This window comes from Nocardia sp. NPDC056100, assembly GCF_042266325.1.
Taxonomy (GTDB): Bacteria; Actinomycetota; Actinomycetes; order Mycobacteriales; family Mycobacteriaceae; genus Nocardia.
In genome coordinates this window covers 699,661-756,510 of record NZ_JBHJVY010000001.1, presented here as the reverse complement: position 1 = coordinate 756,510, position 56,850 = coordinate 699,661, and the positions used below count along the sequence as shown (strand labels likewise).

Genomic DNA, 56,850 nt, shown 5'->3' with positions numbered 1-56,850 from the left:
CGAAACCTGGACGGTCGCCTGAGCTTTCGATCACCGGGAAGGCGTTCCGCAGGCGCTGGGGCATATCAGCGAAGTGCTTGCGGGACGCCTTTCGCATGTCTGTCGCACAACACCATTGCATGGGTATATGTACGACCGTATGCTTACTTTCATGACCGCATTAGCGCACCCTTTGACCGAGGACACGGATCCGTATGTCCTGCCACCCACCGAACTCGCCGCACTGCTGTTCGACGCGCCCTGGCGGCGGTACGCGGTATTCGGCGACAGCCTGTCGGTGGGCGCAGGTGATGTCATCCCGGGTTACGCGGATCTGGGCTGGCCTACCCGCGTCGAGCGGGTGCTGCGCATGGTCGGCCCGGATCTGGAGTACCTCAATACCGCTCGCATCGGGGCCACCACCGCGCAGGCGCTGGCCGAGCAGGGCGAGCGCATCCACGATTTCGCGCCCGATCTGCTGCATGTGAACAGCGGCGCGAACGATATCGTGCGGCGCGAGCTCGATTGGGAGCAGATCGAGCACGGTCTGCGCACCATGTACCGATTCGCCGCGGCCACCCGCGCCCAGATCGCCGTGTACACCCTCGGTCGCGCCTTCGTCATCCCGGTCTTCCCGGATTGGGGCGACCGATTGCGCAGGCTGAACGACCTCACCCGCACGCTCGCTCGCGAATTCGATGCCGTCCTGGTGGATTCCGAGGACCACCCGCTCAATGACCGCCCGAACCTGTTGAGCGAGGACGGAATCCATTTCTCCACCTCCGGCCAGGCCATCCTCGCGACGCTCATGGTCCGGGAACTCGCGCATCGCCTGGCCTGATCCGGCCCAAAAAATTTTAGGGAAACTAGCTATGGTTGAGTCTAGTCAGGCTCTGGTATCGCCACCCGTCCGGGATCGGTCGAATCTCATTCTGCTGGTGCTGTGTTCGGCGGCCTTCATGGCGATGCTGGACACCTTCATCGTCAACGTCGCCTTCACCGCCATCGGCGACGGCTTTCCGGGATCATCGCTCGCGGATCTGAGCTGGGTGCTCAACGCCTACACCATCGTGTACGCGGCGCTGCTCATACCGGCCGGACGGCTGGCCGACCGATACGGCCGCAAACGCGGATTCCTCACCGGCCTGGCCGTTTTCACGGCCGCGAGCGTGGCGTGCGCCCTCGCACCGAGTCTGTGGTCGCTCATCGGATTCCGCGCGCTCCAGGCGGCCGGGGCGGCGCTGCTCACACCCACCAGCCTCGGACTGCTGCTGACCGCGCTACCGGTCGAACGCCGCGCGACCGCCGTGAAGATCTGGGCCACCTCGACCTCCCTCGCCGCCGCGATCGGCCCGATCATCGGCGGGGCGCTGGTGCAGCTGTCCTGGCAGTGGGTGTTCCTGGTCAATGTTCCGGTCGGGGTGATCGCCATGGTCGCGGCGGTCTACGTGGTGCCCGATCTCGGAGACGCTGTGGCAGGCCGGATTCCGGACCTGCTGGGCGCGCTGGTGCTGGCGCTCGGGCTCGGTGCGCTGGCGCTGGCCTTGGTCAAGGGGCAGGAGTGGGGCTGGTCCGGGACGTCGACGCTCATCGCCTTCGCCGTGGCCGCCGCCGGATTCGGCACGGTGATCGTGCGGGTGCTGACCCACGTCATGCCGATCGTGGATCCGGGACTGCTGCGGGTGCGCACCTTCTTCTGGTCGAACATCACCGCGCTGCTGTTCTGTACGGCGTTCGGCGCCGTATTGCCCAGTGCGGTACTGCGATTGGAGACCGGTGCGCACTACAGTGCCCTGACCACCGGTCTCGCGCTCGCGCCGGGGCCGCTCATGGTCATGGTCTTCGCCGTGGCCGGACAGCGCCTCACCCGGCGCGGCTGGCCCGCGAATCGCATTGTCGCCCTGGGCAATGCGCTGTTCGCCTGCGGCGCGGTGCTGTTGGCGGTGAGTGCGGGCGCGGAGGTCGACTACCTCACCCGGGTGCTGCCCGGCTGGATGATCATCGGTGTGGGAGTGGGGTTTTCACTGCCCAGCCTGCTCGCCGCGGCGACCGTCGGCCTGCCGCCCGCGCACGTGTCGAGCGGCAGCGGTGTGGTCAATACCAGCCGCCAGCTCGGCTACGTCTTCGGCGTCACCATGCTCGTCGCCATCCTCGGCACGCTGAGCGCCGACGCGGGTGCCGCCGTCACCGGGTTCACCCGCGCCTGGTGGGCCATCGCCGCGGTGGCACTGCTGAGCACGCTCACTGCGCTCGGCACTACCGCACGCGCCGAAGCGATTGCCTGACAGCGCTGTTCGCGACTACTTCAGGCCGGGCGGATTGTTCAGATCGCGCGCCGAGAAGGTGTCGCACATCTTGATCTGCCCGGACTTGTAGCCCGAGAGGAACCACTTCTGGCGTTCCTCGGACGAACCGTGCGTCCAGGCTTCGGGATTCACGCGACCGGTCGACGCCTTCTGAATGCGATCGTCGCCCACGGCCGAGGCCGCGGAGAGACCGTCGTTGATGTCGTTGTTGGTCAACGGCTTCAGGAACGGCTGATCCGAACCGGGTGCGGGCAGCTTATCGGCGTAGTACGCCCACACGCCCGCATAGCAGTCGGCCTGGAGTTCGGTGCGGACCGCACCGGACTCCGGACCCTGCGGATCACGCTGCGCCCGATTGATATCGCCGAGCAGGTTCTGGATGTGATGGCCGAACTCGTGCGCCACCACGTACTCCTGCGCCAGCGGTCCGCCGCTCGCACCGAAGCGATCCTTGAGTTCCTGGAAGAAGCTGGTGTCGAAGTACGCGGTCTGATCGGCCGGGCAGTAGAACGGCCCGACCGCCGAGGACGCGCGGCCGCAGCCGGTGTTCACCTGACCGGAGAACAGCGTCACCTTCGGGTCGACGTATTTCTTGTTCACCTGCTTGGGCAGTTCGGTGCTCCACACCGCGTCCAAGCTCTGCACCGTCAGCACCACGCGACAGTCCACGTACTTGTTCGCGTCCGCACCGGTCTTGCAGTGATCGGGTGTTTTCACCGATCCGCTGTTGGCATTGCTGTCCGCACCCGTGAACTGTCCGAGCACACTCCCCGGATCGCCACCCAACAGCAATGTCGCTATCAGCACGATGATGCCCACGGCACCACCGCCGAGAACCAATCCGCCGCCCATGCCCGGTCCGCCACCGCCGCCGGAAACCCGGTTCGGGTCGATCTGCAGGCCCTCGTTGAAGGTCATACGCACTAGCTTGGCACGGCCGCACGGATATCGGTTTCCACTCGGGAAACGTGTCTCACTACGATGGGAGCGCACCCGGCGGACCCCGCGGTGTTTTCCAGCCCATCGAAAGGATTCCCGTGCTGCGCACCCACTTGGCTGGTTCGCTGCGAAGCGAGCAGGCCGGTCAGACCGTCACCCTCACCGGATGGGTGGCCCGGCGTCGAGACCACGGTGGCGTGATCTTCATCGATCTGCGTGATGCGTCGGGCGTGTCGCAGGCCGTCTTCCGTGAGGGCGAGCCCGCCGAACAGGCCCATAAGCTGCGCAACGAGTTCTGCGTGAAGGTCACCGGTGTGGTCGAGAATCGGCCGGCCGGCAGTGAGAACCCGAACCTGCCCACCGGTGCGATCGAGGTGAACGTCACCGAACTCGAGGTGCTCAACGAGTCCGCGCCGCTGCCGTTCCAGCTCGATGACGAGCCGGGCGAAGAGGCTCGCCTGAAGTACCGCTACCTGGATCTGCGCCGCGAAGGCCCGGCCCATGCCATCCGGCTGCGGTCCAAGGTCAGCGCCGCCGCCCGCGAGGTGCTCGGCAATCACGCGTTCGTCGAGGTCGAGACCCCGACCATGACGCGTTCGACCCCCGAGGGCGCGCGCGACTTCCTGGTCCCCGCGCGTTTGCAACCGGGCAAGTTCTACGCGCTGCCGCAGTCCCCGCAGCTGTTCAAGCAGCTGCTCATGGTCGCGGGCATCGAGCGGTACTACCAGATCGCGCGCTGCTACCGCGATGAGGACTTCCGCGCCGACCGCCAGCCCGAGTTCACCCAGCTCGATATCGAGATGAGCTTCGTGACCCAGGAGGATGTGATCCTGCTGGCCGAGGACATCCTGGTCGCGCTGTGGAAGCTCATCGGGCACGAGATCAGCACCCCGATCCCGCACATGACCTACGCCGACGCCATGCGCCGGTTCGGTTCGGACAAGCCCGATCTGCGCTTCGGCATCGAGATCACCGAAATGGCGGAGTACTTCAAGGACACGTCCTTCCGCGTGTTCCAGGCTCCGTACGTCGGCGCGGTCGTCATGCCGGGCGGTGCCTCGCAGCCGCGGCGTCAGCTCGACGCCTGGCAGGAATGGGCCAAGCAGCGCGGCGCGAAGGGCCTGGCGTACATCCTGATTCAGGAGGACGGCACCCTCGGCGGACCGGTCGCCAAGAACCTGACCGATGCCGAACGCGAGGGCCTGGCCAAGTACGTCGGCGCGAACCCGGGCGACTGCGTGTTCTTCGCCGCCGGTGAGGCCAAGCCGCAGCGCGCGCTGCTCGGCGCGGCCCGCGGTGAGATCGCGCGCAAGTGCGGCCTCATCGACGAGAACGAGTGGGCCTTCGTCTGGATCGTGGACGCCCCCATGTTCGAACCCGCCGCCGACGCCACCGCCAGTGGTGATGTGGCCCTCGGCCATTCGGCCTGGACCGCGGTGCACCACGCCTTCACCTCGCCCAAGCCCGAACATCTGGCCACCTTCGACACCGATCCCGGTTCGGCGCTGGCCTACGCCTACGACATCGTCTGCAACGGCAATGAAATCGGCGGCGGCTCGATCCGTATTCACCGTAAAGACGTGCAGGAGCGGGTCTTCAAGGTGATGGGCATCAATGACGAAGAGGCCCAGGACAAGTTCGGGTTCCTCCTCGACGCCTTCTCCTACGGCGCTCCGCCCATGGGCGGCATCGCCTTCGGCTGGGACCGCATCACCGCGCTGCTCGCCGGAGTCGACTCCATTCGCGAGGTCATCGCCTTCCCGAAGTCCGGTGGCGGCGTCGACCCGCTCACCGACGCCCCGACCCCGATCACCCCGATCCAGCGTCGCGACGCGGGACTCGATGTGAAGCTGGACGAGAACGGCAACCCGGTCAAGGCCGAGAAGTAGGCCGTACGAAAAACGAAGCACCCGTTGCCGATTCCTCGGCGGCGGGTGCTTCGTCGTTCCGGTGGATCAGTACTGCACGACCAGGCGGCCGGTGAGGAAGCGGTAGGCGTAGGTGACCGCGATCGCGCTGACCGGACCGGCGACCAACAGGCCGATACCGCAGCAGAGCGCGCCGACGAAGGTGATGACCAGGACGGTCAGGGCCAGCAGCAGGATCTGCAGGACATTCGCGATCACCAATTGCGCACTGGCCTTGATGGCGTTGATCGGATCCATTTCCTGATCGATCACGAAGTGCAGCGAGAACATGCACAGGATGCCGACGATCACGACCGGGAAGATGCAGAGCATCGAGGCGATCAGACAGGCCACGAATACGATGAGCGCGGTGAGCAGCACGCTGCCCGCGTTCACGAAGCCGAAGAAGGCCGGGAAATCCGGTGGGGTGCCATCGGTTTCGTAGAGCGCGCCGCGAATCATGGCCGCCTGCAACAACCAGACGATCAGGGCCGCCACGGCGAACATGAGCAGCACACCCGCCAGCGACTGCACATTCACGATATTGACCAGCAGCGTGACCACCAGCCAGGCGATCAGGCCGATCAGCACCATACCGACCCAGGGAATCGGGTTGGCGCGGAAGCGATCCCAGCCGTAGGACACGGCATGGCCGACATCGAGGCGCTCGTACGGACGGGCCGTGATGGAGTTGTCGGCGGGTCCGGGCGGGGGAGCGCCGTCCGGACCCAGGGGCACGCTGCCGGGGGGAACGCTGCCCGGCGGGACATTGCCGGGCGGGAAACCACCCTGCTGGGGTGCGCCCGGCTGACCGTAACCCTGGGGGCCGCCCTGCTGCGGATATCCGCCCTGCGGACCGCCCGGTCCGAAGCCGCCCTGCGGTGCACCCTGCTGCGCGAAGCCGCCGCCCTGCGGATTGCCCTGCTGCGGTGGGAACCCGCCCTGCGGATTACCTTGCTGCGGTGCGAATCCGCCCTGCTGGGGGTAGCCGCCCTGGGGGCCGCCCTGCTGCGGATATCCGCCCTGGGGATTGCCCTGTTGCCCGAACCCGCCCTGGGGGTTGCCCTGCGGCGGGTAGCCGCCACTCGGATTGCCTTGCTGCGGTGGGAATCCACCGGCGGGCTGACCCTGCGGCGCGCCCGACTGCGGGTGCAGGCGGGGCGGGGGTTCCACGGCCTCGCCGTACTGCGCCGCGCCCGGACCGTCGAATTGCGGGTAGCCCGCGCGGCCGGGCAATTCGTGCCTGCCGTGTTCGGGCCCGCCGGAAGACGCTGCGGGTTCGGGGTTCTGGTGCTGTCCGGAACGGGCGGTCGAGCGCGGTCCGCCTTGGTCGCCGGGAGTGTCGCCGGAGGGATCGTTCGGTGCGGAGGGCGGCGTGCCGGTCATGGTCGCGAGCCTTTCACATTTCCCGTTTTACGGTGTGGCGCACAGCAGTTGAACATGAGACAACTAGACCACCCCGGTTGTGTCAAGCAACCAGCGCCGTGTGGGCAAACCCTTGACCAAGACACGCCGGACGACGCGCGAAAGGTTGCGCAACCGCTCGCTGAAAGTGACCTGGTGCGAGTAACTTGGGACGAGATGACCGCACTATTGGCCGAACGCGCCGCCGAAGTCGTGTCCGCGGCACAACAGTTGCTCACAAAGCGAATGGGTGCTCCGGTAAAGCTGAGTGATCCTATGGAACTCAGCGGTAGTGGTAGGACGACGGTACTTCGCGTGCGTGTTGCGGAGAACGCGTTTTCACTTCCTCGCACACTCATAGTGAAGCAGGTACGTGGCGCCGCACAGGAACGACGCACCGGGGGCATGGCACCCGGTGTGGCCAGCATCGACTCCGCATTCTTGCGCGAGGCGGTGTCCTACCAGTTCACCACCGCGCTGGGGCGTGACCACCGACCGGGGGCGTACCTACTCGCGTACAGCCTCCCCGACCGGCTGCTCATTCTCAGCGATCTGGGCGAGAACACCTCGCTCACCGCGGTCCTACAGGCGAACGCCGAACCCGCCGGGCGCAACTCGCTCATGGCATTCGCGCAGGCCCTGGGCCGCATGCACGCCGCCACCGTCGGCCGCGAGGCCGATTTCGTAGCCCTGCTACGCCGCGTCGATGTGGTGCACCGGGTCGACGGAATCGCCCAGCAGGCCGAGACCGCCGTATCCGAAGTGCCCGTTATGTTGCAGCGCGAACTCGGCATCGAGGTGCCGGGCGAGATCGCCGAACGCATCGTGCGCGGTAACCGGCTGTTCTCCGCGGGGCGCTATCGCGCCTTCAGCCCCTCGGATCTGTGCCCCGACAATGTCATTCTCAACGAGGAGGGCGCACGCTTCCTCGACTACGAATGGGGCGGCTTCCGCGACGCCACCCTCGATATCGCGTACGCGCTGGTCTCCTTCCCCGGCTGCCTCTGCGATTTCGAACTCTCCCGCGAACGCGCCCGGCAGATGGTCGAGGCCTGGCGCTCGGAAGTGGTCGCGGTCTGGCCCGCCCTCGCCGATGACGATGTGCTCAACGAGCGCATCCTCGAAGCCCGGCTCATCTGGGTGTGGTTGTCCACCTATTGGTTCCTGCCCGCCGACCACACCCGCATCGCCGCGGCGCGCGAACACGGACTGTCGATTCCGCGCTCGGCCGCACTGATCAATCGCTGGGCCGCCCTCGCCGAGGACGCCCGCTGCACCGGTGACGATTCGCTGGGTGATTTCGCCGAACATGTCTCGGCGACCCTCGAAGAGCACTGGGAAGAATAGACAGCTCGGCGCTTGAAGGCCGGATCCCCTTCGGGGACCGGCCTTTACGCTGTTCAGGGACTGTATCGGACCGCTGCGGGTCGGGTCAGACCATCGGGTTCGAGCGCGGCTCGATGCGGCCGCCGCGCCGCACGCCGAAGGAAATACCGTGGCGGACACCGGTCTTCGGATCGGACACATCGGTCAGATAGAACCAGTCCATCTGCGCCTGATCCGCGTCCACGTGCAGCACGCCGTACCCGTGCGAATCCAGCTCCGCGTAGTGCAGATGGCGGTTCACCCCGACCAGTGCGGTCTCGGCGACGACCGAGGCGGTGCGCGGCGGGGTCTTGGTCATATCGCCCATGCTCTGCGAGGAGACCGACGGGACAACGAATTCCACGCCCGCGGTCTGCCCGGCCGGATAGTTCGCGGCATCGACGGGAATGTCCGCGGCCCACGAGGTATGGATATCGCCGGTCAGGAAGACCACATCGGCGACCTGGTTATCGGTGATGGCGCGCAACAGCTTCTGCCGATCCGCCGTGTATCCATCCCATTGATCCAGATTGGCCGGAATGCCCGACTCTGGAATGCCGATCAACTCGGTGAGCGCGGCCGTGGTCGCGGGCTCCAGCGGCGGGAACACCAGCGGAGCGATCATGACCGGATTGCCGATCAACTTCCAGCTCACCGGGGCGGAGGTCACACCGGCTGTGACCCAATCCAATTGATCCTTGCCCGCGATGGTGCGATCCGGGCTGTCCACCACGCGCCAGCCCGGACCCGACTTGGCCTGCTGACTGCGGTAACTGCGCAGATCCAGCATGGACAATTCGGCCAGGGTGCCGAAGCGCAGGCGTCGGTACAGTCGCCGATCGCCGCCGGTGCGCACCGGCATCCACTCCAGATATGCCTGGAGCGCGGCCTCCCGGCGCGCCTGCCAATCGCCCTCGGTCGCGGGCTGATGGTTCTCCGCGCCGCCGGACCAGGCGTTATCGGCGGATTCGTGATCGTCCCAGGTGCAGATGAACGGCACCCGCGCGTGCAGGGTCAGCAGATCCGGATCGGTCTTGTACTGCGCGTGCCGAATTCGATAGTCGGCCAGGCTCACGATCTCGTGCGCGGGGTCGTGCGGGCGCACCGAACCGTTGCGGCCGCCGTATTCACCGCGCGGGTATTCGTAGATGTAATCCCCGAGATGCACGATGGCATCGAGATCCTCGCGCGCCGCGAGATGCCGGTATGCCCCGAAATAGCCTGCCTCCCAATTGGCGCAGGACACCACGCCGAGGCGCAGGCGGTCCGGAGCGGCCGCGGCTTCCGGCGCGGTGCGGGTGCGACCGACCGGTGAGGTCTGGCCGAGAGCCGTGAATCGATAGAAGTATTCGCGCGCCGGAGCCAGTCCGGTCACATCGACCTTGATCGTATGGTCGGATTCCGCACTCGCCGTATGGTTTCCGGATGCCGCGATCGATCCGAATCCGGCGTCGCTGGCAACCTCCCAGCGCACCGAAGTGGGTGCGCCCGCACCCGATCCGGGGGTCGCGTCCTCCGAGGGTGTGACGCGCGTCCAGATGAGGACACCGCCCGGTAATGGATCCCCGGAAGCGACCCCGTGCCGGAACACATCCGACTCCGCGCGCGCGGTCCCCGCCCCGAGTAGCGATACCGCGACCGCGGCCCCACCACCCTTCAACGCGGAACGGCGATCGAAGGGCGTTGCGATGATCTCGGTGAGGCGCACGCGTCGATCAGATCCGATACAGCACCCGCTAGGCAAATCTGGACGGATGAACAGTTCGTAACAACGCCGTGTGAACGTTCACACACCGCACAGCGATCTTGAATCATGCGTGACTACCGCGAAATGTGTGAGCTCTTCGACACCAACCATCTCGGCGAACCACCGATCCCGGCCCGGTTCCGATCGCCGCTGCGCAAGGTCGCGGACTGGACGTACGCGACCCGCGATATCGACCCCCTGCGCATGTACATGTTCGGCGACTATCGGTTCGAAGCCGAGCGGGAACGCGTCGAGGACTATGTCGCGGTGTCCCGGGCCGGTGCTGACACCGACCCGTCGTACGCGATCACCACCTATCAACTCACGCTCGGCTCGCTGGCCTTGTTCGCTCAGGTCGGCTGCGGGGGAGTCGATCGGGACCGTGCGGTCGATGTCGCGAAGGTGCGCAGAATGTTCAATGCCTGCGCCATGCTCGCCGATATCGCCGAGGTGGTTCCGGCGTGTCCGAGGCATCAGCTGATCCTGACCTACTGCGACTTTCGCGAATCACGGCTGCGGTGGCATACCCGGCTCGATGAACCGGCCTGCACCACCGCACCGAATGACCTGGAGCGTGAGCGGACGAGACGACCCGGAGCGGATCCGCTCCCGCTGTTCGCGGCGGCGGCCCGAGCACTCGAAGCTCATGCGGGGTCGACGGCCCGCGAGCCCGAATAGGTCCTCGACCGGCGCTTGGCACGCCCGGAGACGGCGGTGCGGCGAATCCTGTCGTGGGTGGACGGTACGGTCGCGGGGTGAGTGACGGGTTGTTCGACGCGCCGGGGACGGAGGACGTGGACGAGGGGTTCGTGCCGAGTGTGGCACCGATGGGTGAGGGGTTCGCGCCACTGGCCGTGCGCATGCGGCCGCGGAATCTGGATGAGGTGGTCGGGCAGCAGCATCTGCTGGGCCAGGGATCACCGCTGCGCAGATTGATCGAAGGGTCCGGGGCGGCGTCGGTGCTGCTGTACGGGCCGCCCGGCACCGGTAAGACGACGCTCGCCTCGCTGATTTCGCAATCGACCGGGCGGCGGTTCGAAGCGCTCTCGGCCCTATCCGCCGGAGTGAAAGAGGTGCGCGGGGTCATCGAGCTGGCGCGGCGGCGGCTCACCGTGGGTGAGCAGACCGTGCTGTTCATCGATGAGGTGCACCGGTTTTCCAAGACCCAGCAGGACGCGTTGCTGGCGGCGGTGGAAAACCGCATCGTGCTACTGGTCGCCGCGACCACCGAGAATCCGTCCTTCTCCGTCGTGTCACCGCTGCTGTCGCGATCACTGGTCCTACAGCTGACCTCCCTGTCGGAGGCCGATATTCGCCTGGTGCTGACCCGTGCCATCGAGGATCCGCGCGGGCTGGCGGGGGAGTACACCGTCAGCGACGAGGCGATCGAACACATCGTGCGCATCGCGGGCGGTGACGCCCGGCGCTCACTCACCGCGCTCGAGGCCTCGGCCGAATCGTCCCTGGACGGAAATGTCGGCGTGGAACTGGTGGAGGCCAGCGTCGATAAGGCAGCCGTGCGCTACGACCGCGCGGGCGATCAGCATTACGACGTCATCAGCGCGTTCATCAAATCGCTGCGCGGATCCGATGTGGACGCGGCGCTGCACTATCTGGCGCGCATGATCAGCGCGGGTGAGGATCCGCGATTCATTGCCCGCCGCTTGATGATTCAGGCCAGTGAGGAAGTCGGCATGGCCGATCCGACCGCACTGCAAACCGCGGTCGCTGCCGCGCAGGTGGTGCAGCTGGTCGGTATGCCGGAGGCGCAACTGGCGCTCACCCAGGCCACCATTCATATCGCGACCGCGCCCAAATCCGGTGCGGTGGTGAAGGGTATCGGCGCGGCCATGGCCGATGTGCGCGCGGGCAAAGCGGGCGCGGTGCCGCCGCACCTGCGCGATGGCCACTACGCCGGTGCGGCGGCGCTGGGCAATGCGCAGGGGTACAAATACCCGCACGATCACCCCGATGGTGTGCTGGGGCAGCAGTATCCGCCCGACGAATTGGTCGGGACGGACTACTACCACCCCACCGATCACGGCTATGAACGCGAAGTCGGCCCCCGAGTCACCAAACTCCGCCGCATAGTCCGAGGAAAGTAGGAGTCGGCTACATCGTGCCGGTGAGTGCGATGACCGCGAAGTGCGCACCCTGCGGATCGCTCAATACCGAGAAGCGCCCGATCGGGATATCGGTCGGTGGCACCGCGACCGAACCGCCGAGTGCGGTGGTCTTGGCGACGATGGCATCGGTATCGGCGACGGCGAAGTAGACCATCCAGTGCGAGGGCACATCGGCGGGCCAGTTCTCATCCATCTGCATCATGCCGGCGATGGAATTGCCGCCGACCTTGAATTCGGTGTACGTGGTGCTGCCGAATTCCGCTGTGCTGCTTTCCCATCCGAATACGTCGGCGTAGAAAGCCTTGGCGGCGTCGATATCCCGGCAGTTCAGCTCGCTCCAGCAGTAGCTGCCGGGCTCGTTGACGATGCCCGCGCCCTTGAAGTCGTACGCCTGCCAGGCCGCGATGACCGCGCCCCGGGTATCGGCGAAGACCGCCATGCGGCCCTGTTCGGGAACATCCATGGGCTCCATGAAGACCTGTCCGCCCGCGGCCTGCACGGCCTTCACGGTGGCGTCGACATCGAGCACATTGACATAGGTGGTCCAGGAGGGCGGCTGGCCCTCCATCATGATCGGCATGGCCGCGGCGACCTCATTCCCCTCGGTGCCCGCGAGGGTGAACATGGTGTATCCGCCGTACTGCGGATCCGGTGAGGAATTGGCCTGCCAGCCGAACAACTCACCGTAGAAATTGGAGGATGCTGCGATATCGGGGGTGGCGAGATCCACCCAGTTGGGGACTCCCGGATCGTACGAGCTCATTTGCGGCATGGCCGACTCCTCTCGGGCGGGAAAATGTACCGGCTCATGGGCCGATGAGCCGACACCGCGAGCCTAGAACTCCATGCCCTCGATGTCCGGTTATCCAGCGAACTCGCGTTCCGACCGGGCGTTCTCATTTTCATGCCGTGAACAGCGGGTTTACGGTGCGCCGACACCGGATGGCGCGATGGTGCGAACCGGTTCGGCGGGCGGCTCCGAAATCCTGCGGCGGTAGCGTCGAATGCGCTGAGTGTGCTTCCGCCGTAACGGAATTCGATCGTTGACTCCGGTTGTGGGGCGCTCGTAGGCTGGTCGTGACTCCGGCGAAAGAAGTTGGTATGACCATTCAGTCCGAAGTTCGTGAGTATCCGTTCGGGGAGCCGGTTCGGCTGGACGCTCATCCGCTGTTCGAGACATTGCGGCGCGAGGAACCGGTGTCTCGGGTGCGGTTGCCCTACGGCGGGGAGGGCTGGCTGGTCACGCGGTTCGACGATGTGCGCATGGTCCTCGCCGATGCGCGGTTCAGTCGGGCAGGGGTGGTGGGCCGTGAGGATGTCCCACGGGTGACTCCCGAACCGGCGCGCGGGGATTCACTGCTCAACTCCGATCCGCCCGAGCACACTCGACTGCGGAAACTGGTGGCGAAGGCGTTCACCGGGCAGCGGGTGCGAGCGCTGCGCCCGCATGTGCAGGACATCGTGGACCGCCTGCTCGACGATATGGAGCGCGGCGGTTCGCCCGCCGATCTCATCCCCGCGCTGGCCCTGCCGCTGCCGGTCACCGTGATCTGCGAAATGCTCGGTGTCCCGCCGCGCGATCAGCACCGGTTCCGGGACTTCTCCGACATCGTCATGTCCACCACGGCCGCCACTCGTGAACAGATCGTCGCCGCCCGCGCCGGGCTGGAAACCTATCTGGCCGAACAGGTCTCGGCCCGCCGCGCCCAGCCGCGCGATGATCTGCTCGGCGCGCTGGTCGCCGCGCGCGATGACGTGGACCGGCTCACCGAAGCCGAACTGGTGGGCCTGGGCGTCACCATTCTCATCGCCGGACATGAGACGACCGCGAATCAGATCGCCAACTTCACCTATGTGCTGCTCACCCAGCCGGGGCAGTGGGAATACCTGTGCGCGCGACCGGAACTGGTGCCCACCGCCGTCGAGGAACTGCTGCGCTTCGTCCAATTGGGTTCCGGCGGTGGGTTTCCGCGCATCGCGACCGAGGATGTCGAGTTGTCCGGCACTCGAATTCGCGCCGGTGAGGCGGTATTCATCAATACCCAGGCCGCCAATCGCGATGAATCGGTCTTCACCGCCGCCGATGCCCTCGATCTGACCCGGGAACACAACCCGCACATGGCTTTCGGGCACGGCTTCCACCACTGTCTGGGAGCGCAGCTGGCGCGCATCGAACTTCAGGTGGTGCTCGATACGCTGCTGCGGCGCTTCCCGGCACTGCGGCTGGCCGTGCCCGATGCCGAAATCCCTTGGAAGCGCGGCATGCTCGTGCGCGGGCCGACATCGCTCCCGGTCAGCTGGTGATCAGTCCCGGAACAGGCCGTTGTCCCGGGCGATCCGCTCGATCTCCTTCGGGGTGCCGCCCATGATCACGCGTACGTGTTCGGTGACCAGTTCGACCGGCCAATCCCACCAGGCGGCGCGCGACAGCAGATCGATCTCCTCGTCCGGGAAGCGCTGCTTCACCGGCTTGGCCGGATTGCCGCCGACGATCGTGTAGGCGGGGACATCGGCCGTCACGACCGCACCCGTCGCGATGATCGCGCCGTCGCCGATCCGCACGCCCGGCATGATCAGCGCGTTGTAGCCGATCCACACGTCATTGCCGACGACGGTGTCCCCCCTGCTCGGAATCGAGGTGAGGATGTCCATGGTGTCCTCGGCCCAGGTGCCGCCGAAGATGGTGAACGGGAAGGTCGACACGCCCGCGGTGGGGTGATTCGCGCCCGCCATGATGAATCGGGTGCCGGTGGCCAGCGCGCAGTACCTGCCGATGATCAGCTTCTCCGGCCCGAACGCGTACAGCACATTCCGGGTCTCGAACTCGGTCGCCGCGTCCGGATCGTCGAAGTAGCTGTAGTCGCCGACTTCGATATTCGCCGAGGTGATGTGCGGTTTCAGGAATACGGTGCGGTCTGTGTGCGGCAGCGGATAGGGCGTCGATGGGTCCGGGATCACACTCACCCCAGCGATGGTAGCCAGCCCCGGGCGGGGGCTGAAAACCCGCTGGACCGGGACCGGTAGGCTTGACATCTGTGCAGACCCACGAGATTCGCCGACGCTTCCTGGAGCATTTCGTCCGTGCCGGACACACCGAGGTTCCCAGTGCCTCGCTGATCCTGGCCGACCCCAACCTGCTGTTCGTCAACGCGGGCATGGTCCAGTTCGTCCCGTATTTCCTCGGTCAGCAGACCCCGCCCTGGGCGACCGCGACCAGCGTGCAGAAGTGCGTGCGCACCGGCGATATCGAGAATGTCGGCATCACCACCCGGCACAACACCTTCTTCCAGATGGCGGGCAATTTCAGCTTCGGCGACTACTTCAAGCGCGAGGCCATCACCTTCGCCTGGTCGCTGCTCACCTCGCCCGTCGAGGACGGCGGCTACGGCTTCGACCCCGAAAAGCTGTGGGCCACGGTCTACCTCGACGACGATGAGGCCGAGCAGATCTGGCTCTCCATCGGTCTGCCCGCCGAGCGCATCCAGCGCCGCGGTATGGCCGACAACTACTGGTCCATGGGCATTCCGGGCCCGTGCGGCCCGTGCTCGGAGATCTACTACGACCGCGGACCCGAATTCGGTATCGAGGGCGGCCCGGAGGCCGATGAGGATCGCTACCTCGAAATCTGGAACCTCGTGTTCATGCAGAACGAGCGCGGTGAGGGCCGCGGCAAGGACGATTTCGAGATCCTGGGCCCGCTGCCCAAGAAGAATATCGACACCGGCATGGGTATCGAGCGTGTCGCCTTCCTGCTGCAGGGCGTCGACAATGTCTACGAAACCGATCTGCTGCGCCCGATCATCAGCAAGGCCGAGGAACTGACCGGCCGCAACTACGGTGTCGAACACGCCGATGATGTGCGCTTCCGCGTCATCGCCGACCACGCCCGCACCGGTGCCATGCTCATCGCCGACGGTGTGAACCCGGGCAATGACGGTCGCGGCTATGTGCTGCGCCGACTGCTGCGGCGCATCGTCCGCTCGGCGCGGCTGCTGGGTGCGGACAAGCCGGTCATGGGTGAGTTCATGAAGGTGGTCAGCGAGCTCATGGCCCCCTCGTACCCGGAGCTGGCCACCGATTTCAAGCGCATCGAAACCGTTGCCGTCGGTGAGGAGAGCGCGTTCCTGCGCACCCTGAACACCGGTTCCAAACTGTTCGACGATGCCGCCTCCGAGGTGAAGGCCCAGGGCGGCAGCAAGATCAGCGGCACCGAGGCGTTCACGCTGCACGACACCTACGGCTTCCCGATCGACCTCACCCTGGAGATGGCCGCCGAGGCCGGACTCCAGGTCGATGAGGAGGGCTTCCGCTCGCTCATGGCCGAGCAGCGCGCCCGCGCCAAGGAGGACGCCTACTCGCGCAAGCACGCGCACGCCGACCTCACCGTCTACAAGGAATTCGTCGACCGCGGCGCCACCGAATTCACCGGCTTCGACGAACTCGCCACCGAGGCAACGGTTCTCGCGCTCATCAAGGATGGCGTACGAGTGCCGGTGGCCGAAGTCGGCCAGGACGTGGAGATCATTCTCGATCGCTCGCCGCTGTACGCCGAGTCCGGCGGTCAGATCGCCGATCGCGGTTCGATCGTGTCCTCGCACGGGCTCAAGGTGCGCGTCAACGATGTGCAGAAGATCGCCAAGACGGTATGGGTGCACAAGTCCACCGTCGAGGGCGGTCAGCTCACCGAGGGTGACACCGTGCTCGCGCAGGTCGATCCGGCCTGGCGGCACGGTGCGACCCAGGGCCACTCGGGCACCCATATGGTGCACGCCGCGCTGCGACAGGTGCTGGGCCCCAACGCCGTTCAGGCGGGCTCGCTGAACAAGCCGGGCTACCTGCGCTTCGACTTCAACTGGCAGGGCGGGCTCTCCGAGCAGCAGAAGGCCGATATCGAGGCCATCTCCAACAATGCCGTCGCGGACGATTTCGCCGTGAACACCTTCGTCACCGATCTGCCGTCCGCCAAGAAGATGGGCGCGATGGCCCTGTTCGGCGAGAACTACGGCGATGAGGTGCGCGTCGTGGAGATCGGCGGACCGTTCTCCATGGAGCTCTGCGGTGGTACGCACGTAAAGCACTCCTCGCAGATCGGACCGATCACCCTGCTGGGTGAGTCCTCGGTCGGTTCGGGTGTGCGCCGCGTGGAGGCCTTCGTCGGCCTGGACTCGTACAAGTACCTCGCCAAGGAGCGGGCACTGCTCGCCGGTGTGGCCTCCTCGCTGAAGGTGCCCTCCGATGAGGTGCCCGCGCGCGTGGAACAGCTCGTCGAGCGACTCAAAGTTGCCGAAAAAGAGCTGGAGCGCACCAAGATTCAGGCCGTGCTCGCACAGGCCGGAACTTTCGCCGCGCAGGCGCAGCGCGTGGGCAAGGTGCTGCTGGTGGCCGCCGCCGCTCCCGAGGGCGTCGGCGCGGGCGATCTGCGCACCCTGGTCGCCGATATCAAGGGCCGCCTGGGCGCGGAACCGGCCATCGTCGCGCTGCTCGGCAATGACGAGGGCAAGGTCCCGTTCGTCGTCGCGGTCAGCAAGCACGCCCAGGATCTGGGTGTGAAGGCGGGCGATCTGGTGCAGTCCTTCGGCCCCAGCATCAATGGCCGCGGTGGCGGCAAGCCGGAGATGGCGCAGGGCGCGGGCTCCGAACCCGCTGGTATCGAGGCCGGACTCGCGGCCTTGCGGGCGCGGGTGGCCGAGCTCGCCGGGTGATGCCCCCTTCCGAACCCTCGGACTCTCCGGGCGTCGACGCAGACGCCCGGACTCACACCGGAACACCGGGATTCGCGGTGGACCGGCCCAGCCCCTCGGATGATCCGGGTCGCGGCCGGCGGATCGCGCTCGATGTGGGCACGGTCCGCATCGGCGTGGCCTCCAGCGATCCGGACGGCCTGCTGGCCACCCCGGTCGAGACCGTGCCCAAGGCGAAGAAGATCGCGCCCGGCACCCTCGCACCCGACCTTGCCCGAATTGCCGAAATTGTGCGCGAATACGAGGCTGTGGAAGTGATTGTCGGCCTTCCCCGCACCTTGCGCGGAGAGAGCGGCTCGTCGGCTAAGCTGGCGGCCACCTTCGCGGGGCGTTTGCGGACTTTGATCGCACCGGTGCCGGTGCGGCTTTCCGACGAACGTTTGACTACGGTGTCTGCTGCACGGGCGTTGCGGGACAGTGGAGTTCGCGCGCGCGGGCAGCGGTCCGTCATCGATCAGGCGGCCGCCGTGTCGATCCTGCAGGGTTGGTTGGACGAACGGAGTGCAGCATTGAAGCCGCGCGGTGATGGTGATCTTGCATGACCGACCGCTGGACGCGAGCCGAGGAACGCTACCGGCAGAGCGCTGAACGCCGTTATCGCCGTGACGACCTGGACTGGTCGGAAGTCGACGATTACGAGGACGACACCACCGTCATCCCGCGCTACGAGGATGACGAGGACGACGAGCCGATCCTGGAGCCGGAACCGCCGCGCCGCCAGGCGCCCCAGCGTGCCGAGCGCGGTGGCGACCGCGGCCGCGGTGGCAACGGGCGTGGCGGTAATGGGCGCGGTGGTTCGCGTGCCTCGGGCGGCCGCGGCGGACAGCGCCCGCGCCGCTCCCGCGCGGCCTCGCGCAAGGCCGCCGAGCGCAAGCGGCGGCGGCGGAACCTGATCGTCATCGGCACCGTATTCGTCGTATTGTTCGTCGGCGCGGCCGGATTCGCGACCTGGAAGTTCATGAACCGGTTCACCGCCGCCGAGGATTACGCCGGCGATCCGGGACCGCTGGCCGTGGTGCAGGTCAAGCCCGGCGATACCGCCACCCAGATCGCGGACACCATGTTCGCCAAGGGCGTGGTGGCCAGCAGCGCCGCCTTCTACGAGGCCGCGGTGCGCAATGACAATATGAGCTCGGTGCAGCCCGGCTACTACGCCATCGCCAGTCACAGTCGTGCCGCGGAAGCCGTTGTCGCACTGGTCGGCAAGAACTCGCGGGTCGGCAATGTGGTCATCTCCGAGGGCCGCCAGCTGCACGACTCCACCGATGTGAGCACCGGCGCGCGCAAGGACGGTATCTACCGCAAGATCGCCGACGCCAGCTGTGTCGGCACCGGTTCGGCCGCCAAATGCGTGACCTACGACCAGCTCGAGGCGGCGGGCGGCAGTGCCGATCCGAGCCTGCTCGGGGTGCCGTCGTGGGCGATGGACCGGGTGCGTCAGGTGCCCGATCGCAGTCGGCAGCTGGAGGGCCTGATCGCCGCGGGCACCCTGGATTTCGATCCGAGTGGTTCGCCCGAGCAGATCCTCAAGCAGTTGGTGACCACGAGCGCGGCGACCTACGAGTCCACCGGGATCATGAATTCCGGTGCCGCCAACGGTCTTTCGCCCTATGACACGCTGATCGGCGCATCGCTGGTGGAGCGCGAAGCGCTGCCGCAGGACATGTCCAAGGTGGCGCGGGTGATCGTGAACCGGCTCAAGGCGGATCAGAAACTGGAGTTCGACTCCACGGTCAACTACGCGCTCCCGGCCACCGAGGTCGCCACCACGGACGCCGACCGCAATAAGAAGACCCCGTGGAATACGTACGCGATGGCGGGCCTGCCCGCGACGCCCATCTCCGCACCGTCGGTGGATGCCATGCGCGCCATGGAGAAACCCGAACCGGGGAACTGGCTGTACTTCGTCACCGTCGACAAACAGGGCACCACCCTGTTCACCGACAGCTACAGCGAACATCTGCGCAATATCGAAAAGGCCAGGCAGAGTGGAATTCTCGACAGTGGACGGTGAGCGCCGCAAGGCTGCCGTACTCGGCAGCCCCATCTCGCATTCGCGCTCGCCGCATCTGCACCTGGCGGCCTATCGTGCGCTGGGCCTGGACTGGACGTATGAGCGCATCGAATGCGATGCCGAACAACTGCCCGGTCTCGTCGACGGGTTGGGCCCGGAATGGGTCGGCCTGTCGGTGACCATGCCGGGCAAGGTCGCCGCGCTCGACTACGCGACCGAGCGCACCGACCGTGCCGAATTGGTCGGCTCGGCGAATACGCTGCTGCGCATCGACAATGGCTGGCGCGCCGACTGCACCGATGTGGACGGCGTGCGCGGCGCACTCGAGGGCGCGGGCGTGAAAGAGCTCGAGAAGGCCATGGTCATCGGCGCGGGCGGCACCGCCCGCCCCGCCTTGCTGGCCCTGGCCGAACTCGGCGCGCATACCGTGACGATCGTCGCCCGCAGCCCGCGCCGCGCCGCCGACACCCTGGAACTGGCCGAACGCCTTGGCCTTTCGGCCGAGGTCATCGGCTTCGATCCGGACGGTATCGGCTTCGTCTGCTCCGATATCGACGCCGTGGTCAGCACCGTCCCCGCGGCCGGAGCCGAACCCATCGCCGAAGCGGTGGCCCACGCCCCCGTGGTCCTGGACGCCATCTACAACCCCTGGCCCACCCCACTCGCCGCGGCGGTGACCCGCGCGGGCCATACCGTGGTCAGCGGCCTCGAAATGCTCCTGAACCAGGCCTACGGCCAGGTCGAACAATTCACCGGTCAGCCCGCTCCGCGCGCCGAAATGGCTGCGGCACTACAGGATTGACCGCATCATCCGGCTGCGGTTCGAAGGCGTTCCGGAAGGTGAAGGCGTGCGGTGTCGGACCGTGCGCGCGTAGGTGATCCAGGCGCTCCATCGACTCGGCCAGCGTCGGCGTGTATCCGATCGGCACCCACCACAGCACGACGATGGCCTCCTTGACGGGGAGGAACCATTCGCGGCGGCGGCGCAGGAATTCCATGTGCTCGCTGCGGTAGACGTAGTTGAACATCGACTCGCGTGATTCCCAGACGCTGAGGTTCACCAGCATGTCCGGGTCGGCCTCGTAGGGGCGCACGGAGGTCGCGTTGTTCGAATCGGAGTCGACCAGTCGCCAGATGAAACCGGGGGAGTCGTCGGCGAGGGCGTTGATGCGATCGAGTCCGGCGTAGAACTCGGCGACCCGGGGGTCGCCCTCGGGGGCGATCATGCGGCCGATATTGAAGAGCGCGAGATGCATGACCGAACTATAACTAATCTGTGTTTGTTTTAGAAAGGCTTACGCAGCATCGGCCCGGAGCCGGATCCATCCGCGCCGTCCAGCCCGCCTCGGCGGCAACGCCTTCCAGTAGTGCGAAGTTCAAACCGCAGACCAGGGGCGGGAAGTCGACCGCGAGCTGATGGAAAGGGCAGTTGCGCAGGCGAATCACCGCACCGTCCAGGTATGGCTCATAGCCGCGTTCGCGCAGGACCTCGAGCGGATCACGGTCCGCCATGGCGGGTCCGTGCTGCGCGGCGGCCTTGGCGATCGCCTTCTCGAACCCGGCGTGTTCGGTGACCTCGGCGAGAACCGTTGCCAGGGTGCGATAGTCGCGGGCGGGCAGGCTGACCGCGAATTCGGCCTCGGCGCGCCGATAGAACTTGGCGGGCCTGCCCGAACCGGGCCCGGTCTTGCCCTCGGGTCGCCGGAAAACCGCGTCCAGGAGTCCGGCCTCGGCCATCTTGTCCAGGTGGAACGCGGCCAGCGGCCGTTTGATCTCGGCGGCCTCGGCGGCTTCATCCCTGCTCACATCGTGGTTCGCGGCGGCGATGTAGTCGTACAGCCGCCTGCGAATCGGATCCTGCAGCAGGGCGACGGCTTCGATGCTCACCCTGCATTTCTAGCAGCGTGCTCGGATCGCGAGCCGGGTCGCGGGTACCGTGCGTGGTGCCGGATCGGGAAACGGATACAGTTCTAGAACCGGTTTCAGTTAGGCCGGGCCAATTCGCAGGTTAAGGTGATCATCATGAATGCGTGGGTGTTGCGCGCCGTAGGTCTGGGAGCGCTGACCGTTGTGCTGCGGACCTTGCTCGGTTTCGCGATGGTGAACTGGCCGACCAATGGCTCCTGGATGCGGATCTTGTGCCTGATCGTGCTGGTCGCGATCGTGGTCGCCTGGGGCGTGGTGGACGGCCGGCACGACCGTCGCGCCAATCCCGATCCCGATCGCGGCGCCGATCTGACCATGCGCTGGCTCAAGGCCGCGCTCGCCGGTGGCCTCGGCGCCGGTCTGGTCGCCTGGCTCCTGGACTTCCTGCCCAAGTTCGACCTCGGTGACAACGGCCTGCTCTTCGAGATCTCCTCGGGCGCGTCGTTCATCATCCTGATCATCTTCATTCCGGCCATGATCGGTGTGGCCCTGGGCCGCTACCTGGTCGGCCGCGAGTCCAAGAAGGGCTCGGCCAACACGAACACCGTCGCCCTGAACAAGGAAACCGCCGGCGTCTGACGCCGCCGCGACGCAGAACGCCCGCAGTCGATATCGACTGCGGGCGTTCTTTGTATGAGACCCGTTGTGGGCGAAGGCTTTCGCTACAGCAGGATGGCTGTGCTGCCGCCCGGGGTGGCCTCGCGGGCGATGGCCGAATAGGCCGCGGCCAGCAGGGACGGATCCGGGGCTTCCAGGCGGCCCGGCTTGGCCAGACCGTCCAGCACCACGAAACGCAGCATGCCCGAGCGCGTCTTCTTATCGGTCTGCATGGTGTCCAGCAGCTGGGGGAGCGCATCGGCATCGTAGGTGGTGGGCAGTCCGACGCTCGCCAGCACGGTGCGGTGACGTTCGGCGGTGGCATCGTCGAGGCGACCGGCCAGGCGGCCGAGTTCGGCGGCGAAGACCAAGCCGACCGATACGGCCGCGCCGTGACGCCAGCGGTAGCGCTCGCGGCGCTCGATGGCGTGGCCGAGGGTATGGCCGTAGTTCAGGATCTCGCGCAGATCCGATTCCTTGAGATCGGCGGCGACCACATCGGCCTTGACCTGCACCGCGCGCCGAATCAGTTCGGGCAGCACCTCACCGGTCGGGTCGAGCGCGGCTTCGGGATCGCGTTCGATGAGTTCGAGAATGACCGGGTCGGCGATGAAACCGGCCTTGATGATCTCGGCCATGCCCGCGACGATCTCATTGCGCGGCACCGTTTCCAGCGTGGCCAGATCGACCATGACCGCGTGCGGTTCATGGAACGAGCCGACCAGATTCTTGCCCGCCTCGGTATTGATACCGGTCTTACCGCCCACGGCCGCGTCGACCATGGCCAGCAGGGTGGTGGGCACGTGCACGATGCTCACCCCGCGCATCCAGGTGGCGGCGACGAAACCCGCGAGATCGGTGGCCGCGCCACCGCCGAGGCTGATGATGACATCCTTGCGGGTCAGCCCGATCCGGCCCAGCACCTCCCAGCAGAATCCGGCCACGGCCAGATCCTTACCGTCCTCGGCGTCCGGGATCTCGATGCGATGCGCGTCGATGCCCTTGTCCGCCAGCGCCTTGCGCACCACCTCGGCGGTCTCGGCGAGCGGCGGCTGATGGAAGATGGCGACCGTGCGCACACCATTGCGCCCGGTCACCTGCTCCACCAGATCACCCAGCAGGCCGCGCCCGATGATCACCGGATACGGATCGGCGGTGCGGACCTCGATGCGGGTCGGCTCGCTCATGGATGCTGCTCCGATTCTTCTCGTACGGATAGTTCTGCTTGCTCCCCGCGCGCCCGGGCCCGAGCCCGCCGCGCCCTGGCCCGCCGCGACCGCCCCGCCCCCGGCTCCCCAGCCACCGACCCCTGCTGTCCACCAGCGGATTCGGCCTTTCCGGCGGTTGCGGTCCCCGCCGCGGAAGTCGCGGACCCGTCCGATGCCGTCCGGCCCCGCCCACGCGATTCGGCGGCGCCGACACGCGGTTGTCCGGTTGTGCCGGGGCGGGCTACGTCGCCGCCACCTGCCTGAGGGTCGGTGTCGGCCGAAACCCCGGACGCCGTGTCTCGCCCGGATTCCGCCGAGCCACTCCCGCGCCTGCGAGACCCTCGACCGCGCCGACGCCCCCTGCTCGGGGCGGTAGTCCCACCCGAAGCGCTGAGTTCACCTGCGGCGGTAGAACTCTCGGCGACCGACGTGTCGGCGGCCGATGTACTGCCGTCGGTGCCATTCGCCATGCCACCACCCGAACACTGTGGGTCGTGCCCCACGCCCTCCGTCGGTGTGGGCGCGGCGGGACCGGCGGGGCGGCGGCTGCGGCGGCGCGAACGGCGGTTGCGGCGTGCTTGTTTCGAGTCCTCGGTTGCGTCCGGCGCGGTCGCCGGGGAGTCGATGGTGGTGATGCTGTTGTCGCGCGGGGCCGAATTCGCTTCGGGCGCGGGGGTATTCGGCTGGGGGTCGGGGGATTTGTCGCCGCGTCCGCGGCCGCGACGGCGGCGTCGGCGGGACCGGGTGCGGGTCGAATCGCCGGGTTCTACGATCGGGGGTGGGGTGCCGGGGGTGGTTTCCTCTTGCGGCAGTACCGATTCCAGGCCGAGCTTGGCCAGGATCATGCGGACCACGCGGCCCGGGCTGCGGCCGTCGGTGCGGACGCGGACCGAGGCCACCTCGCGGTAGAGGGGGCGGCGGATCTTCATGAGTTCGCGGTATTTGGCGGCCGGATCGTCGCCGTTCAGCAGCGGGCGGTTGGTGCTGGCGCCGGTGCGGCGAAGTCCTTCGCCCACACTGATTTCCAGGTAGACCACGGTGCGGCCGCGCAGAATCTCGCGGGTGGCGGCGGACAGCACCGAACCGCCGCCGAGCGAGATGATGCCGTGCCCGGCCAGTACGGCCTCGCGCACCACCTGTTCCTCGATGCGGCGGAACTCCGGTTCGCCATCCTCGGCGAAGATCTCCGGAATGGTGCGGCCGGTCTGTTCCTCGATCCCGGCATCGGTGTCATACAGGTCCAGCCCGAGTTCACGAGCGAGCTTGCGGCCGATCGTCGACTTACCCGCACCGGGCGGACCGACCAGCACCACACTCAGCGGCTGGCCGGTTTCCCCGGTCACTGTGGCGCGTTGCCCGAGGGCACGTGCGGGCGCGCGTTGATTCGCTTCACATAGCTGGTGATGTTGTCGACGGTCTCGATGAGCGAGTCTCCGCCGAACTTCTCCAGTACGGCCTGCGCCACCACGAGCGCCACCATGGCCTCGGCGACCACACCGGCCGCGGGCACCGCACACACATCCGACCGCTGGTGAATGGCGACGGCCTCGTCACCGGTGGTCATGTCGACGGTCGAAAGTGCCCGGGGCACGGTCGAAATCGGCTTCATGGCCGCGCGCACGCGCAGCGCCTCGCCATTGGTCATACCGCCTTCGAGACCGCCCGCGCGATTGGTCGAGCGCAGCACGCCATCCGGACCGGGCTTCATCTCATCGTGCGCCTGGCTGCCGCGACGGCGCGCGGTCTCGAAACCGTCGCCCACCTCGACACCCTTGATGGCCTGAATTCCCATGAGCGCGCCCGCGAGTCGCGAATCCAGGCGCGCCTCACCGCTGGTGAACGAGCCCAGGCCGACGGGCAGCCCCTCGATCACGACCTCGACCACACCGCCCAAGGTGTCGCCGTCCTTCTTGGCGGCCTCGATCTCGGCGATCATGGCGGCCTCGGCGTCCTTGTCGAACGAGCGCACCGGGCTCTCGTCGATGGCGTCCAGATCGGCGGCGGTCGGCACGAAACCGGTGGTGTTCGCGGCGGTTCCGATGGACACCACATGCGAGATCACCTCGACCCCGAGCGCCTGCCGCAGGAAGTTCTTGGCCACGGTGCCCGCCGCGACGCGCGCGGCGGTCTCCCGCGCGCTGGCGCGTTCGAGCACATTGCGGGCGTCGTCGAAGCCGTACTTGAGCATGCCGGAGTAATCGGCATGCCCGGGCCGCGGCCGGGTGAGCGGCGCGTTGCGCGCCAGTTCGGCGAGTTCGGCCTCGTCCACCGGATCAGCGGACATGACCTGGGTCCACTTGGGCCATTCGGAATTGGCGACCTCGATGGCGATCGGCCCGCCCATGCTGCGGCCGTGGCGCACGCCACCGACCAGGGTGACCACATCGGCCTCGAACTTCATTCGAGCGCCGCGCCCGTAGCCCAGGCGCCGGCGCGCCAATTGCGCCGCGACATCGGCAGAGCTCACCTCGACACCGGCCACCATCCCCTCGAGGATCGTGACGAGAGCGGGGCCATGGGATTCTCCGGCAGTTATCCAGCGCAACACGGGTTACATCCTTCCATGTCAATGCGCCTGCCCGGACACGTGGTCCGAGCATGACGCTCGTCACCGTGTGGCAAGCAGCGCAACCACACTCGCCGCGCACATGGCCGGGCCGTGTGCGACGGTACCGATCGCGCCGCCGGAAAACGCTCCGGCCGGTAGCTTCGGTCCGGGCATAGTGCCCGGTCGGACCGCTGCCGAGGCGATCGAGCCGACCCCGGCGAGGGCGGTGAGCACCGGTGCGGCCAGCGCCGCCCAGACCCAGCACTGCGCGCCGCCGAGTGCGGTGGCCGCACCCAGTCCTAGGGCGAGTTTCACATCCCCGGCCCCGAGCGCCCCGGGTGCGCAGAGATGTACCAGTAGATAGGGAACCGCCAAGAGCAGCGCCCCGAGCACCGCGAGTGTGCCGCGCCCGGTGGCGAATCCGTATCCGAGCACCGCGACGGCCCCGGGCAGGGTGAGCAGATTCGGCAGCCGATGCGCCCGCAGATCGAAGTAGCTGAGCAGTGCGCACCAGATCGCGAGGATGAACAGCGGCGGCGATTCCATACTTTCGAGCCTGCTCCCCGAGATGCCGCCGCGGGCCGCGGAATCACGAAATGTGGAGAACCACTTGACATGTGAACAACCGGGCTTTCTCCTACACCCGCCGATCAACGTGTTGCGTGTCGGTGTTGCGGCGTGTCGGCGGTAGCTTGGACGCATGTCTGCTGCTCCCGATCCGGGCGCGCGCCCCAATTACGCGCAGCGCCGGGCCAACCTGCGCAACCTGCTCGTCGAGAACCGCGTCGATGCCCTACTGGTCACGGATCTGATCAATATCCGCTACCTCACCGGCTTCACCGGATCGAATGCCGCGCTACTGGTCTACGCCTGGAGCAGTGATGCCGACCGCACCGTCATCTGCACCGACGGCCGCTACACCACCCAGGTCGGCGAACAGGTGCCCGATCTGCGTGCCGAGATCAATCGCGCCAGCGCGCGCCGCGTGGTCGAGATAGCGGGGGAGTGGCAGACCGGCCGCGTCGGCTTCGAAAGCCATATCGTCACCTTCGAACAGCATCGCGGTTTCGTCTCCCAGGCCACCGGCCTGGATCTGGTCCCGGTCTCGGGACTGGTCGAACAGCTGCGCATGGTGAAGGACGCCTTCGAGGTCGGCCGCCTGCAAGCCGCCTGCGATGCCGCCGATGTGGCGCTGGCGACCCTGCTCGAGCGCGGTGGTCTGCGTCCCGGCCGCACCGAACGCCAGGTGGCGCGCGAGTTGGAATGGCTCATGTTCGAGCACGGCGCGGACGCGGTCGCCTTCGAGACCATCGTGGCGGCGGGCCGGAATTCGGCCGTCCCGCACCATCGTCCGACCGATGCGGTGCTGGCCCAGGGCGATTTCGTGAAGCTGGATTTCGGCGCGATGGTCGACGGCTATCACTCGGATATGACCCGAACCTACGTGCTCGGCCAGCCCTCGGACTGGCAGCGCGAGATCTACGACCTGGTCTACGCCGCGCAGAAAGCGGGCCGCGAAGCGCTGGCCCCCGGTATCTCCACCCGCGCGGTGGACGCGGCCGCTCGCTCGGTCATCGAGGCGGCGGGCCACGGCGAACTCTTCGTGCACGGTCTCGGGCACGGGGTCGGCCTGCAGATTCATGAAGCGCCCGGAATCGCCAAAACCGGCACGGGTACACTTCTCGATGGCGTGGCGGTGACCGTCGAGCCAGGTGTGTATTTCCCCGGCCGCGGCGGAGTCCGGATCGAGGATACGCTCGTGGTTCGCCAGGGGGGCCCGGAGCTGCTCACCCGCACCAGCAAAGACCTGACCGTCGTCGACTGACGCCGGTTGACCGACAAACAGGAGATCGCAGGACAGTGGCGGACACCAGTGACTTCAAGAACGGCCTCGTGCTGAAGATCGACAATCAGCTGCAGCAGATCGTCGAATTCCAGCATGTCAAGCCGGGTAAGGGTCCCGCCTTCGTGCGCACCAAGCTGAAGAACGTCGTCTCGGGCAAGGTCGTCGACAAGACCTTCAACGCGGGCGTCAAGGTGGAGACCGCGACCGTCGATCGTCGCGATATGACCTACCTGTACCACGACGGCTCGGACTTCATCTTCATGGATGGCGAGACCTACGACCAGATTCACCTGCAGGAAGGCACCATCGGCAAGAACGCCGGCTTCCTGCTGGAGAACATGCAGGTCCAGATCGCGATGCACGAGGGCGAGGCGCTGTTCGTCGAGCTCCCCGTCGCCATCGACGTCATCGTCACCCACACCGAGCCGGGACTGCAGGGCGACCGCTCCAGCGCGGGCACCAAGCCCGCCACCGTGGAGACCGGTGCCGAGATCCAGGTGCCGCTGTTCATCAACCAGGGTGACAAGCTGCGCGTGGATACCCGCGACGGTTCCTACATCAGCCGCGTCAACTCCTGACGCGCGGATAATGGTGACCGTGGCCAACCAACCCCCGGACAAGAAGTCCGCCGGTTTCAAGAAGCTGGGTGCGCGACACAAGGCGCGCCGACGTGCGGTGGATCTGCTTTTCGAAGCCGAGGCCCGCGATATCGACCCGGCCGATCTGCTGTCCGAACGCGTCTCGCTCTCCGTGCGGGACGATTCGGTGGCCCCGGTGAACCCCTACACCCGGGTCCTGGTCGAAGGCGTCGCCGACGATCTGGATCGGGTGGACGGCACCATCGAGTCCTATCTGCAGGATTGGGCGCTGTCCCGGCTGCCCGCCGTGGACCGCGCGATTCTGCGGGTCGCGGTGTGGGAACTGTTCCACGCCAATGATGTTCCGCCCGTGGTGGCGGTGGATGAGGCGGTCGAGCTCGCCAAGGAGCTCTCCACCGATGATTCCCCCTCGTTCATCAACGGTGTGCTCGGCCAGGTGGTGCAGGTCGCACCGCAGGTCCGGGCGGCCGCGGCGGCGACTCGCGCGCCGCGCGACGACGACAAGTAGGTAAGGGAGAGGCGCAGGGTGCGCAAGTACTTGGTGCTGGCGATGCGCACCCCGCGCTTCGATCCGGCTGTGGCACAGCCGCATCGGGACTGGCTCGATGGCGTCCGCTCGCGCGGGCAGCTGGTCGAGACCGGCAAGTTCACCGATGACAGCGGCGGGGCGTACGTGATTCTCGCCGAAAGCCTGGACGCCGCACGGGATCTGGTCTTCACCGACCCCATTCATACGACCGGAGCGTCCGAACTCACCGTGTACGAATGGGAGATCACCGGCTGAGAGCCGTTATGCCACAGCGAATGAGCGCCTCCGGAATCCGGATGGCGCTCATTGCCGTTTTACCGGGTGTTTCTCGGCGCTAGTGATCCGCGCCGACGTGATCGTGCTTCTCCACCCAGCTCGAGGTGACCATCTGAACCGCCGCGCCATCCAGATCAGCGAGTTTGGTGGAGGTGAATCCCCGTGCCCACGAGGAGGTTTGCGCCCGGAACGGCGCCTCGTCGTCGGTCAGCGCCGCGATGATCGGGACCGCCGCCTGCTCCGGGGTCTGGGCGCTGCGGAACGCCTGCTGGGTGCGCTCGACATAGAACTTCAGCGCCGGTGCGTACGGTCCGGCGGCGGCGAGCAGGGCCGGGATATCGATGCCCTGGCTGGCCACGAATTCGCTTGCCACCGCGCCGGGTTCGATCACATGGACCCGCACCCCGACGGTTGCCGCGACCGGTGCGAGCGCCTCCATGAAACCCTCGACGGCGAATTTGGCCGCGCAGTACGCCTCGTTGAAGGGCTGCCCGATCACCCCGCCGACGCTGGTCACGGTGATCAACCGCCCGCCCGCCGCGCGCAGATGCGGCATGGCGGCGTGGGTCACCGCGACCACGCCGAAATAGTTGACCTCCATGACATTTCGCACCGGCTCGAGGCCGGTCTGCTCGATGGTCCCGACGAATCCGGCCCCGGCGTTATTGATCACCGCGTCCAGTCGCCCGTAATCGGAGATCACCTTCTGCACGCAGTTGGTGACCGAGCCGGAATCGGTGACATCGAGGGCCTCCACGCGGATCAGCCCGGCCACGCCCGCCGCATTGGCCGCGTCCATGAGCGCCCCCGCGCGCCCCACATCGCGCATCGTGGCCACGGTTCGCCAGCCCGCGCGCGCCGCTCCTATGGCGGTGGCCAGGCCGATACCCGTGGAGGTGCCGGTGATCAGGACGGTATTCGAGGAGCTCATGGAGTCTCGCTTCCGGTGGGATGCCGCGCCGCTGTCGTCTACGCACTCTATGCGGACGCCGCGCCCGAATCGGAAGGTTTGGCCGGTCTGCGCGCCGGGTCGCCGGACAGCACAGCGTGTCGATCCGTCCCGCGATTCCGAGGCCGCCGGGCGGGGCGGGCGATCGGGCTAACGAGGTTGCAGCACAATCGTTCCCTTGGCGGCGCGCTGATCGAGCAGCTGGTGGGCCAGTGCGGCCTGGTCGAGCGGCAGTACGCGATCCACCAGCGGGGTGATCGATCCCGTCGCCGCGAGCTCCAGGGCGGCGGCGCGCGAGTTCGCGACACCGGCGAGCCAGGCCGGACCGGAGCAGCCGATCAGGGTGAGACCGCGCATGATCAGGTCCATCGCGGTGACCTGCGCGGGTGCGCCGGACAGGAAACCGTAGCTGAGCATGCGACCGGTCAGCGGGGTCATGAGATCCAGTAGCGCAGTGGCGGATTCGCCGCCGATGGAATCGAACACCACGTCGATGGTCGCATCGCCGAGTGCTTCGCGCAGGCGCGCGGGCCATTCCGGATCGAGGTGGTCGATCACCAGATCCGCGCCGAATTCGCGAGCGCGCTCGGCCTTTTCGGGCCCGCCCGCGGTGGCGATGACGCGCGCGGCCCCGGCCTCCTTGGCGAGCTGGGTGAGATAGCCGCCGATTCCCGTTGCGGCGGCCTCGATCAGCACGGTCTCGGTGCCGGTGAGTTTGGCGGCCGCCAGCAGCGGAACGGTCACCGATCCGCTCATGGTCAGCGCGGCGGCGTCGACCGAGGAGAGCGCGTCCGGAATGCGCACCGCGGATTCGGCCTGGACGCACACGAATTCGGCGTAGGTGCCGAAGCTGTCGCTCGCCACGATCACCCGCTGTCCGAGCAGTGCGGGGTCGACGCCGTCACCGAGTTCCACGATCACGCCAGCGGCCTGGGTGCCGAATACGAACGGCTTCTCCAGCGGAATGGGGAAGGCCCCCGACCGCAGCATGGTCTCCGGATACAGCACCGGAATCGCCTCGTTGCGCACGAGTACCTGTCCCGCTCCGGGCCGCGGTGTGGGGACCTCATCCGGCACCAGGACGTCGGGTGCACCGGTGGTGGTCAATAGGATTGCCTGCATCGAAACCTCATAAATTGACTGACGGTCCAGTTATGCGTCGCTACGATATGGACCGTCGGTCAAGTTGTCAATGAAAGCCGAGGAAATGCCAGCTGAGCAGCCTGCGTCGATGGGGGAGAGCGCTGCGCCGAATCGGTCCGACGCGTCGAACGAACACGCCGCATCGACGGAACGCGTCGCGGCGAAAGAGCGTGTCGTGCCGAAGGAACGCGCGGATGCCGCGCGCAATCGGCGCGCGATTCTGGACGCCACCCGCGCGCTGCTGGCCGAATTCGGCGCGGACGCCATCACCATGGACCGGGTCGCGGCGGCGGCCGGGGTGGGTAAAGGCACCATCTTTCATCGCTTCGGCAGTCGCGCGGGGCTGCTGCACGCGCTGGTCGCCGAGCCCGCCGAGGCGCTGCTGGCCGGGATCAGCACCGGCCCGCCGCCGCTGGGGCCGGGCGCGTCCGCCGGTGATCGCCTGCTCGCCTTCTTCGATGCGATGACCGTCATGATGGCCGAGAATGTCGAGCTCATGGCCGCGTATACGGGCGCGCCCATTCCGCCGCACCCCCGCACCGCCGAATTCCACGGCACCTGGGACCGTCACATCACCGATCTGCTCGGCGAAGCTCGCCCCGATCTGGACGCGGAGGCGGCGGGCCGCCTGCTTTTCAGCTCGGTCGGCTCGGAAGTAGCGCGTGCCATGGTCCGAGCGGGGGAGACCGAGCGCCTGCGCAATGCCATTCGCGCACTGGTGAAGTCGGTGCTGACGAGCACGCCCTCGGCCTGATCCCGGATTGCCGGGCTGGCATCCGGGAGGTTCTGCCATGAACATACCTAGACGTAGATATGCGCATCTAAATATGTGAGGCTCGCGTGTCAGATACGCCGGGACTCACGAAAGCGGCCCACCCGCACCGAAATTCGGTGCTCACCTCATGAAATGCCTTGAACAGGGCGGGATGTCTACTCGGCTTCGAACGCCCAGACCGCGGCCGGTCGCCCGGTGGCTTTGACGCGCATGCGGTCGCCGGTGCGCGTCAGGCCCGGTAGCGCGGCGAGCGTGCGGTTGAGGTTCCCCGGATCGGGCCGGGCACCTTCCAGCGCGGCGGTCAGTTCGACGGCGCGGGTGGCCGGAAATTGTTCGCCGATCAGGGGCCGGGTGAATTCGAGGTGCTTCCACAGCATTTCGGCGAAGAGCCCGCGGGCGGTGTCGACGATGCGATTGTGGTCGAAGGCGAGGTGTGGCATTCGCTCGAAGTTGGCCCATTCGGCGGTATCGCCGTCGTGGTCGCCGATGACCGCCCACATGGCGATGGACAGGGTGGGTCCGCGCGGGTCGCGGTTGGGCTCGTCGAAGGTGACCAGCTGGCCGACGGCGCGGATGGCGTCTTCGGGCACACCGAGTTTGGTGTGCACGGCGCGCCGGGCGGCCGCTTCCAGGCGTTCACCTCGGCCGAGCAGCACGCCGGGCAGGGCGAGTTCGCCGGAGAAGGGTTCCCAGCGCCGGGGCGCGACGCCCACCGTGACGGTGGCGTCATCGCGCCCGTAGCGCAGGGCGATCACATCGATGGATACCGCGGATTGTTGCTCCACAAGTGGTCAATCATGCCGTAGCCGGGGGAGGATTCGCGTGTTCGGCCCGAGTTGGGCGAAATGACCGATTTGTTGCCGGGGTGCGATCGGCGCGATCCGGACCGTTCGCGGTGAGCACCACCGGTACGCCGAGTTCGGCCTCGAGGTATCCGGGCACATCGGCGGGCAGGTCGGCCAGCACCGGTGTGGCGCGATTCAGCAGATCGGTCAACCGGCGCTGGTGGACCAGATCCTGCCAGGCCCCGAGATCGAGCCGGTCCACATAGCTCTCGGGCGTGAGATAGCCCGTGGCCGTGCGGATATCGCCGATCGCGTCGAGATGGTTGACCACCAGTCCGTCCACACCGCCGCAGGCTTCCACGGCATAGCGCAGCAGGATCGGATCCAGATGCCCGCGCCGGAATTCGCCCTGGTAGTTCCCGGTTCCATTGTGCCGCTCGGCAATCGACAGTTCGGCGTCCTCGGTCGGGAACGGTCCCGCGCCGTGCCGGGTGAAATAGCTGCGGGTGACGCCGAGGACGTATCCGGGCGCGTCGATGCGGGCGAGCATGGCTCGGGCATTGCGCGGTTCCACCGTCGACCAGGTGGTGTACGGGTGCAGCCCGCGCCATTCGTCCAGCAGCGCTCCCTGCGCCCCCTCGAATACCAATCGCCCATGCGCGGCGATCGCGGCAAGCTGATCACCCGGCAGAATCGCCACGGCGCGGGCGAATTCGGTGTACACGTCGACGAGATCGTCGATGGCGTCGTATCCGTGCGCACTGTCCGCGAGCAGCGGCGCGTAGTGCTGCTCGAGCGCGATCAGCTTGCGCCGCAGCACATCCGGCCGCAGGCAATCCGCCACCCGCGGCGCGTCGTGTTCGAGCGCGTAGCTCGCGGTCTCCCCGATCCCGATTCCGCACGAACCGTGCCGGGCAGCACCCCTCGTGTCTTCCCGGCAACGGTTGGCGGCCCCGTGGATCGGGGTGGTGAGCAGTGCCCGTTCATCGACGGACACCAGTGACAGCGGATCGGCGATCCCGAGCAGTTCCAGCGCTCGCGCCTCGGCGGCCAGCGCGATGGGCTCGACCAGCATGTAGCGCGACAGCAGGGTCGGCACCCGGGACAGGGTGCCGGACCCGAACTGCCGGAAGGTGTGATGCCGTCCGCCGGCGATCACATTGTGCGCGGCCTGCGCACCGCCGTTGAAGCGCACCACCGCCGCCACATCGAGCCCGGTCGAGGGCGCGCACAGCCAATCCACGGTCGCCCCCTTGCCGGCATCGCCGAACCCGAGGTCGACCACTATCAGGTGGCGATCGCCGAACATGGTTCTCTCCCTTCTAGTTTCCGAAGTCGACGTCATCGTCGCCGGTGGCGGCGGGCAGCGCCCCGGCACTGCGGGTGCGTCGTGCGGCCCCGATGGGGGCGAGCGCCTTGCCGACCGCGTCGGCCTCGTCGACCGAACCGATATCGCGCAGATCCGCCAGTCCCGCACCGAGATCGATGCGATCCTCACCGATGCCGATGGTCAGCGCGATGAGCTCGCACACCGCCGCCGGATCGTCCAGCCGCAGGAATCGCTCGCCGAGCAGTCCGCGCCAGTAGTCCGAGATCTCCGGATCGTTGTAGTAGCTGGACTGGTTGGGCAGGATGTAGTGCACGTGCCAGCGGTCGGCAACCTCGCGGAACACCGATTCGACGGTGATATCGCGGTCCACCTTGTCGCCGATGACCCGGCGAATGTGCCGAGAAGCCAAGCGCGGCTTGTTCAATTCGTCTCCGACGATGAACAGATAGCCCTTCTGCCCGCGCTTGTCCCACGCATCGGTCGCGGTGTGCCGTGCCATGAAATACGCGGCCAGTTCATAGCTTTCGGACTTCTGCCCGCCGCCGTTGCCCTCCAGGAAGATGAGCCGCAGCTGCTCGTCCATGCGGTTGTCGGATTCGAACTGCCCGACCTGCAAGGGAACTCGGTCCGAGTCCGCGTCGCCGATACCGCCGAACATGATCTGCGGATCCTCGGCATATCCCTTGCGCTGCAACAGCCCGTGCAGTTTGCCGAGCTTCTCCTGCATGATGCGCGGCACCGCGCCCATGGATCCGGTGACATCGAACAGCACCGCGATGGGCAGCGAGTTCCCGTGATCATCCGAATCGCGGGATTCGCGGAACTTCACGCCCTTGGGGTCGAGCGAGGGGTGTGCCTTCCAGTCGTCCCACGGCTGCGACCGCATATCCGCGGTGTAGCCGAAATCGTCGAGGCCGCGGGCGGCGCGGAAGGTGCGGGCGGCGTCGTAGGCGCTATCGTCCCAGTTTCCGTAACCCATGGTGATCACTGTCCTTTCGTGAGCTCGAAGGGCCGGAAGCGGCGCTGTCCGTAAAGCCGGTCGAGCAGATCATCGAATTCGCCGAGCAGGTCGGCGGCGTCGGGGCGCAGCCGCGGATCGGACTGCATGGACCCCGCGGCGAAGGAGCGCATCGCCGGGGGAGTGTGGCGGCCGAGCATGGTGAGCATCAGCCGGTGTGCGAGGTGGACATCGGTGGCAGGGGAGACCGCATCGCGGATCTCCGGTGGATAGTCGAGCGAGCCCAGGGTCGCGGCGGCGGCCGCGCCCGGGCGGCTGGCGAAGGACCAGCCGACCAGGACGACCCCGTGCTGGGCCGGATGGATCAGAACATTGGCCGGGCAGATCGCGGTGTGCACCCATCCGGCCAGCGCCGCCCCGGACAGGCAGCGCAACAGCCGCCGGTGCATCCACGCGTAATCGCGCGGGTCCAGGCCGTCCGGATATTCGGCGTGCACATCCGTGAGGGTGACGAAGCCGTCGGTGAGCGCGTCGAGCACGTTCACCGTCCGCTGTTCGCCGGTATCGGTGTCCAGGTGATCGACGGTGTCGGCCAGGACCGGGAAGTACGGCCGCAGCCATTCGTGTTCGGCGGTGACGATCGCTATGTCTCGCAATGCGTTTCGTTCGGCCGCGAGCAGTTTGTTGGCCGCGCCGTGCCGCGGGATCTTGACGATCCGGTCCCGGCCGCTGCGGTAGAGGTCCGCGACCGAGCCGCGGGCGTGCAGTGCGCCGATCGGATATGTTCCGCGCGCCCCGGTCACTCGCGATGCGCTGTCATCGGCCTGCGACCACTGCCGGTACAGCTCGGTGAGGCGCTCGAATGCCCGGCGCGCCAGGTTGATCTCACCGGGTGTGGCGCGGTCCGGATGCACCTGTGCGGCGAGCCGGTGATAGCGCCGCCGTCCCTCGGCGCGGGTGGCGGAATCGGCTGTGGCGGTACCGAACAGGTCTTCGGGCCGGTTGGCCGCCCGGATCGCCTCCGCTGTGTCTCGTGCCGTCGTCATGTGTTTTAGCCTAGGAGACTAAAACGTGGAGCGCCACCCTTTTCGGCAAGTATTTTGTCAATGGGACTAAAACGCTAGACGGGTGGTCGCGCCACCCAGCCCGCGACCACGGCCGCACCCGTCGGCCGGTGCACCGCCAGGAATCCGAACGGCCGATCGAAGGTCACCTCGGTGTACCGGATGGTGAACCGATCGCGCGGGGGCATACCGCCGGGCTGAATGCTGAACGCGGTGACCGCCGCCGCTTCGAAACCGGTCGCGCTGAATTTCGCGTACACGTCCTGCGCGCCGGCCTGAATGGCCAGCGGGGTGTCGGACATGCCGGAGAAGTGCCCGCGGCCATCGTTGAGCGCCGTGGTCAAACCGAACAGCCCGGGCTGCTCGCACAGATCGTGTAGGGAGCGAACGGTGAACGGGGGCAGCAGAATTCGTTCGACATCGGACCGGCTGGTGCTCTCGATCTCGCGTACGGTCAACCCGGGGGCGTCGGTTCCCGCCGGCAATCCGGTGCGCGCGGGCACCGTGCCGTCGATGGCGGCGAGTCCGGCGCGCAGCACCTCGCCCGGGGTGTCGTCGCCGAGCAGTAGATGGACATCCAGATCGCCGGTGCCTTCCACGACGACCCGGGTGACCGGCCGTGGCGTTTCCAGCACACTCGCATCCCTGCCGCCGCGCGTCGAGCGATCGAGCCCGGTCGCGGCGTATCCGCGCCACGGTCCCTCGGTGATCTCCATGCGGATCTCGGTGAAAGCCGATTGCCACCGCGTGCGCGCCACCAGCGCGGTGGCCAGCACCAGCAGGGTGTTCGCGTCGATTTGCAGGGGAAATCGCTCGATCAATCCATCGGTGTACTTGCTCGCCCACTCGTCCAGTTGAGCCTGGCCGCCGAGCACATCGGCGGTACCGGGTGGCAGCGCGCGCAACCATTCGTCCCGCAGTCGGACATCGTGGCGCACCCAGACCCCCAGCGCCGCCGAGATCGAATCCGCGTGTGTGAGCGTCTTCAGCATGGCCAGCGCCTGCGCATGTGCGGTCTCGGGCGAAACTCCGGCCGCCGCAGCGAGTTCCGATCGCACGGGCTCATCGGCGGTCGCCGCCAGCAGTGCCAGCAGCGGCCAGACACCGCATCCGGACAGCACGAAATCGTCCGTGCCCGCCCGCTCGCACCAGCGCGCGGTGAGTCGATTGGCGGCGTGTACGTGGGCGGCGAGCTGTGTCGGCATGCGGTCAGCCTAGGGGCGGGAAGCCCGCCGAGGCCCTGAGATATTGTGAGTCAGAATCTTTCATCCACTCGGGCAAGGAGGCCGCGGATGGCCATCGGTGAATCGGTATCGAGTGCCACGGCGCGTTTGGCGGAACTGCGATCCGCCGGATGCACCCCCGAACAGGCCTGGCAGTTCTTCGACGGGCTGCCCGCCGCGCGCGTGGAGGAGGTGACCGTCGGCCGCTGGCGCGGGGCCGAACTGGACACCGACCATCCCTGGAAGGGCATGCTGGTCGAATCCGGTTGGTACGGAAAGCAGTTCGACAGCGCCGATGCGGTGCAGCCGCTGCTCTTCAGCACCCCCGACGGGCAGATCTTCCCGGTGGACCCGCGCCGAGTCCCGCTCTTCCTCGCGGGCAAGGTGCCGGTCGCCACGCTGGGGCCGGTGCGCCGTTCGCTCGGTGTGCTGCGCCCGGCGCTGCGCACCAAGACCCCGCGCGCCCGGCTGCGCAATCTGGAATTCCGCGGAAAGTCCAGCGCCGCAATGATCTACGACGATCTGCCGATCATCGACATCTTCCGGCGGGTGGACGAGGACACCCTGCTCGGGGTGATGGACAAACGCGGCCTGCGTGACCCGTACTTCTTCATCCTCTACCGGGATCGGTAGATCAGCCTGACCACCAGGCTTTTCGGCCTACCCTTGACCTGACCGATTGTTATCGCTCGGGAGGGGTGCCCGATGAAAGATACGACCTGTCTTATCGCCGGTGGTGGTCCGGCGGGCATGATCCTGGGGCTGCTACTGGCGCGCGCGGGCGTCGAGGTGACGGTGCTGGAGAAACACGCGGACTTCCTGCGCGATTTCCGCGGTGACACCGTGCACCCCACCACCCTGGAACTACTCGATGAACTCGGCCTGCACGAGGAGTTCGCGAAACTGCCGCAGCGCCGGTTGAATTCGGTGCAGATCCCGATCGCCGGGGGTATGCGGACCCTCGCCACCTTCGAGCACATACCGGGCCGGTACAAATACATCGCCATGGTGCCGCAGTGGGATCTGCTGGCTCTGCTCGCGCACGCGGCCGATGCCGAACCCACCTTCCGGCTGCGCATGAACACCGAGGCGACCGAACTGCTGCGCGAGAACGGCCGGGTCGCCGGGGTGCGCTATCGCACCGAAGACGGTGCCGCGGGCGAACTTCGCGCCGACCTCACCGTCGCCTGCGACGGCCGGGGCTCTACCCTGCGCGCCGCGGCGGGGCTGCCGGTGCGTTCCTGGCAGACCCCGTTCGATGTGTGGTGGATGCGGGTTCCGCGGCACGATATCGACCCGGCGGGCGCGGTCCCGGTGCTCACCGCCGACCGGTTCGCCATCATGCTCGACCGCGGTGATTACTGGCAGTGCGCGATTCTGCTGGCCAAGGGCAGCGATTCGGCTGTGCGGCAACAGCATCCGGTGACCGGGATCCTGCGGGATATGGCCGCCGCCGCACCCTGGCTACTCGATCGCGTGGACGCGGTCCGGAGCTGGGACGAGGTCAAACTGCTCGATGTCAAACTCGATCGGCTCGATCGCTGGTACACCCCGGGCCTGCTCTGCATCGGTGACGCCGCGCACGCCATGTCACCGGTCGGGGGAGTGGGCATCAACCTGGCCATTCAGGACGGTGTGGTGGCGGCGAGAATCCTTGCCCCGAAACTGATCTCGGGCACGGTCGGCACCTCCGATCTGGCCCGGGTGCAGCGCCGCCGCGCCGTTCCGACCCGGGTCATCCAGGGCATGCAGCGCATAGCGCACGCCCGAGCCATCGCACCCGCGGTGGCGGGCAAGCTCAATATCTCGAATTCCGCGAATACCCCACTGGCTCTTCGCGTTTTCCGCCGCCTGCCCGTCCTGCGCAGTCTCCCGCCCTACCTGGTGGCGCGCGGACTGCTCGCCGAACACGCTCCGGAATTTGCTCGCCGACCCTGAAACGGCCTGCGGCACTGCGCTACTACGCGTCCACGCTCACCGGCGCGATGGCGGAGAGCCGTTCGAACTGCGCATCGGAGAGTCGCACGGCGGTCGCCGCGATGTTCTCCTCCAGGTGCGCGATGGAGGTGGTGCCCGGAATCGGCAGGATATTGTCCGCACGGCGCAGCAGCCACGCCAGCGATGTCTGTGCGGTTGTCGCGCCGAGTTCGGCGGCCACGGCGGCGAGCGGGCCGTCCGCCGCCGCGTGCGCGCCCATCGCGACGGGGAAGAATGGAATGAACGCGATCCCTTGCGCCGCGGTGTAATCCACCACATCCTCGTGCTGCCGGGCCCCGAGGTTGTACATGTTCTGCACGCTCGTGATGGGCGTGATCTCCTGGGCCGCGCGTAGTTCATCCACGCCTACCTCGGAGAGCCCGATGTGCCGCACCTTGCCCTCGTCCACCAGTTGCCGCAGCGCGCCGATCTGATCTTCGAGCGGTACGTGTGGATCGACGCGATGGAGTTGCAACAGATCGATATGGTCGAGTTTCAGTCGCCGCAAACCCAATTCGGCCTGCTGGCGCAGATAGGCGGGATGTCCGAGCGGTACCCATTCGGTCGGTGACGGGCGCACCACGCCCACCTTGGTCGCGATCACCACATCATCCCGATAGGGGTGCAGCGCCTCCGCGACCAGCTCCTCGTTCTCGCCCAGCGCGTACGAATCGGCGGTATCGATGAGGTTCACCCCGAGTTCCACCGCACGCCGCAGCACCGCGATCGCCGCCTCCCGATCGGCGGGCGCCCGCCAGATATGCCCCATCCCCGCGTCGTAACCGGGTTCCGGCGCGGCGGCCAATCGCATGGTGCCGTAACCGATCCGGTTCACCGGAAGGCTGCCACCGAGTTCGAAACTCGCCATATCGCATCACTCCTCGCGCACTGTCTGCTTGCGCAGCGAATGAACCCGAACCGATCGGTTTCCATTCCGCGCGGTTCGCGATCCGGAGTTCAGCGCACGCCGCGCGTCCGGAATTGAATGCTGATGCGCGGCCCCACCGGCCGCCGCGTCTTGGGAATCGCATGCTCCCAAGTCCGCTGGCAGGATCCACCCATCACGATGAGATCCCCATGCCCGAGCGGATACCGCAGACTCTCCCCACCTCCACGCGGCCGCAGCAGCAACGCTCGTGCGGCGCCCACCGACACGATCGCCACCATGGTGTCGTGCGTGGCCCCGCGCCCCGAGGTATCGCCATGCCAAGCGACACTGTCATTCCCGTCCCGGTAGTAGCAGAGTCCCGCCGTGGTGAACGGCTCCCCGAGCTCACCCCGATAGTGCTCGCTCAGAGCATCGCGAGCCTCGTCCAGAACAGGATCCGGCAACCCCTGCCCCTGCTCGTAAAACGCCAGCAACCGAGGCACATCCACCACCCGGTCGTACATGGCACGCCGATCCGCCCGCCACGGCACATCGGCCGCAAGCCGCTCGAACAGCGTGTCAGCCCCGCTCAACCAGCCCGGAAGCACATCCACCCACGCTCCCGCGCTCAGGACGGTGCGCCGGAGTCCACCCAGCGCACCGACTTCGAGCTCGCCGAATCCGTCGAGCAGCGATCCCTGTAATGGCGTCGACATGCTGTCGAACATACGTTCTATCGCGGACATGTTCAAGCAGCCATCCCGTTGGCGGTGCGGGTTGCCACACTAGGCTCTGCGCGAATCAATTGGATCGATTTGTGCTCGGGAGAATCCGGACCCATGTTTCGCCATCTGGTGCTAGCCGGTGCCCTCGTCACTATGACCATTGCGGCCGCCGGTTGCGGCGACCATGTCACCGCAGTGCCCGCCGTCGAATCACGGTCGATGACCGACTATCTGTTGACCACCAGCGATACACCCGACATCACTTATGCACTGCCGTGGGGCAATGCGGTGATCCAGGCGGGTATTGCCGGAATGTATGCCAAGGAGGATTCGCCACCATGCCGAGCTCGCAATGCCGCGATCGAGCTCCTCACAAACGATCCCTTCGCGGGTGCCATACAGCGTGTCTTGTCCATTGGCGAGCGACGCGATGGTGACACGCAGATCGCGGTTCTCAATCGTGTCGTAGACCCTGTCGCCCTGCTGGAGGCTATGCAGGCTTGCTCGACTTGGTCCAGGCTCTCGTCGATCAAGAATGGCGTCACGAAGGTCGATTTCGTCGGAGAAACCCTGTCCCGCAAAGATATTCCGGGAGTCGGCCTGGTTTTCGAGCTACCCGCCATGCGCTACGTCTCGACTGGTCCGGACAATTTCTATCCCCGTGCATGCCTGCTGCGCTTCGCTACCGTCGGCAACCGGACGGTTGTGGAGTATCTGTTCGGGAACACGCTCGATTTCACAATCTCCACGGACACGCTCGCGTTTGGTGACCGGCTGTTGATTGCCCAGGTCGGGAAACTGCGAGTCGCATGATTCGGTGCGATCCGGGCGGACCCGTCCCGCTATCCGCTTCGCGGTGATTCAGGGCTGTCGGGCGGCTCGCCCCACCGAGCGTAGGGAACGGTCGGCCAGGGTCAATGCGAGGAACAGGGCTGCGGCGGCGAGCATGAACATTGCGAGGTGGTGTAATCCGGCGGCGCTGGCGCCGGTGTTCAGGAATGCGCCGCCCGCTGCGGCGGCGATCATCGCGCCGATGTAGTTGAAGGTGCGGAGCAGTCCGGCTGAGGATCCGATGCGGTCCGGGGTGGATTGGTAGTAGACGGCGTTCTGATTGGCCAGGCTGTTGAGGCCCTGTGGGATGCCCATGACGCAGGCGGCCGTGAGCAGTAGCCAGATGGGGGCGTGGCCGGGCATGAGCAGAAGGACTGTGCAGCCGACGATTTGGGCCGTCGCGCCGACGATCAGCTTGCCGCGAATCACCGCGCGGCGGCCGGTGATGGCCGAGACCGCGATACCGGTGAGGGACAGGGGTAGCAGGATGAGCCCGGCCGCACCGGGATTCAGGCCGCGGCCGGATTCGAGCCACTGGGTGAAGCCGTAGAGGAAGCAGTAGCCGACGGTGCTGGTCAGCATGACCCGGCCGTAGGTGGCCAGCAGTGGGAAATTGCCGCCCAGTACGCGCACGTCGAGAAATGGTGCGGGCGTGTGGAGTTCGCGCATCACCAGCGCGGCTCCGGCCGCGACGGCCAGGACCGGCAGATACCAGTGCGCGGCTTGCGGATTCATCAGGAACAGCAGTGCGGTCAGCAGCAGTGCGGTGAACAGGGCGATGCCCGGGATATCGAGTCCGGAGGTCTTCTCCCGCTGCGGCATAGCGGTTTTCGGCAGCCACAGCAGTCCCGCGACCAGGCATGCCACCGCCAGCGGAATATTGATCGCGAAGGTCGCGCGCCAGCCGCCGACGTGAATCAGCAGACCGCCCAGGGGCGGTCCGATCACCACGATGGTCTGCGCCGCCACCGCGAGCGCGGTCAGCACGCCCGCCGGACTGTCCTTACCGGTGCGGTCCGCTTCACCGCGAATCAGGTACATCGCCGCGGGATATCCCGCGCACGTACCGAATCCGAGCACGATCCGCGCTACCACCAGCACCCACAGCGCGGGTGCGAAAGCGCCCAGCACACCGGCTATTCCGGTGAGCGTCGCCCCGGCGAGGAACAGCCGCCGCGGTCCGAACAGATCGATGAGCCGCCCGACCACGGGCTGTCCGATGGCGGTGGCCAGATACAGCGCCGACACCAGCCAGGCCGTCTCGGTGGCGGGCGCGCCGAACGCCACCCCGATCGGCACCAGCGATACCGCGATGATCGACGAATTGATCGGATTGAGAATCGTCCCGAGCAGCATCGGGGTGAGCAGGGAGCGATCGAAGCCGTCCCCGGACGCCGCCCGCCCGCGTCGTGCGAGAACCGAAGTCATTCCTGCCCGAGTCTTTCCAGTAGCGTGAGCGCTTCGAGCACGATGTGCCGCTCGTCCTCGGTGAACTTCTCCTGCATGACGGTGGCCAGCCACTCGTCGCCCGCGCGCCGCCTGCCTTCGTGGAATTCCCGCCCGGCATCGCTCAGTGACACCAGTTGCCGCCGCCGGTCCGCCGGATCCGGACGCCGCTCGATCAGCCCGCGTTCCTCGAGAATGTTCAGGGTGGCCGCGACCGCCTGCGGCCGCACCCGTTCGGCGGCGGCGAGGTCGCTGGCCGAACTGTCCGCCTTGCTCAACCGGCTGACCAGCGATTGCTGTGACGGGGTGAGCTCGCGGCTGTCCGATTGCTCCAGGAATCGCCTGCGCAGTCGCCCGACCAGAATCCGGAGGTCACGGGCGGCGCGCGCGGCGGACCGGGAAACGGTCACGGTGGCATCGGTCATGACTCCACGGTAGATCGACAACCTGGATTGTTCAATTCAGATTGTTCAATCTTAATTGTGTAATCGGTAGCGTGGTATGGGCGTACCATGACTCCCCATGCCACGTTTGGTCGATCACGAGCAGCGCCGCCGGGAGATCACCACGGCCGCCCGGCGCGTCATTGCCGCCGGGGGCCTGGAGGCGGCGACCTTCCAGTCGGTGGCGGCCGAGGCCGGGATCTCGGTACGCCTGATCCAGTACTACTTCGGCGCGAAGCGGGAGCTACTGCTCGCCACACACCTCGCGGTGGTGGTGGATTCGGGGGAGCGGTTCGCCGCCCGGGTCGGGGTGCTGGGTGCGGACGCGCCACCGCGCGAGGTGATCGAGGCGGTATCGCTGGCGCTGCTTCCGCTCGATGACGCGAGTCATGCGGACGCGCTGGTGCTGGCGGCCTATCACGCGGCGGCGCTGAGCAATTCGGAGTTCATCAAACCCGAGGACACCCATGGCGCGCCGCTGTACCTGGTCAATCTCTTCACCGAGCAGCTGCGCCGCAATCGCAAGCCCGGCAAGGCTTTCGACACCGCGCAATTGGACGCCCAGCTGATCGTCTTCAGTCTGGGCAGCATCACCCAGGGCGTGCTGATCGGCTCTCACACCCGCGAGCAGGTGGTCGAATTGATCCGCCACCTGCTCGATCGAATGCTGGGGGACTGTTAGTCCTCAGGCCACGCTCACGTGCGCGCGCACGAAATCGACCACGGCATCGGTGAATTCGTCATTGGCATCGCTGGCCGCGGTATGCGCGGCCGCGCCGATCTCGGCGTATTCGGCATGCGGCACCAGTGCGCGGAAGGACTGCACACCCTCCTCGCTCACCACATCCGAGAGCGCGCCGCGCACCAGCAGCACCGGCATGGTCAGCTGCCGGGCGGCGTCCTCCAGTGCCTTGGTGTGCACGTCGATCTGTTCGCCGCGATCACCGCCGAGCATGGCCGGATCCCAGTGCCAGTACCAGCGTCCGTCCTCGCGCTGACGCAGATTGCGTTGCAGCCCTTCGGGATTGCGTGGACGACGGCGATGCGGCAGGTACGCGGCCACCGCGTCGGCGGCCTCCTCGAGACTGGCGAAACCCTCGGGATTGCTGCCCAGGAAGCTGATCACGCGCTGTACGCCCGCGACCTCGGGGCGGGGAACGACGTCGACGAGCACCAGTCCGGTGATGCGCTCATGGTGCGGATGCGCGCTGGCGATGAGCCCGGTGAGCCCGCCCATGCTGGCCCCGACCACGAATCCGGGCTTGCCGAGCTGCTCGAGCACCGTCATGAGGTCCTCGACCATGGCCGCGCGGGTGTAATCGCCGCCGGGTGCCCATTCACTGTCCCCGTGCCCGCGCGCGTCCAATAGCACCGCGTGCATTCCGGCCTTGGCCAGCGCGAGCCCGGAATCCTTCCAGGAATGGCGGGTCTGGCCGCCGCCGTGCAGGAACACCACCAGTGGTCCGTCCTGGGGTCCCCAGGAGTCACCGGCGAGGGTGATACCGCCGTGGCCGCGGAAGGTGACGCGGGCAGGTTCGGTGAAGTCGGCTTCGTTGCTCACTCTCCGAGCATCGCACAGACCGGTTTACGGTGTATGAAGACCTGCCGCCAAGCGGGACTCGGCGGGCGGATCGGCAGCTCGCACACTGTGAGCTTCCTCCCAGCGATGGGGAAAGGCCGAGCGGCAGTACGAGACCGATCGGTTCAATTCATAGCTGCGCGGTTGCCTGGGCCATGTCCGGGTTGTGAGGATTCGTAGTCGAAAACTCCCTGGTGCGGGGCCTATGCGGCCCGATCGCGCCGAACCCGCACCTTGTCCGCGGGTGTGTCACGCACAACTCGCCGACCCGCCGCGAACCGCTGGTTGCCACAGGGGTGCGGTGACGGCCCGGGTCGGCGGCGCTGCTAGGCTCGCAACCCGAAAAGACATCCTTTAACGGACCGTCCGGTGAGGCGGGGAAGGAGGTCGGCATGGCTGTGCCCGAAGACCGGGCTGCCAAGTCGAGCGCTGCTGACCACTCGCAGCGACACGATCCCGCACAGGTGGACGCGGGGCGCGAGCTGCTCTCGGATTCCGATGTCGGCCGCACCATCGCGCGCATGGCGCACCAGATCATCGAGAAGACCGCGCTGGACTCCGGCGATCCCGCCGCCCCCCGCGTGGTGCTGATCGGAATCCCCACGCGCGGAACGACTCTCGCCGCTCGACTGGCAAATCGCATCGAGGAGTTCGCCGGGGTCCGCCCCGCCGTCGGCTCCCTGGACATCACCCTCTACCGCGACGACCTGCGCAGCAAACCGCACCGTCCGCTCGAGCGCACCTCGGTGCCCGAAGGCGGAATCGAAGACGTGCTGGTGGTGCTGGTCGACGATGTGCTGTTCTCCGGGCGCACCGTGCGCTCGGCCCTGGACGGACTGCGCGATCTGGGCCGCCCGCGCGCGGTGCAGCTGGCCGTGCTCATCGACCGCGGCCATCGCGAACTTCCCATCCGCGCCGACTACGTCGGCAAGAACGTGCCCACCTCCCGCAGCGAGGACATCTCGGTACTACTGCGCGAGCACGACGGCCGCGACGGTGTGTACCTGCGTCAGGAGGGTGACAAGTGAAGCATCTGCTCTCGGTGACCGATCTGGATCGCGCCGCCGCCACCGAACTGCTCGATGACGCCGAACGCTTCGAACAGGCCCTGCTCGGGCGCGAGGTGAAGAAGCTGCCGACCCTGCGCGGGCGCACGGTCATGACGGTGTTCTTCGAGAACTCCACGCGTACAAGGGTTTCCTTCGAGGTCGCGGGCAAGTGGATGAGCGCGGACGTGATCAACGTCAGCTCGTCGAGCTCCTCGAACTCCAAGGGTGAATCGCTGCGCGACACCGCGCTGACCCTGCACGCGGCGGGTGCGGACGCGCTCATCGTGCGGCATCCGGCCTCGGGCGCGGCACATCAGATCGCGCACTGGTTCTCCCAGATCCAGGAGCGCAGCGGCGGTTTCACCGGTCCCGGCCCGGCCATCATCAATGCCGGTGACGGCACCCATGAGCACCCCACCCAGGCGCTGCTGGACGCGTTGACCCTGCGTCAGCGGCTCGGCGATCTGGAGGGTAAGCGGATCGTGCTGGTCGGCGACATCCTGCACAGCCGGGTGGCGCGCTCGAACGCCTTCCTGCTCAGCACCCTCGGCGCGGATGTGGTGCTGGTCGCGCCGCAGACGCTGCTGCCGGTGGGCGTGCAGGCCTGGCCGGTGCGGATCTCGCACTCTCTCGATGCCGAACTTCCCGGCGCGGACGCGGTCATGATGCTGCGCGTGCAGGCCGAGCGCATGAACGGCGGCTTCTTCCCGTCGGCGCGCGAGTACTCGATCAACTACGGCCTGAGCGAGCGCCGCCTCGGCATGCTCGACGAGCATGCGGTGGTACTGCATCCGGGCCCCATGCTGCGCGGCATGGAAATCGCGTCGGCCGTCGCCGATTCCCCCAAAGCGGCTGTGCTGCAACAGGTCAACAACGGAGTCCATATGCGCATGGCGGTGCTCTTCCGCCTGCTGGTAGGAACCGACGAGGTGGTGGCATGAACAACGTCCTGATCCAGAACGTCCGTCTGTACGGCGAAGGCGACCCGGTCGATGTCCTGCTGGCCGACGGTGAGATCCGTGAGATCGGTGCCGGTCTGAAGGCCGAGGACGCCGAAATCATCGACGGCACCGGGCAATTCCTGCTCCCCGGCTTCATCGATCTGCACACGCATCTGCGCGAGCCGGGCCGCGAGGACACCGAAACCATCGAAACCGGTTCCGCCGCAGCGGCTCTGGGCGGTTACACGGCGGTCTTCGCCATGGCCAACACCAGCCCGGTCGCCGATTCGCAGGTCATCACCGACCATGTGTGGCGGCGCGGACAGCAGGTCGGCCTGGTCGACGTGCATCCGGTCGGCGCGGTCACCGTGGGCCTGGAGGGCAAGCAGCTCGCCGAAATGGGCACCATGGCGGCCGGAGTCGGCGCGGTGCGCATGTTCTCCGATGACGGCCACTGCGTCTACGACCCGCTGATCATGCGCCGCGCGCTGGAATACGCGAACTCCCTCGGCGTGCTCATCGCCCAGCACGCGGAGGAGCCGCGCCTGACCAAGGGCGCCGTGGCGCACGAGGGTCCGAACGCCGCCCGCCTGGGTCTGGCCGGTTGGCCGCGCGCCGCCGAGGAATCCATCGTGGCCCGTGACGCCCTGCTGGCCCGCGATGCCGGTGCGCGCGTGCACATCTGCCACGCCTCCACCGCGGGCACCGTCGAACTGCTCAAATGGGCCAAGTCCCAGGGCATTTCGATCACCGCCGAGGTCACCCCGCATCACCTGCTGCTCGATGATTCGCGCCTGGAGACCTACGACGCGGTCAACCGCGTCAACCCGCCGCTGCGCGAATCCTCCGATGTGACCGCGCTGCGCCAGGCCCTGGCCGACGGTGTCATCGACTGTGTCGCAACCGATCACGCCCCGCACGCCGAACAGGACAAGTGCTGCGAATTCGCGGCCGCCCGCCCCGGCATGCTCGGCCTGGAGACCGCCCTGTCGATCATCGTGCGCACGATGGTCCAGCCCGGCCTGCTCGACTGGCGCGGCGTGGCCCGCGTCATGAGCGAGAACCCGGCCCGCATCGTGGGCCTGGACGATCAGGGCCGCCCGCTCGCCGTCGGCGAACCGGCCAACCTGGCGCTGATCGATCCGAACACCGAGTGGACGGTGCGCGCGAAGGAACTCGCCAGCATCGCCCACAACACCCCGTTCGACGAGATGACCCTGCCCGCGAAGGTGACCGCCACCTTCCTGCGCGGCCGCGTCACCTCGCGCAACGGAGTCGCCAGCGCCCCGCGCGGTGGCGATGAGGTCTTCGCCGGTGGCGACCGGCGGGTGGGGAACCGAGGAGGACCGTAATGGAGCGAACACTGACGATCGTCGTGCTGCTCGCACTTTTCGCGCTGTGCCTGTGGGGCATGTACCGGGCCTGGACCGGCCGCGCGAAGAAGCAGGCGGCGTCGATCGGTGACCTGCCGGCCGTGCCCGCCGATTGCGGCGCACAGCTGCTGGAGCCCACCACGGGCCTCTACCTCGGCAGCACCCTGGCCCCGAGCTGGATTCAGCGAGTCACCGTGGGCGACTTGGGTTTCCGCGCCACCGCGGAACTGACCCGATTCGAGCGCGGCATCCTGCTCGAGCGCGACGGCGCGGGCACCATCTGGATTCCGCAGGAGTCGGTGACCGCGGTGCGCACCGAGCGCGGGCATGCGGGCAAAGTGATGACCGAAGGCGGTGTGCTGGTGATTCGCTGGAAGCTGCCGACCGGAACCGAGGTGGATACCGGATTCCGGGGCGACGACAAGACGGTGTACCCGGCCTGGACTGGCGCACCGCAGACAGAGACGACGAAGACGGGAGACGAGGCATGAGCAGCGACAACGTCGCAGTGATGGTGCTCGAGGACGGCCGCGTATTCCGCGGGACGACCTTCGGCGCACAGGGACAGACTTTGGGTGAGGCGGTGTTCTGCACCGCGATGACCGGCTACCAGGAGACCCTCACCGACCCCAGCTACGACCGCCAGATCGTGGTGGCCACCGCGCCCCAGATCGGCAACACCGGCTGGAACGACGAGGACGACGAGTCGAGCAAGATCTGGGTCGCCGGTTACGCCGTGCGCGATCCCGCGCGCCGCGCCTCCAACTGGCGCTCCAAGCGCACGCTGCAGGATGAGCTGGAGAACCAGAACATTGTCGGCATCGCGGGCATCGACACCCGAGCCCTGGTGCGGCACTTGCGCACTCGCGGTTCCATGAAGGCGGGCGTCTTCTCCGGCACCGCCCTTGCCGACTACGAGGAGCTCGTCGCGCGGGTCAACGGGCAGCCCTCCATGCTGGGCGCGGACCTGGCCGGTGAGGTCTCCACCGATGAGATGTACACCATCGAGCCGGTCGGCGAGCACCGCTTCACGGTGGTCGCGGTCGACCTCGGCATCAAGTCCAACACCCCGCGCATGTTCGCCGAGCGCGGTATGCGGGTGCACGTGGTGCCCTCGAACGTCACCTTCGACCAGATCAAGGAACTGAACCCGAACGGGGTGTTCCTGTCCAACGGTCCAGGTGACCCGGCCACCGCCGACGGCGCGGTCGCGCTCACCCAGCAGGTGCTGCAGGCCGATATCCCGCTGTTCGGCATCTGCTTCGGTAACCAGATCCTGGGCCGCGCCTTCGGGCGCAATACCTACAAGATGAAGTTCGGCCACCGCGGCATCAATGTCCCGGTCATCGAACATCACACCGGGCGCATCTCGATCACCGCCCAGAACCACGGCTTCGCCCTCGAAGGCGAGCGCGGCGAGGTCTTCGACACCCCGTTCGGCAAGGCCGAGGTCAGCCATATCTGCGCCAATGACGGTGTCGTCGAAGGTGTTCAGCTGGTCAGCGGCCGCGCCTTCTCGGTGCAGTACCACCCCGAGGCCGCCGCCGGACCGCACGACGCCGCCTACCTGTTCGATCGTTTCGCCGGCCTGATGGAAGGTGCCTGATGCCACGCCGTACCGACCTCAATCACATCCTGGTGATCGGCTCGGGTCCGATCGTCATCGGCCAGGCCTGTGAGTTCGACTATTCCGGAACCCAGGCGTGCCGCGTGCTGCGGTCCGAGGGCCTGCGCGTCTCGCTGGTCAACTCCAACCCGGCCACCATCATGACCGACCCGGAGTTCGCCGACGCCACCTACGTCGAGCCGATCACCTGGGAGTACGTCGAGAAGGTCATCGCCAAGGAGCGCCCGGACGCGATCCTGGCGACCCTGGGCGGTCAGACCGCGCTGAACTGCGCGGTCGACCTGCACGACAACGGCATTCTGGAGAAGTACAACGTCGAGCTCATCGGCGCGGACTTCGAAGCCATCCAGCGCGGTGAGGACCGGCAGAAGTTCAAGGACATCGTCGCCAAGGTCGGCGGCGAGAGCGCCCGCTCCAAGGTCTGCTACACCATGGACGAGGTCCGGGAGACCGTGCGCGACTTGGGTTTCCCGGTCGTGGTGCGCCCGTCGTTCACCATGGGCGGCCTCGGTTCCGGTATGGCCTACAACGATGAGGATCTCGATCGCATCGCCGGTGGCGGCCTCGCGGCCTCGCCGACCGCGAACGTGCTCATCGAGGAATCCATCCTGGGCTGGAAGGAATTCGAGCTCGAGCTCATGCGCGACCGCAATGACAATGTGGTCATCGTCTGCTCGATCGAGAATGTCGACCCGATGGGCGTGCACACCGGTGACTCGGTCACCGTCGCTCCGGCCATGACCCTCACCGACCGCGAATACCAGAAGATGCGTGATCTCGGCATCGACATCCTGCGCGAGGTCGGCGTCGACACCGGCGGCTGCAATATCCAGTTCGCGGTGGATCCGGCCGATGGCCGCCTCATCGTCATCGAGATGAACCCGCGCGTCTCGCGCTCGTCCGCATTGGCTTCCAAGGCAACGGGATTCCCGATCGCCAAGATCGCCGCCAAGCTGGCCATCGGCTACACCCTGGACGAGATCGTCAACGACATCACCAAGGAGACCCCGGCCTGCTTCGAGCCCACGCTCGACTACGTCGTGGTCAAGGCTCCGCGCTTCGCGTTCGAGAAGTTCCCGGGCGCCGACCCGACGCTGACCACCACCATGAAGTCGGTCGGCGAGGCAATGTCCATGGGCCGCAACTTCTCCGAGGCGCTGGGCAAGGTGCTGCGCTCGCTGGAGACCAAGGCCACCGGCTTCTGGACCCAGCCCGATGGCGACTGGACCGATGTCGAGGCCATCCTGGAAGATCTGCGCACCCCCACCGAGGGCCGCATCTACCAGGTGGAGCGGGCGCTGCGCCTGGGCGCGAGCATCGAGGACACCGCCAAGGCCTCGGGCATCGACCCGTGGTTCGTGGCCGAGGTCGCCGCGCTGGTCGAACTGCGCCAGGAGATCCTGGACGCGGCCGTACTGGACGAGCCGCTGCTGCGCACCGCCAAGCACTACGGCCTCTCCGATCGCCAGATCGCCGCGCTGCGACCGGAACTCGCGGGTGAGGACGGCGTGCGCGCACTGCGGCATCGCCTGCACATCCGCCCGGTGTTCAAGACGGTCGACACCTGCGCCGCCGAGTTCGAGGCCAAGACCCCGTACCACTACTCGGCCTACGAGCTCGATCCCGCCGCGGAATCCGAAGTGGCGCCGCAGAAGGAGCGCGAGAAGGTTCTGATCCTGGGATCGGGTCCGAACCGCATCGGTCAGGGCATCGAGTTCGACTACTCGTGTGTGCATGCGGCACTGACGCTTTCGGAAGCCGGTTACGAGACCGTCATGGTCAACTGCAATCCCGAGACCGTCTCCACCGACTACGACACCGCGGACCGGCTCTACTTCGAGCCGCTGACCTTCGAGGATGTCCTCGAGGTCTACCACGCGGAAACCGAATCCGGCACCGTCGCTGGCGTTATCTGCCAGCTGGGCGGTCAGACTCCGCTGGGTCTGGCCCAAAAGCTCACGGACGCGGGCGTTCCGGTGGTCGGCACCTCCGCCGCCGCCATCGATCTGGCCGAGGACCGCGCCGAATTCGGCGATGTCCTTGTTGGAGCGGGACTTCCGGCGCCGAAGTACGGCACCGCCACCACCTTCCCGGCCGCGAAGAAGATCGCCGCCGAGATCGGTTACCCGGTGCTGGTGCGCCCGTCCTACGTGCTGGGCGGTCGCGGTATGGAGATCGTCTACGACGAGCAGACCCTCGAGGGCTACATCTCCCGAGCCACCGATATCAGCCCGGATCGCCCCGTGCTGATCGACCGGTTCCTGGAAGACGCCATCGAAATCGACGTCGACGCCCTGTGCGACGGCGACGAGGTCTACCTGGGCGGCGTCATGGAGCACATCGAGGAAGCCGGTATCCACTCCGGCGACTCCGCGTGCGCCCTGCCCCCGATCACCCTGGGCCGCAGCGATATCGAGGCCGTGCGCCGCTCCACCGTGGCGCTGGCCAAGGGCATCGGCGTCAAGGGTCTGCTGAACGTGCAGTACGCGCTCAAGGACGATGTGCTCTACGTCCTCGAGGCGAACCCGCGCGCCAGCCGCACCGTGCCGTTCGTGTCCAAGGCCACCGCGGTCCCGCTGGCCAAGGCCGCGGCGCGAATCGCGCTGGGCGCCACCATCGCCGAACTCCGCAAGGAGGGCCTGCTCCCGGCCGAGGGCGACGGCGGGTACACCCCGATCGACGCGCCCGTCGCGGTGAAGGAAGCCGTACTGCCGTTCCACCGCTTCAAGCGGCCCGACGGCAGCGGTATCGATTCGCTGCTCTCGCCGGAGATGAAGTCCACCGGTGAGGTCATGGGCATCGACGCCGACTTCGGTACGGCATTCGCCAAGTCCCAGACCGCTTCCTACGGTTCGCTGCCGACCGAAGGCGCCGCGTTCGTCTCGATCGCCAACCGCGACAAGCGCGCCATGGTGTTCCCGGTCAAGCGCCTGCACGACCTGGGCTTCCGCATCCTGGCAACCGAAGGCACCGCGGAAATGCTGCGCCGCAACGGTATTCCGTGCGAGCAGGTGCGCAAGCATTCGGACGAGGCCACCGATCAGCCCAGCATCGTGGACATGATCAAGGACGGCGAGGTCGATATCGTCTTCAACACCCCGTACGGCAATAACGGTCCGCGCGTGGACGGTTACGAGATCCGCACCGCCGCGGTGAGCGCGAACATCCCGTGCATCACCACCGTGCAGGGTGCGGCCGCGGCCGTGCAGGGCATCGAGGCCACCATCAACGGCGGCATCGGCGTGCGGTCCCTGCAGGAACTCCACGCCACCCTGCGGGGCTGACGCGATGACGAGTTTCGGTGTGCGGCTGCGGGATGCGATGCGCAAGCACGGACCCGTCTGTGTTGGCATCGACCCGCATCCGCCGCTGCTGCGGGCCTGGGGCCTGACCGAGGACGCCGCCGGCGTGGCGAAGTTCGCCAATGCCTGCGTCGAGGCGTTCGCCGGTCGGGTGGCCCTGGTCAAACCGCAGGTGGCGTTCTTCGAAACCTACGGTTCGGCCGGAATCATCGTGCTGGAGGAGACGATTCGCGCACTGCGTGAGGCGGGCACCCTGGTGCTCGCCGACGCCAAACGCGGCGATATCGGCTCCACCATGGACGCCTACGCGCACGCCTGGCTCGGTGACGGCCCGCTGGCCAGCGATGCCGTCACCGTCTCGCCGTATCTCGGATTCGGTTCGCTCACACCGGCTCTGGACCTGGCCCGCGCGAACGACCGCGGCGTCTTCGTCCTCGCGGCCACCTCCAACCCGGAAGCCGCCGAACTGCAGCGCATCACCGGTCCGGACGGCCGCACCATCGCCCAGCGCATGGTCGACGACGCGGCAGCGCTCAACAAGGGCGCGGACTTCGGTTCGGTCGGTGTGGTCATCGGCGCGACCCTCACCGAGTCCCCGGACCTGTCCGCCCTCAACGGCCCCATCCTCATGCCGGGTGTCGGCGCGCAGGGCGGCGGAGCCGACTCCATCCGCACCCTGGTCCCCGCAAGCGATCTCGGCGCCGTCCTGCCGAACGTCTCCCGCGAGGTCCTCAAATCCGGCCCCTCGGTCGCGGCCCTGCAGGACCGCGTCGCCGAACTGGCCGAGGAGTTCGCTTTCCTACAGCGGTGATCGACTTCTGAACGGCCCGTTGTGAAATCTCGCAGCGGGCCGTTTCGGTACAGTGGTACCCATGTCTGACGCGGTGCCGCCCAACGCTATTCAGCACGCTCTGATTCTCGGTGGAGGCGGGGCGCTGGGCATCTGCTGGATGACCGGGCTGGCCGTCGGGTTACGGGAGGCCGGGATCGATCTGGCGCTGGCCGATCGGGTTGTCGGTACGTCGGCGGGCGCGGTGGTGGGTTCGGTCATCACCGGGCACGGTGATCTGCAACAGCTGGTCTCCATGCCGGTCCCGGATGGCGATGCGCCGCAGATCGATCCGGCGGGTTTCGGTGAGATCATGGGCATTCTCGCCACGCCGGGCATCAGCGGGAATGAGGCGCGGCGGCGGGCCGGGGCTCGTGCGCTGGAGATGGGGGTCGGCGATCCCGATGCGCATATCGCCCGGATAGCCGGTGTCGCAGGGGTTTCCGAGTGGTCGGAGGCGGATTTCATTGTGACCGCCGTCGATATCACCACCGGTGAACTGCAAGCCTGGACCCGTGACGGTGTGGCCACGCTGCCGCAGGCGCTGGCGTCGAGTACCTCGGTTCCCGGTGTGTTCCCGCCGATTCCGATCGAGGGCCGCTATTACATCGACGGTGGGATGCGGTCGCCCATCAATGCCGATCTGGCGGCGGGGGCGGATTTCCTGCTGATCATCGAACCGCTGGCGCATATGTTTCCGCACGCGGCGTCGGACAGTGAATTGGGTGGCGCGACAACGCTGTCCATCGTTCCGGATGCGGAGACGATCGCCGTCTTCGGCGTCGACCTGTTCAATCCGGCCGCGCTGAACCCCTCGTACGAGGCGGGTTATCGCCAGGCCGCCGACGCCGCGCCGCGCTTGAAAGCGGTGTGGCCCACGCGCTGACGGCAATCGGTGAACCCGGCGCGGCGTTGCGGCCGCGCTCGTACGCTGTCGGCATGATGTCGACAGCGGAGGTGCTCGCATTGGCCGGTGTGATCCTGCTCGGTTCCATGTCACCGGGACCGGACTGGATGATCGTCATCCGCAATGCCGCCGTCACCGGCCGTCGCGCCGGAATCGCCTGTGCCACAGGCGTAGCCGTGGGTGTGTTCACCTGGTCCATCGTGACCGCCGTGGGCATAGCGGGGCTGCTGGCCGCCTCGGCGATGGCCTATACGGTTGTCAAGCTCGCGGGCGCGATCTACCTGGGCTACCTGGGAATTCGCGCTCTGCTCGCGGCCCGGCGCGGCGAATACGCGCCTGCCACGGCCGATTCGGGCCGGGAGCGAGGGATGGGCCTGGCTTTCCGCCAGGGCCTGCTGACCAACCTGTTCAACCCCAAATGCGCTGTCTTCTTCATCGCGCTGGTCCCGCAGTTCCTTCCGGCCGACCCCACCGTGCTGAGCACCCTGGAGCTGGGCATTGTCTGCACCGTCGCCAATCTGTCCTGGTTCGCGGCCCTGGCGATCGGCGTCGGCGCGCTCCGGCACGCCTTCACCCGCCGCCGGGTCCGGCGCGCCCTGGACGCGGTCATGGGTTCGGTCATGGTCGCGCTGGGCCTGCGCATCGCCGTGCAGTCCAACTGATTAGGTTTGCGCTGTGTCGAACAACAACCTGGGCCTGCTGTCCTACGCCCAAACACGTGTCCTGGTAGACGATTTCACGACGAGCTATCGCTTCTACCGCGATGTCCTGGGCCTACCGCTCAAACATCCCGATGAGAGCGGCGCGGAACCCGCCGACGGTCCCTACGCCTGCTTCGTCGCCGGTGACGCCGATCTGGCGCTGTTCACCCGCGCGTTCATGGAGGCCGCGGTGGGTGCCGAACACCGCCCGCGCGATGGCGTGGACGCGGTCGTGGTCGTGCTCCGCGTCGCCGATGTCGATGCCGCCGCGAAGACGCTGGAAGCGCGCGGTGTCGTACTCGCCGCGGGACCGGTCGACCAGCAGGCGTGGGGTATGCGCGTGGCCCATCTGCGCGCCCCGGAGGGCACCCTGATCGAGCTCTGCCAGTACGACGATTGATCGATCGCTTGTCCTGATCGTCCCCTGGCGCTGCGCTGTGGGCGAAACGCCCGGGAAGTCGCATCCTTCGGGTTTCACCCGTCTGTGACGGCGTCAGGGGTCAGCGCGCCCGATCGGGGTGGCATTAGGGGGCTGGACCTGCGGCGGGATCGTGTGTTCGAACGGTGTTCGAATGGGTCGGGTGATCCGCGACACGCGGTGCAGTTTCGCGCGACACGCCGGGAAATTCGAAGAAGTTCCAGGTCGGATGATTACAGGTGGGTCACGGTCTGAATCGGACATCGGTAACGCTGTTCCGCACATCCGCCGAAAGCCGAAAAACCCCTGGCCACAAGGGGATTCGTACACCTTCGCGATGAGTCGCCGGACCCGGTCGGACCGGCCACCCGGATGGCCGCATTCCGCCCGGTCGTGCTCGGAATCACGCGCTGACCTGGGGGGCGGGTTCGCAATCGGGAGGCGTCGTGGGTACGGTCGCTGAGACCGCCGGGTTAGAACGGCGGGAGTACATGCAATGAACGATGAGACGGAGGAACCGTGGCCCTTCCCCAGCTGACTGACGAGCAGC

Annotated in this window: 55 protein-coding genes and 1 pseudogene (2 of these 56 cut by a window edge); 33 read left to right on the top strand and 23 right to left on the bottom strand. The window is 67.2% G+C overall.

The window, feature by feature from the left end; translation table 11 throughout:
• The 3 genes from ACFC0O_RS03590 to ACFC0O_RS03580 form a co-directional block, all read left to right on the top strand.
• Positions 1-22, top strand: partial view of a 2-oxoacid:ferredoxin oxidoreductase subunit beta gene (locus ACFC0O_RS03590; protein WP_375953498.1) — the 3' end only. 1,058 nt of this gene lie to the left of the window's left edge; only the last 22 of its 1,080 coding nucleotides appear in the window; the start codon falls outside the window, past its left edge; its stop codon occupies positions 20-22.
• Positions 23-151: 129 nt separating this feature from the next.
• Positions 152-820 (top strand): SGNH/GDSL hydrolase family protein, encoded by a 669-nt coding sequence (locus ACFC0O_RS03585; RefSeq protein WP_375953496.1) that lies wholly within the window; start codon positions 152-154, stop codon positions 818-820.
• A 31-nt stretch (positions 821-851) separates the two neighbouring features.
• Complete coding sequence (locus ACFC0O_RS03580) at positions 852-2,264, top strand: MFS transporter (RefSeq protein WP_375953494.1); 1,413 nt, start codon at positions 852-854, stop codon at positions 2,262-2,264.
• 15 nt (positions 2,265-2,279) lie between these two features.
• Here the strand turns inward: ACFC0O_RS03580 and ACFC0O_RS03575 are convergent, their stop codons facing one another.
• Positions 2,280-3,203, bottom strand: coding sequence for a neutral zinc metallopeptidase (locus tag ACFC0O_RS03575; protein ID WP_364632390.1), 924 nt, complete (start codon positions 3,201-3,203; stop codon positions 2,280-2,282).
• A 119-nt stretch (positions 3,204-3,322) separates the two neighbouring features.
• Between ACFC0O_RS03575 and aspS the strand changes: the two genes are divergently transcribed.
• Complete coding sequence (aspS, locus tag ACFC0O_RS03570) at positions 3,323-5,113, top strand: aspartate--tRNA ligase (protein ID WP_375953492.1); 1,791 nt, start codon at positions 3,323-3,325, stop codon at positions 5,111-5,113.
• A 66-nt stretch (positions 5,114-5,179) separates the two neighbouring features.
• Here the strand turns inward: aspS and ACFC0O_RS03565 are convergent, their stop codons facing one another.
• Positions 5,180-6,517 carry a hypothetical protein gene (locus tag ACFC0O_RS03565; protein ID WP_375953490.1) on the bottom strand — a complete coding sequence of 446 codons (1,338 nt, stop codon included), beginning with the start codon at positions 6,515-6,517 and terminating at the stop codon, positions 5,180-5,182.
• 195 nt (positions 6,518-6,712) lie between these two features.
• Between ACFC0O_RS03565 and ACFC0O_RS03560 the strand changes: the two genes are divergently transcribed.
• Entirely contained in the window at positions 6,713-7,882 is a 1,170-nt protein-coding gene (locus tag ACFC0O_RS03560; protein ID WP_364632396.1) for a kinase, read from the top strand.
• Positions 7,883-7,967: 85 nt separating this feature from the next.
• Here the strand turns inward: ACFC0O_RS03560 and ACFC0O_RS03555 are convergent, their stop codons facing one another.
• A complete protein-coding gene (locus ACFC0O_RS03555; protein ID WP_375953488.1) occupies positions 7,968-9,608 on the bottom strand; it encodes an alkaline phosphatase D family protein in 1,641 nt (546 codons plus the stop codon).
• A gap of 105 nt (positions 9,609-9,713) precedes the next feature.
• Here ACFC0O_RS03555 and ACFC0O_RS03550 point away from each other — a divergent pair, with 105 nt between their 5' ends.
• Together ACFC0O_RS03550 and ACFC0O_RS03545 are read left to right on the top strand one after the other, a co-directional pair.
• Positions 9,714-10,325, top strand: coding sequence for a hypothetical protein (locus ACFC0O_RS03550; protein WP_375953486.1), 612 nt, complete (start codon positions 9,714-9,716; stop codon positions 10,323-10,325).
• 77 nt (positions 10,326-10,402) lie between these two features.
• Positions 10,403-11,752 (top strand): replication-associated recombination protein A, encoded by a 1,350-nt coding sequence (locus ACFC0O_RS03545; RefSeq protein WP_375953484.1) that lies wholly within the window; start codon positions 10,403-10,405, stop codon positions 11,750-11,752.
• A 7-nt stretch (positions 11,753-11,759) separates the two neighbouring features.
• Here ACFC0O_RS03545 and ACFC0O_RS03540 read toward each other — a convergent pair whose 3' ends face one another.
• Complete coding sequence (locus ACFC0O_RS03540; RefSeq protein WP_375953482.1) at positions 11,760-12,545, bottom strand: VOC family protein; 786 nt, start codon at positions 12,543-12,545, stop codon at positions 11,760-11,762.
• Between the two features lie 329 nt (positions 12,546-12,874).
• Between ACFC0O_RS03540 and ACFC0O_RS03535 the strand changes: the two genes are divergently transcribed.
• Positions 12,875-14,077: a cytochrome P450 gene (locus tag ACFC0O_RS03535; protein ID WP_375953481.1), complete on the top strand. Its 1,203-nt coding sequence runs from the start codon at positions 12,875-12,877 to the stop codon at positions 14,075-14,077.
• Here ACFC0O_RS03535 and ACFC0O_RS03530 read toward each other — a convergent pair whose 3' ends face one another.
• The gene (locus tag ACFC0O_RS03530) at positions 14,078-14,737 is read right to left on the bottom strand and encodes a CatB-related O-acetyltransferase (protein ID WP_375953479.1); all 660 of its coding nucleotides are present in this window, start codon (positions 14,735-14,737) and stop codon (positions 14,078-14,080) included. It abuts the gene before it with no gap.
• Between the two features lie 71 nt (positions 14,738-14,808).
• Here ACFC0O_RS03530 and alaS point away from each other — a divergent pair, with 71 nt between their 5' ends.
• The 4 genes from alaS (at position 14,809) to ACFC0O_RS03510 (ending at position 20,330) form a co-directional block, all read left to right on the top strand.
• Complete coding sequence (gene alaS, locus ACFC0O_RS03525; protein ID WP_375953477.1) at positions 14,809-17,475, top strand: alanine--tRNA ligase; 2,667 nt, start codon at positions 14,809-14,811, stop codon at positions 17,473-17,475.
• 77 nt (positions 17,476-17,552) lie between these two features.
• On the top strand, positions 17,553-18,056 hold the full coding sequence (gene ruvX, locus ACFC0O_RS03520; RefSeq protein ID WP_375953475.1) for a Holliday junction resolvase RuvX: 504 nt from the start codon (positions 17,553-17,555) through the stop codon (positions 18,054-18,056).
• Complete coding sequence (mltG, locus tag ACFC0O_RS03515) at positions 18,053-19,528, top strand: endolytic transglycosylase MltG (protein ID WP_375953474.1); 1,476 nt, start codon at positions 18,053-18,055, stop codon at positions 19,526-19,528. Before ruvX ends, mltG begins: the two co-directional genes overlap by 4 nt.
• Positions 19,503-20,330: a shikimate dehydrogenase gene (locus ACFC0O_RS03510; RefSeq protein ID WP_375953472.1), complete on the top strand. Its 828-nt coding sequence runs from the start codon at positions 19,503-19,505 to the stop codon at positions 20,328-20,330. The genes mltG and ACFC0O_RS03510 overlap by 26 nt, the downstream gene beginning before the upstream one ends.
• Here the strand turns inward: ACFC0O_RS03510 and ACFC0O_RS03505 are convergent.
• Together ACFC0O_RS03505 and ACFC0O_RS03500 are read right to left on the bottom strand one after the other, a co-directional pair.
• Positions 20,278-20,784 (bottom strand): DUF3291 domain-containing protein, encoded by a 507-nt coding sequence (locus ACFC0O_RS03505; protein WP_375953470.1) that lies wholly within the window; start codon positions 20,782-20,784, stop codon positions 20,278-20,280. The two genes, ACFC0O_RS03510 and ACFC0O_RS03505, sit on opposite strands and share 53 nt — an antisense overlap.
• A 13-nt stretch (positions 20,785-20,797) precedes the next feature.
• Positions 20,798-21,415 (bottom strand): helix-turn-helix transcriptional regulator, encoded by a 618-nt coding sequence (locus tag ACFC0O_RS03500; RefSeq protein WP_375953469.1) that lies wholly within the window; start codon positions 21,413-21,415, stop codon positions 20,798-20,800.
• Positions 21,416-21,550: 135 nt separating this feature from the next.
• On the opposite strand from ACFC0O_RS03500, the gene ACFC0O_RS03495 reads away from it, so the two are divergent.
• Positions 21,551-22,033 (top strand): B-4DMT family transporter, encoded by a 483-nt coding sequence (locus ACFC0O_RS03495; RefSeq protein WP_375953467.1) that lies wholly within the window; start codon positions 21,551-21,553, stop codon positions 22,031-22,033.
• Between the two features lie 83 nt (positions 22,034-22,116).
• Here the strand turns inward: ACFC0O_RS03495 and aroB are convergent, their stop codons facing one another.
• The 4 genes and pseudogenes from aroB to ACFC0O_RS03475 form a co-directional block, all read right to left on the bottom strand.
• Complete coding sequence (gene aroB, locus ACFC0O_RS03490; protein WP_364632420.1) at positions 22,117-23,238, bottom strand: 3-dehydroquinate synthase; 1,122 nt, start codon at positions 23,236-23,238, stop codon at positions 22,117-22,119.
• Between the two features lie 848 nt (positions 23,239-24,086).
• Positions 24,087-24,578, bottom strand: a pseudogene (locus ACFC0O_RS03485) (shikimate kinase); the annotation flags it as partial.
• A gap of 20 nt (positions 24,579-24,598) precedes the next feature.
• Positions 24,599-25,807, bottom strand: coding sequence for a chorismate synthase (gene aroC / locus ACFC0O_RS03480; RefSeq protein WP_375953465.1), 1,209 nt, complete (start codon positions 25,805-25,807; stop codon positions 24,599-24,601).
• Positions 25,808-25,867: 60 nt separating this feature from the next.
• Positions 25,868-26,353, bottom strand: a complete 486-nt coding sequence (locus ACFC0O_RS03475; protein WP_375953463.1) for a prepilin peptidase — start codon at positions 26,351-26,353, stop codon at positions 25,868-25,870.
• 154 nt (positions 26,354-26,507) lie between these two features.
• Between ACFC0O_RS03475 and ACFC0O_RS03470 the strand changes: the two genes are divergently transcribed.
• The 4 genes from ACFC0O_RS03470 to ACFC0O_RS03455 are packed head-to-tail and all read left to right on the top strand — an operon-like array spanning position 26,508 to position 29,036.
• Positions 26,508-27,632, top strand: a complete 1,125-nt coding sequence (locus ACFC0O_RS03470; RefSeq protein ID WP_375953461.1) for a M24 family metallopeptidase — start codon at positions 26,508-26,510, stop codon at positions 27,630-27,632.
• A gap of 35 nt (positions 27,633-27,667) precedes the next feature.
• Entirely contained in the window at positions 27,668-28,231 is a 564-nt protein-coding gene (gene efp, locus ACFC0O_RS03465; RefSeq protein WP_364632428.1) for an elongation factor P, read from the top strand.
• Between the two features lie 19 nt (positions 28,232-28,250).
• Positions 28,251-28,760 carry a transcription antitermination factor NusB gene (gene nusB / locus ACFC0O_RS03460; protein ID WP_364632430.1) on the top strand — a complete coding sequence of 170 codons (510 nt, stop codon included), beginning with the start codon at positions 28,251-28,253 and terminating at the stop codon, positions 28,758-28,760.
• A gap of 18 nt (positions 28,761-28,778) precedes the next feature.
• A complete protein-coding gene (locus ACFC0O_RS03455; protein ID WP_375953458.1) occupies positions 28,779-29,036 on the top strand; it encodes a YciI family protein in 258 nt (85 codons plus the stop codon).
• 79 nt (positions 29,037-29,115) lie between these two features.
• Here ACFC0O_RS03455 and ACFC0O_RS03450 read toward each other — a convergent pair whose 3' ends face one another.
• Together ACFC0O_RS03450 and ACFC0O_RS03445 are read right to left on the bottom strand one after the other, a co-directional pair.
• Complete coding sequence (locus ACFC0O_RS03450) at positions 29,116-29,988, bottom strand: SDR family oxidoreductase (protein ID WP_375953457.1); 873 nt, start codon at positions 29,986-29,988, stop codon at positions 29,116-29,118.
• 168 nt (positions 29,989-30,156) lie between these two features.
• On the bottom strand, positions 30,157-31,128 hold the full coding sequence (locus tag ACFC0O_RS03445) for a zinc-binding alcohol dehydrogenase family protein (protein WP_375953456.1): 972 nt from the start codon (positions 31,126-31,128) through the stop codon (positions 30,157-30,159).
• Between the two features lie 196 nt (positions 31,129-31,324).
• Between ACFC0O_RS03445 and ACFC0O_RS03440 the strand changes: the two genes are divergently transcribed.
• The gene (locus ACFC0O_RS03440; protein ID WP_375953454.1) at positions 31,325-31,903 is read left to right on the top strand and encodes a TetR/AcrR family transcriptional regulator; all 579 of its coding nucleotides are present in this window, start codon (positions 31,325-31,327) and stop codon (positions 31,901-31,903) included.
• Positions 31,904-32,079: 176 nt separating this feature from the next.
• On the opposite strand, the gene ACFC0O_RS03435 is transcribed toward ACFC0O_RS03440, so the two are convergent.
• The 5 genes from ACFC0O_RS03435 to ACFC0O_RS03415 all read right to left on the bottom strand — a co-directional run bounded on the left by ACFC0O_RS03435 (position 32,080) and on the right by ACFC0O_RS03415 (position 37,266).
• The gene (locus ACFC0O_RS03435) at positions 32,080-32,709 is read right to left on the bottom strand and encodes an NUDIX domain-containing protein (protein ID WP_375953452.1); all 630 of its coding nucleotides are present in this window, start codon (positions 32,707-32,709) and stop codon (positions 32,080-32,082) included.
• Between the two features lie 10 nt (positions 32,710-32,719).
• A complete protein-coding gene (locus ACFC0O_RS03430) occupies positions 32,720-34,018 on the bottom strand; it encodes an adenylosuccinate synthetase (protein WP_375953450.1) in 1,299 nt (432 codons plus the stop codon).
• Positions 34,019-34,031: 13 nt separating this feature from the next.
• Entirely contained in the window at positions 34,032-35,018 is a 987-nt protein-coding gene (locus tag ACFC0O_RS03425; protein ID WP_364632444.1) for a hypothetical protein, read from the bottom strand.
• Positions 35,019-35,023: 5 nt separating this feature from the next.
• The gene (locus ACFC0O_RS03420) at positions 35,024-36,043 is read right to left on the bottom strand and encodes a J domain-containing protein (RefSeq protein WP_375953448.1); all 1,020 of its coding nucleotides are present in this window, start codon (positions 36,041-36,043) and stop codon (positions 35,024-35,026) included.
• A gap of 74 nt (positions 36,044-36,117) precedes the next feature.
• Positions 36,118-37,266, bottom strand: a complete 1,149-nt coding sequence (locus ACFC0O_RS03415; RefSeq protein WP_375953447.1) for a serpin family protein — start codon at positions 37,264-37,266, stop codon at positions 36,118-36,120.
• Positions 37,267-37,353: 87 nt separating this feature from the next.
• Here ACFC0O_RS03415 and ACFC0O_RS03410 point away from each other — a divergent pair, with 87 nt between their 5' ends.
• Together ACFC0O_RS03410 and ACFC0O_RS03405 are read left to right on the top strand one after the other, a co-directional pair.
• The gene (locus tag ACFC0O_RS03410) at positions 37,354-37,917 is read left to right on the top strand and encodes a DUF4334 domain-containing protein (RefSeq protein WP_375953445.1); all 564 of its coding nucleotides are present in this window, start codon (positions 37,354-37,356) and stop codon (positions 37,915-37,917) included.
• A gap of 72 nt (positions 37,918-37,989) precedes the next feature.
• Positions 37,990-39,222: an FAD-dependent oxidoreductase gene (locus ACFC0O_RS03405; protein WP_375953443.1), complete on the top strand. Its 1,233-nt coding sequence runs from the start codon at positions 37,990-37,992 to the stop codon at positions 39,220-39,222.
• 22 nt (positions 39,223-39,244) lie between these two features.
• Here ACFC0O_RS03405 and ACFC0O_RS03400 read toward each other — a convergent pair whose 3' ends face one another.
• Both ACFC0O_RS03400 and ACFC0O_RS03395 read right to left on the bottom strand, forming a co-directional pair.
• Positions 39,245-40,129, bottom strand: coding sequence for an aldo/keto reductase (locus ACFC0O_RS03400; RefSeq protein ID WP_375953442.1), 885 nt, complete (start codon positions 40,127-40,129; stop codon positions 39,245-39,247).
• 89 nt (positions 40,130-40,218) lie between these two features.
• Positions 40,219-40,845 (bottom strand): alpha-ketoglutarate-dependent dioxygenase AlkB, encoded by a 627-nt coding sequence (locus ACFC0O_RS03395; RefSeq protein WP_375953441.1) that lies wholly within the window; start codon positions 40,843-40,845, stop codon positions 40,219-40,221.
• Positions 40,846-40,968: 123 nt separating this feature from the next.
• Here ACFC0O_RS03395 and ACFC0O_RS03390 point away from each other — a divergent pair, with 123 nt between their 5' ends.
• On the top strand, positions 40,969-41,667 hold the full coding sequence (locus ACFC0O_RS03390) for a hypothetical protein (protein WP_375953439.1): 699 nt from the start codon (positions 40,969-40,971) through the stop codon (positions 41,665-41,667).
• Positions 41,668-41,715: 48 nt separating this feature from the next.
• Here the strand turns inward: ACFC0O_RS03390 and ACFC0O_RS03385 are convergent, their stop codons facing one another.
• Positions 41,716-43,113, bottom strand: coding sequence for an MFS transporter (locus ACFC0O_RS03385; protein WP_375953437.1), 1,398 nt, complete (start codon positions 43,111-43,113; stop codon positions 41,716-41,718).
• Positions 43,110-43,556 carry a MarR family winged helix-turn-helix transcriptional regulator gene (locus ACFC0O_RS03380; RefSeq protein ID WP_375953435.1) on the bottom strand — a complete coding sequence of 149 codons (447 nt, stop codon included), beginning with the start codon at positions 43,554-43,556 and terminating at the stop codon, positions 43,110-43,112. The genes ACFC0O_RS03385 and ACFC0O_RS03380 overlap by 4 nt, the downstream gene beginning before the upstream one ends.
• A gap of 97 nt (positions 43,557-43,653) precedes the next feature.
• On the opposite strand from ACFC0O_RS03380, the gene ACFC0O_RS03375 reads away from it, so the two are divergent.
• On the top strand, positions 43,654-44,256 hold the full coding sequence (locus ACFC0O_RS03375; protein ID WP_375953433.1) for a TetR/AcrR family transcriptional regulator: 603 nt from the start codon (positions 43,654-43,656) through the stop codon (positions 44,254-44,256).
• Positions 44,257-44,259: 3 nt separating this feature from the next.
• On the opposite strand, the gene ACFC0O_RS03370 is transcribed toward ACFC0O_RS03375, so the two are convergent.
• On the bottom strand, positions 44,260-45,135 hold the full coding sequence (locus ACFC0O_RS03370) for an alpha/beta fold hydrolase (RefSeq protein ID WP_375953431.1): 876 nt from the start codon (positions 45,133-45,135) through the stop codon (positions 44,260-44,262).
• Positions 45,136-45,545: 410 nt separating this feature from the next.
• Here ACFC0O_RS03370 and pyrR point away from each other — a divergent pair, with 410 nt between their 5' ends.
• From pyrR to mihF, 11 genes are all read left to right on the top strand, one after another.
• Complete coding sequence (gene pyrR / locus ACFC0O_RS03365; protein ID WP_364632463.1) at positions 45,546-46,181, top strand: bifunctional pyr operon transcriptional regulator/uracil phosphoribosyltransferase PyrR; 636 nt, start codon at positions 45,546-45,548, stop codon at positions 46,179-46,181.
• Positions 46,178-47,143, top strand: a complete 966-nt coding sequence (locus ACFC0O_RS03360; RefSeq protein WP_375953429.1) for an aspartate carbamoyltransferase catalytic subunit — start codon at positions 46,178-46,180, stop codon at positions 47,141-47,143. The genes pyrR and ACFC0O_RS03360 overlap by 4 nt, the downstream gene beginning before the upstream one ends.
• Positions 47,140-48,495: a dihydroorotase gene (locus ACFC0O_RS03355; RefSeq protein WP_375953428.1), complete on the top strand. Its 1,356-nt coding sequence runs from the start codon at positions 47,140-47,142 to the stop codon at positions 48,493-48,495. Before ACFC0O_RS03360 ends, ACFC0O_RS03355 begins: the two co-directional genes overlap by 4 nt.
• Complete coding sequence (locus ACFC0O_RS03350) at positions 48,495-49,007, top strand: transporter (protein WP_375953427.1); 513 nt, start codon at positions 48,495-48,497, stop codon at positions 49,005-49,007. Before ACFC0O_RS03355 ends, ACFC0O_RS03350 begins: the two co-directional genes overlap by 1 nt.
• On the top strand, positions 49,004-50,122 hold the full coding sequence (carA, locus tag ACFC0O_RS03345; protein WP_364632471.1) for a glutamine-hydrolyzing carbamoyl-phosphate synthase small subunit: 1,119 nt from the start codon (positions 49,004-49,006) through the stop codon (positions 50,120-50,122). The genes ACFC0O_RS03350 and carA overlap by 4 nt, the downstream gene beginning before the upstream one ends.
• Positions 50,122-53,427 carry a carbamoyl-phosphate synthase large subunit gene (gene carB / locus ACFC0O_RS03340; protein ID WP_364632473.1) on the top strand — a complete coding sequence of 1,102 codons (3,306 nt, stop codon included), beginning with the start codon at positions 50,122-50,124 and terminating at the stop codon, positions 53,425-53,427. The genes carA and carB overlap by 1 nt, the downstream gene beginning before the upstream one ends.
• A 4-nt stretch (positions 53,428-53,431) precedes the next feature.
• Positions 53,432-54,256 (top strand): orotidine-5'-phosphate decarboxylase, encoded by an 825-nt coding sequence (pyrF, locus tag ACFC0O_RS03335; protein WP_375953424.1) that lies wholly within the window; start codon positions 53,432-53,434, stop codon positions 54,254-54,256.
• A gap of 61 nt (positions 54,257-54,317) precedes the next feature.
• On the top strand, positions 54,318-55,160 hold the full coding sequence (locus ACFC0O_RS03330) for a patatin-like phospholipase family protein (protein WP_375953422.1): 843 nt from the start codon (positions 54,318-54,320) through the stop codon (positions 55,158-55,160).
• Between the two features lie 53 nt (positions 55,161-55,213).
• Positions 55,214-55,843, top strand: a complete 630-nt coding sequence (locus tag ACFC0O_RS03325) for a LysE family translocator (protein WP_375953420.1) — start codon at positions 55,214-55,216, stop codon at positions 55,841-55,843.
• A 13-nt stretch (positions 55,844-55,856) separates the two neighbouring features.
• Positions 55,857-56,282, top strand: a complete 426-nt coding sequence (locus ACFC0O_RS03320) for a VOC family protein (protein WP_364632493.1) — start codon at positions 55,857-55,859, stop codon at positions 56,280-56,282.
• 537 nt (positions 56,283-56,819) lie between these two features.
• Positions 56,820-56,850: the 5' portion of an integration host factor, actinobacterial type gene (gene mihF, locus ACFC0O_RS03315; protein ID WP_067571887.1), read on the top strand. Its footprint extends 293 nt past the window's final position; only the first 31 of its 324 coding nucleotides appear in the window; it begins with the start codon at positions 56,820-56,822; its stop codon lies beyond the right edge, outside the window.

Bases quoted from the DNA above. Each gene is read 5' to 3' on its own strand.
- ACFC0O_RS03585 (WP_375953496.1), top strand. From the start codon at position 152: ATGACCGCATTAGCGCACCCTTTGACCGAGGACACGGATCCGTATGTC.
- ACFC0O_RS03580 (WP_375953494.1), top strand. From the start codon at position 852: ATGGTTGAGTCTAGTCAGGCTCTGGTATCGCCACCCGTCCGGGATCGG.
- ACFC0O_RS03575 (WP_364632390.1), bottom strand. From the start codon at position 3,203: ATGACCTTCAACGAGGGCCTGCAGATCGACCCGAACCGGGTTTCCGGC.
- ACFC0O_RS03565 (WP_375953490.1), bottom strand. From the start codon at position 6,517: ATGACCGGCACGCCGCCCTCCGCACCGAACGATCCCTCCGGCGACACT.
- ACFC0O_RS03560 (WP_364632396.1), top strand. From the start codon at position 6,713: ATGACCGCACTATTGGCCGAACGCGCCGCCGAAGTCGTGTCCGCGGCA.
- ACFC0O_RS03550 (WP_375953486.1), top strand. From the start codon at position 9,714: ATGCGTGACTACCGCGAAATGTGTGAGCTCTTCGACACCAACCATCTC.
- ACFC0O_RS03540 (WP_375953482.1), bottom strand. From the start codon at position 12,545: ATGCCGCAAATGAGCTCGTACGATCCGGGAGTCCCCAACTGGGTGGAT.
- ACFC0O_RS03535 (WP_375953481.1), top strand. From the start codon at position 12,875: ATGACCATTCAGTCCGAAGTTCGTGAGTATCCGTTCGGGGAGCCGGTT.
- mltG (WP_375953474.1), top strand. From the start codon at position 18,053: ATGACCGACCGCTGGACGCGAGCCGAGGAACGCTACCGGCAGAGCGCT.
- ACFC0O_RS03505 (WP_375953470.1), bottom strand. From the start codon at position 20,784: ATGCATCTCGCGCTCTTCAATATCGGCCGCATGATCGCCCCCGAGGGC.
- ACFC0O_RS03495 (WP_375953467.1), top strand. From the start codon at position 21,551: ATGAATGCGTGGGTGTTGCGCGCCGTAGGTCTGGGAGCGCTGACCGTT.
- aroB (WP_364632420.1), bottom strand. From the start codon at position 23,238: ATGAGCGAGCCGACCCGCATCGAGGTCCGCACCGCCGATCCGTATCCG.
- ACFC0O_RS03475 (WP_375953463.1), bottom strand. From the start codon at position 26,353: ATGGAATCGCCGCCGCTGTTCATCCTCGCGATCTGGTGCGCACTGCTC.
- ACFC0O_RS03470 (WP_375953461.1), top strand. From the start codon at position 26,508: ATGTCTGCTGCTCCCGATCCGGGCGCGCGCCCCAATTACGCGCAGCGC.
- ACFC0O_RS03450 (WP_375953457.1), bottom strand. From the start codon at position 29,988: ATGAGCTCCTCGAATACCGTCCTGATCACCGGCACCTCCACGGGTATC.
- ACFC0O_RS03445 (WP_375953456.1), bottom strand. From the start codon at position 31,128: ATGCAGGCAATCCTATTGACCACCACCGGTGCACCCGACGTCCTGGTG.
- ACFC0O_RS03430 (WP_375953450.1), bottom strand. From the start codon at position 34,018: ATGTTCGGCGATCGCCACCTGATAGTGGTCGACCTCGGGTTCGGCGAT.
- ACFC0O_RS03425 (WP_364632444.1), bottom strand. From the start codon at position 35,018: ATGGGTTACGGAAACTGGGACGATAGCGCCTACGACGCCGCCCGCACC.
- ACFC0O_RS03420 (WP_375953448.1), bottom strand. From the start codon at position 36,043: ATGACGACGGCACGAGACACAGCGGAGGCGATCCGGGCGGCCAACCGG.
- ACFC0O_RS03415 (WP_375953447.1), bottom strand. From the start codon at position 37,266: ATGCCGACACAGCTCGCCGCCCACGTACACGCCGCCAATCGACTCACC.
- ACFC0O_RS03410 (WP_375953445.1), top strand. From the start codon at position 37,354: ATGGCCATCGGTGAATCGGTATCGAGTGCCACGGCGCGTTTGGCGGAA.
- ACFC0O_RS03405 (WP_375953443.1), top strand. From the start codon at position 37,990: ATGAAAGATACGACCTGTCTTATCGCCGGTGGTGGTCCGGCGGGCATG.
- ACFC0O_RS03400 (WP_375953442.1), bottom strand. From the start codon at position 40,129: ATGGCGAGTTTCGAACTCGGTGGCAGCCTTCCGGTGAACCGGATCGGT.
- ACFC0O_RS03395 (WP_375953441.1), bottom strand. From the start codon at position 40,845: ATGTCGACGCCATTACAGGGATCGCTGCTCGACGGATTCGGCGAGCTC.
- ACFC0O_RS03390 (WP_375953439.1), top strand. From the start codon at position 40,969: ATGTTTCGCCATCTGGTGCTAGCCGGTGCCCTCGTCACTATGACCATT.
- ACFC0O_RS03385 (WP_375953437.1), bottom strand. From the start codon at position 43,113: ATGACTTCGGTTCTCGCACGACGCGGGCGGGCGGCGTCCGGGGACGGC.
- ACFC0O_RS03380 (WP_375953435.1), bottom strand. From the start codon at position 43,556: ATGACCGATGCCACCGTGACCGTTTCCCGGTCCGCCGCGCGCGCCGCC.
- ACFC0O_RS03375 (WP_375953433.1), top strand. From the start codon at position 43,654: ATGCCACGTTTGGTCGATCACGAGCAGCGCCGCCGGGAGATCACCACG.
- pyrR (WP_364632463.1), top strand. From the start codon at position 45,546: ATGGCTGTGCCCGAAGACCGGGCTGCCAAGTCGAGCGCTGCTGACCAC.
- ACFC0O_RS03355 (WP_375953428.1), top strand. From the start codon at position 47,140: ATGAACAACGTCCTGATCCAGAACGTCCGTCTGTACGGCGAAGGCGAC.
- ACFC0O_RS03350 (WP_375953427.1), top strand. From the start codon at position 48,495: ATGGAGCGAACACTGACGATCGTCGTGCTGCTCGCACTTTTCGCGCTG.
- carA (WP_364632471.1), top strand. From the start codon at position 49,004: ATGAGCAGCGACAACGTCGCAGTGATGGTGCTCGAGGACGGCCGCGTA.
- carB (WP_364632473.1), top strand. From the start codon at position 50,122: ATGCCACGCCGTACCGACCTCAATCACATCCTGGTGATCGGCTCGGGT.
- pyrF (WP_375953424.1), top strand. From the start codon at position 53,432: ATGACGAGTTTCGGTGTGCGGCTGCGGGATGCGATGCGCAAGCACGGA.
- ACFC0O_RS03330 (WP_375953422.1), top strand. From the start codon at position 54,318: ATGTCTGACGCGGTGCCGCCCAACGCTATTCAGCACGCTCTGATTCTC.
- ACFC0O_RS03325 (WP_375953420.1), top strand. From the start codon at position 55,214: ATGATGTCGACAGCGGAGGTGCTCGCATTGGCCGGTGTGATCCTGCTC.